We start from the raw sequence: 55,421 nt of genomic DNA on the forward strand, positions 1-55,421 counted from the left end.
CCAACTCGGTGCTGGCGGCGTGGAAGAAGTGGGAGCTGGCGCCGGCGGCGCCAGTGATTACTCGCTGATCGCGGCGCTGCACAAATGGTAGCGGCTCTCGCCTCTGCGGGAACCCATACCATCTAAAAGTAATCGCGAACGCCGAATTTGAGTTTTATTAATTAGCGGCGATGCGAACTTAAAAACAAAAGGCCCCGGTTTCGCAACCGGGGCCTTTTTTCAATTCGGTCGTTACAACCTAGCTGTTTTTATTTCAGATGATCGGAAATGAGTTTCGTCATTTCGAACATGGAGACTTGGGCTTTGCCGCCAAAGACCGCTTTGAGCTTGTCGTCGGCATTGATCATGCGACGGTTAGCAGCGTCTTGCAGGTCGAGCTTTTTAATATAGTCCCACACTTTTTTGGTGACTTCGGTGCGTGGCAGCGGCGTCGCGCCAACCACTGCGGCCAGGGTGCTGGACGGAGTCATCGCCTTCATGAAGGCGGCGTTAGGCTTGCGTGGTGCTGCTGGTGCTTTCTTCGCTGCGGCGGCTTTTGGCGCCGCGGCCTTTGCTGGAGCTGCTTTTTTAGCCGCTGGCTTTGCCGCTGCTGCTGGCTTGGCTGCCGCTTTTTTTGCTGGAGCTGCTGCTGGGGTTTTTTTGGCTGTTGCCATCTTCGAGCCTCCTTAACGAACACATGGGAAATTGCGCAATTGATCGCACGGCTTATATTGGTGGGCTTTTACTGTTGTTGCAAGTGTTTTTCGAGATTTTTCACTCCAATACAAGCGAAATTCACGGTTCAGGCGCCGCGCTGCTGCAAAGGCGGCGTCGCAGAGGGGAAATCGAATAAAAAAGCCGGCCGCGGAACAGTTCCGCCGGCCGGCATTTTCTCGGCTAAATGGCTTAGCGCATGCCCGGCATCATGCCTTTCATCCCGCGCATCATCTTCATCATGCCGCCGCCCTTGAGCTTTTTCATCATGCTTTGCATCTGGTCGAACTGCGCCAGCATCCGGTTTACTTCCTGCACCTGGACGCCGGCGCCGGTCGCGATGCGGCGTTTGCGCGTTGCCTTGATCAGTTCCGGCTTGGCGCGCTCTTGCGGCGTCATCGAGTCGATGATGCCGCACATGCGGCGCACCTGCTTGTCGGCCTGGTCCATGTTGGCGCCGCCGGCGGCCTGCTGGAACTGCGCCGGCAGCTTGTCGACCAGGCTTGCCATGCCGCCCATTTTCTTCATCTGGCCCAGCTGCGACTTGAAGTCGTTCATGTCGAACTTGCCGCCGACCTTGATCTTGTTGGCCAGGTCGGCCGCCGCCTTGGTGTCGACCCCCTTGCGCGCTTCTTCCACCAGCGCCAGGATGTCGCCCATGCCGAGGATGCGGTTGGCCATGCGCTGGGCGTCGAACGCTTCGAGGCCGTCGAGCTTTTCCGACACGCCGGCAAACTTGATCGGCTTGCCGGTAATGTGGCGCACCGACAGCGCGGCGCCGCCGCGCGAGTCGCCGTCGAGCTTGGTGAGGACGATACCGGTCAGCGGCAGCGCGTCGCTGAACGCCTTGGCCGTGTTGATCGCATCCTGGCCGAGCATGGCGTCGACGACGAACAGCGTCTCGATCGGCTTGACCGCCGCGTGCACCGCGGAAATCTCCGCCATCATCGCTTCGTCGATGCCGAGGCGGCCGGCGGTGTCGATGATCAGCACGTCGTGGTAGTGTTTCTTGGCCCAGTCGAGCGCGGCAAGGGCGATGTCGACCGGCTTGTCGGTGGCCGAACTGGGGAAGAAGTCGGCGCCGACCTGTTTGGTCACCGATTCGAGCTGGGCGATCGCGGCCGGGCGATACACGTCGGCCGAGACGGTCAGCACTTTCTTTTTCTTCTCTTCGCGCAGGTACTTGGCGAGCTTGCCGACGGTGGTCGTTTTACCGACACCTTGCAGGCCGGCCATCAGGATGATCGCCGGCGGCTGCTGCGCAAAACTCAGCTGCGACGCTTCTGGGCCGAGGTCGGCGCCCATCAGCGCGGCCAGTTCCTTCTGCACCACGCCGACCAGCGCCTGGCCGGGGCTGAGCGAGCCGATGACTTCCTCGCCGAGCGCCTTTTCCTTGACGCGGCTGATAAATTCGCGCACCGCCGGCAGGGCGACGTCGGCCTCGAGCAGGGCCAGGCGCACTTCGCGCAGCATCTCCGCGGTATTGGTTTCGGTCAGACGCGCCTCACCGCGCATGGTCTTGACGACCTTGGCAAGGCGTTGGGTTAAGTTATCTAGCATGGCAAACCTGGATCGAGTCGTGGACAAGCCCGGCGCAGCGCCGGAAAGTGACGCATTTTACCTCATCGACAGCGCGCGCCGACACGCTGGTGTCAGGTCTGACATTAAGACATTCGCGCGCGAATGTCTTAATGTCAGACCTGACACCAGCGTTGCACCTATATATATAGTCGGGGCCGACCCTGGCTGGGGCACCGGCGGCGCGCCGATAGTGTAAACTTAGCCGATGCAAACCTATTTCTTTTTAGCTGCCACGCTGCTGTACGCGGTGTGCGCCGTGCTGCCGGTCCGCCAGGGCGGCCTGATTTCGGCCGTCACCGCGGCCGCCTGGCTGCTGCACGGCGCCGCGCTGTGGTTCGACATGCGCGCGCCCGGCGGCCTGCGCGTCGGCTTCGCCATCATGCTGTCGGCCGCGCTGTGGGTGTCGGTCGCCGCGTACTGGCTGGAAAACCGCAACTTCGCGCTCGACGGCCTGCGCCGGCTGGTGATGCCGTGCGCCGCCGCCGCCGCCGCACTGCCGGCGGTGTTTCCCGGCAGCGTGTTCCAGCTGCAGGGCCAGGCGCCGGCGTTCGGCTGGCACATCGCGGTCGCGATCCTGGCCTACAGCACCCTGACCATCGCCGCTTTCCACGCCGTGCTGATGGCGCTGCAGGAGTCGCGCCTGCACACGCGCAGCCCGGCGCCGAACTGGCTCGGCGGCGCGCTCGACCAGCTGCCGGCGCTGCTGACGATGGAAAAGCTGCTGTTTCGCCTGATCGGCATTGGCTTCGTGCTGCTCAGCCTGACCGTATTGTCGGGCATCGTGTTTTCCGAACAGCTGTTCGGCGCCGTCCTGAAGTGGGACCACAAGACCGTCTTCGCACTGCTGTCGTGGCTGCTGTTTGCCGCGCTGCTGACCGGCCGCAGGTGGCGCGGCTGGCGCGGCAAGACGGCGCTGCGCTTCACGCTGGCCGGCTTCGCCACGCTGGTGCTGGCCTACGTCGGCAGCCGTTTCGTGCTCGAAGTGGTACTGCACAGGGGGCTCGCATGACACGCTTCCTGTTCTGGGTGGCGCTGGCGATCCTGGTGATCTGGGCGATCCGCAGCAAGATCCGTTCGGCCGGCCTGACGCCGCCGAAGGCGCCGCCGCCGCCGCCGCCGCCGCCGCCGGCGATCGAGACGATGACCAGCTGCGCCCACTGCGGCGTGCATTTTCCGCAATCGGAAGCGGTGCGCGCCGAGGGCCTCGACTACTGCAGCCCGGCCCACGTGCGGCTGCCGGCCAAGTAGCCGATGGCCCGCTGGCAGGCGCTTTCGGTCCAGTCGCGCGATACCTTCTGGCGCTCGCTGCAGACGCTGACGGCGACGCGCATCGTCATCGCCATCGTGCTGCTGCTGTACCTCTCCTTCGACACCCGCGGCGGCGCCGGCCAGCACCTGTACGCCAAGACCTGCTTCGCCTACCTGGCCGGCGCCGTGCTGTTCGGCGCGCTGACGTTCTACTGGCGGCGCCGCTTCATGCTGCAGCTCGGCGCCCAGATCGCGCTCGACCTGGCCGTCATCTCGCTGCTGTATGTCAGCGGCGGCGGCGTGCGCAGCGGCCTGGCGATCCTGTACCTGTTTCCGCTGGCCGGCGCGGCGATCCTGGCGCCGCTGGTGCTGGCGTTGTTTTCCGCTTCGCTGGTGACGCTGTTCCTGATCGGCGAAAGCGCCTGGAGCACGTACGTCAAGGACGGCGACACGCCGCTGCTGCAATCGGGCGTGTTCGGCGCGGCGTTTTTCGCCGTGGTGCTGCTGGTAAGCCGGCTGGCGGCAAAGCTGATCGGCCAGGAAGACCTGGCGGCGCGCCGCGGCGCCGACCTCAAGATCCAGCAGGCGATCAACCGCATCGTCATGGCCGATGTCGGCGACGGCATCCTGGTCGTCGGCCACGACGGCCAGGTATTTACCAGTAACCCGGCGGCCCAGCGCATGCTGGCGCTGGCCGGCGAAGGCTGCGACTTCCGCCTGGCCGACGTGGCGCCGCTCGACCCGATCGCGCAGGCGTTCGGCGCCTGGCTGCAGCTGCCGCTCGAAGGGGCCGGCGGCGAGGCCGGCGGCGCCTTCGTCACCGTCAAGCCCGGCCAGGAAGCGGGCGCCGAAGCGGGCCCCCTGCTGCGCAGCGTGCGTCCCGACCTGGCCGCGCACCTGAAACTGCGCTTCGCGCGCGTCGACACGCCCGACCAGGCCACCGAGCGCTGCGTCATCTTCCTGCAGGACGTCACCGCCATCGAAAACCAGGCGCAGCAACTCAAGCTCGCGTCGATGGGCCGCCTGACCGCCAGCATCGCCCACGAGGTGCGCAACCCGCTGTCGGCGATCGGCCACGCCACCTCGCTGCTGGCCGAAGACCTGTCCGAGCCGTCGCACGCGCGGCTGCTCAAGATCGTCGGCGACAACGTCGCCCGCGTCAACCGCATGGTCGAAGACATCCTGCAGCTGTCGCGCAAGGTGCAGCCGCACTCCGAGCCGCTGTACCTGGCGCCGTTCCTCGCCGAGATCCGCGCCGAGTTCCAGGAAACCCACGCGCTGCCCGAGGACATGATCCGGGTCGGCGCCACCGGCAAGTCGCCGGTGCGCTTCGACGCGCTGCACCTGCGCGAAGTGGTGGTCAACCTGCTCACCAACGCGATCCGCTACGCCAGCGCCACGCCAGGCTCGATCCGCCTGTTCGTCGTCGGCGACGGCCCCGGACGCATGGAACTGCACGTGCAGGACGACGGCCCCGGCATCACGCCGGAAGTGCGCGCCCACCTGTTCGAGCCGTTCTACACCACTTCGAGCAAGGGCACCGGCCTCGGCCTGTACCTGGCGCGCGAACTGTGCCTGAACAACGACGCCATGCTCGATTACGAATACCGTATCGACCCCGGCGCGTTCGGCCTGCGCAAGGCCAGCGGCAGGTTCGTCATCACCTTCGCGCAGCCGTGGGCCGTATGATGCAAGTACCTGGTATGAAACCGAGCCACCGAAAGGCCACCCCATGACTTCACCCCGCATCCTGGTCGTCGACGACGAAGCGGACCTGCGCGAACTGCTCGACATCACGCTCGTCAAGATGGGCCTGGACGTCGACTGCGCCGAAACGCTCGGCCAGGCGCGCGCGCTGTTTGCCGCCAGCGAGTACGCGCTGGTGCTGACCGACATGCGCCTGCCGGACGGCCTTGGCCTCGAGCTGGTGCGCGAAGTGGCGGCCAGCGGCAAAGGCACGCCGATCGCCGTCGTCACCGCGTACGGCAGCGCCGACAACGCGGTGGTGGCGCTCAAGGCCGGCGCCTTCGACTACGTGTCCAAGCCGGTGGTGCTCGACGATTTGCGCGTGATGGTGCGCTCGGCGCTGCGCCTGACTAGCCCGGGATCGGCGCCGCCGGCCGCCAGCGCGGCGACGCCCAGCCGGCTGATCGGCGACTCCGCCGCGATGCAGGCACTGCGCGCGCAGATCGCGCGCCTGGCGCGCTCGATGGCGCCGATCGCCATCACGGGCGAATCGGGCAGCGGCAAGGAACTGGCCGCGCGCGAGATCCACGCCCAAAGTTCGCGCGCGGCGCGTCCCTTCATCGCCGTCAACTGCGGCGCCATTCCGGAAGCGCTGATGGAGGCGGAGTTCTTCGGCTACCGCAAGGGCGCCTTCACCGGCGCGGCCGACGAGCGCGATGGCTTCTTCCAGGCCGCCAACGGCGGCACCCTGATGCTCGACGAAGTGGCCGACCTGCCGCTGGCGATGCAGGTCAAGCTGCTGCGCGCGATCCAGGAACGGCGCGTGCGCAAGATCGGCGCCACCGCCGAGCAGCCGGTCGACGTGCGCATCATCAGCGCCACCCATCAGGACCTGGCCCATTGCGTCGAAACCGGAAAATTCAGGCAGGACCTGTTCTATCGGCTCAACGTGATCGAGCTGGCGCTGCCGCCGCTGCGCGAGCGGCTCGCCGACCTCGGCGTGCTGACCGAGGCGATCCTGGCGCGGCTGGCCGGCGGCGGCCAGAAGGCGGTGCTCGGCGCCCAGGTGCTCGAAACGCTGTGCGCCTATTCATTCCCCGGCAATGTGCGCGAGCTGGAGAACGTGCTCGAACGCGCGCTGGCGTTCGCCAACGACGGCGTCGTCGAAGTGGCCGACCTGTCGCTCAAGAGCGCGCGGGTAGGGGAGGCGACCGCTGTGCCGGCGCCGTCGCCGGAGTTCGCGGCGGCAGCGCTGGCCGCGCCGGCGCCGGTGGCCGCCGCGCCGACCCTTGGCCCCGACGGCCTGCCCGACAGCCTGCCCGACTACCTGATCCAGGTCGAGCGCGACATCATCGTGCGCGCGCTGGCCCAAACCCAGTTCAACCGCACCCAGGCCGCGCAGCTGCTCGGCATCAGCTTTCGCCAGTTGCGCTACCAGATGCAAAAGCTCGATATCCAGCAACCGGAGCAATAAGGCGCGACGCGTGTTGCTTTTTCGCCAGCGCAATATGATATGACGGCTTTTCGGGCGGGGCAGAACGACTCCGACCCGCTTCCCGCCGCAGAAATCATCGGCGCCTAGCGCACCATGGCGGCGCAAACCTGCCTCCAAATGATGCAGTGTTAGTGCCCGCTCACCGGCTGGTCGGCGTCCTTTCCGCACCGAAAAATGTCAAGCCTCCACACCGAAAAAAAGATCAAATATTTAGTATCCAATGGTGTCCGAAATGTATTGCGTGAGGTGCGGCCAGGCACTACAATTAGTCTCACTTAAGCGCTTCTGACTAGATGTAGTGGTACACGGGGATCTTCCCTGGCACAGTTTTGTACCCCGTCCAGCACTTCGGACCGGTTTCCGACCAGCGTATTCAACCCATGTTTAACGTCGTTTGCCATCAGGCTTCAACGGTTGGCAGGGTATTTTTTGCTTTTTTATTTGTTGATCGATCAGCCTCGCCGCCGGTTTACTTGATAACAATGGCTGCAGCACGACTGCATGCCGTCCCTGGGAGCTTCAATGCAAACATCACAAGACATTTCCACCAATTCGCTGCACGTCACCCCAGGTTCGACGGCTCCCGCAGCCGCTGCAGCGGCAGAGATCGCGTCGCATGGCGACTACCGCATCATCCGCCGCAACGGCGCCGTCGTCGCGTTCGAGCCATCGAAGATCGCCATCGCCGTGACCAAGGCGTTCCTCGCCGTCACCGGCGGCCAGGGCGCTGCATCGGCGCGCGTGCGCGACCTGGTCGAGCAGCTGACCGCCAGCGTCGTCGCCGCACTGGTGCGCCGCCATCCGGGCGGCGGCACCTTCCACATCGAAGACGTGCAGGACCAGGTCGAACTGTCGCTGATGCGTTCGGGCGAGCATGACGTCGCGCGCGCTTACGTGCTGTACCGCGCCAAGCACATGGAAGAGCGCCGCCTGGCCAAGGAAGCGCAAGGCGCCTCTGCCCAGGTCGCCGCACCGCAGATCCACGTGCTTGAGAACGGCGAGCGCCGCGCACTGGACATGAACCAGGTCCGCGACCTGATCAACGCCGCCTGCGTGGGCCTGGAAAAGCACGTCGACGCCGACGCCATCCTCGCCGAGACCGTGCGCAACCTGTACGACGGCGTGCCGGTCGAAGAGCTGCACAAGTCGGCCATCCTGGCAGCGCGCGCGCTGATGGAAAAGGACCCGGCCTACTCGCAAGTGACGGCCCGCATCCTGCTGCACACGATCCGCAAGGAAGTGTTCGGCCAGGAAGTGCCGCAGGCAAAAGCGGCGGCACATTATATAGAGTACTTCCCGCAGTACATCGCCAAGGGCATCGCCAACGAGCTGCTCGATCCGGTCCTGGCCACCTATGACCTGGCCAAGCTGGCCCGCGCGCTGGTCGCCGACCGCGACTTGCAGTTCGGCTACATCGGCCTGCAGACCCTGTACGACCGCTATTTCCTGCACGTGCGCGATGTCCGCATCGAAATGCCGCAGGCGTTCTACATGCGCGTGGCGATGGGCCTGTCGCTGCGCGAGGAAAACCGCGAAGCGCGCGCCATCGAGTTCTACCACCTGCTGTCGTCGTTCGACTTCATGAGCTCGACGCCGACCTTGTTCAACTCAGGCACCTTGCGCTCGCAGTTGTCGTCTTGCTACCTGACCACCGTCTCGGACGACCTCGAGGGCATCTACGACGCGATCAAGGAAAACGCGCTGCTGGCCAAGTACGCCGGCGGCCTGGGCAATGACTGGACCCCGGTGCGCGCGCTCGGCGCCCACATCAAGGGCACCAACGGCAAGTCGCAAGGCGTGGTGCCGTTCCTGAAAGTGGTCAACGACACCGCCGTCGCGGTCAACCAGGGCGGCAAGCGCAAGGGCGCAGTCTGCGCCTACCTGGAAACTTGGCACATGGACATCGAGGAATTCCTCGACCTGCGCAAGAACACCGGCGACGACCGCCGCCGCACCCACGACATGAACACCGCCAACTGGATTCCGGACATGTTCATGAAGCGCGTGATGGAAAAGGGCGACTGGACGCTGTTCTCGCCGTCCGAAGCGCCGGACCTGCACGACAAGGTCGGCAAGGCGTTCGAACTGGCCTACACCGGCTACGAAGCGAAAGCGGCCGCCGGCGAAATCCGCGTATTCAAGAAGATCGCCGCGCTCGACCTGTGGCGCAAGATGCTGTCGATGCTGTTTGAAACGGGCCACCCATGGATCACCTTCAAGGATCCGTGCAACATCCGTTCGCCGCAGTCGCACGTCGGCGTCGTCCACAGCTCGAACCTGTGCACCGAGATCACGCTCAACACGAACGAGTCGGAAATTGCCGTCTGCAACCTCGGTTCGGTGAACATGCCGGCGCACATGAAAGAAGGCAAGCTCGACAAGGTCAAGCTGCAAAAGACCGTGCGCACCGCGATGCGCATGCTCGACAACGTGATCGACATCAACTACTACGCCGTCGAGAAAGCGCGCAACTCAAACATGCGCCATCGCCCGGTCGGCATGGGTATCATGGGTTTTCAGGATTGCCTGCACATGATGCGCATCCCGTTCGCCTCGAACGAAGCGGTGGCCTTTGCCGATACGTCGATGGAAGCGGTGTGTTACTACGCTTACCTGGCCTCGACCGAGCTGGCCGAAGAACGCGGCCGCTACGAGTCGTACGAAGGTTCGCTGTGGGACCGCGGCATCCTGCCGCAGGATTCGGTGGCCTTGCTGGCCGAAGAGCGCGGCGGCTACCTGGAAGTCGATAGCTCGTCGGCGATGGACTGGACCCCGGTGCGCGATCGCATCAAGCAGTTCGGCATGCGCAACTCGAACTGCGTGGCGATCGCTCCGACCGCGACGATTTCGAACATCATCGGCGTGTCGGCCTGCATCGAGCCGACGTTCCAGAACCTGTACGTGAAGTCGAACCTGTCGGGCGAATTTACAGAAATCAACGCGTACCTGGTGCGCGACCTGAAGGCACGCGACCTGTGGGACGAAGTCATGATTGCCGACCTGAAGTATTTCGACGGTTCGCTGGTCAAGATCGACCGCATCCCGCAAGACCTGCGCGACATCTACGCCACCGCCTTCGAAGTGTCGCCAAGCTGGCTGGTGGAAGCTGCATCGCGCCGCCAGAAGTGGATCGACCAGGCGCAGTCGCTGAACATCTACATGGCAGGCGCATCGGGCAAGAAGCTCGACGAGACGTACAAGCTGGCATGGTTGCGCGGCCTCAAGACCACCTACTACCTGCGCACCATGGCGGCGACGCACATGGAGAAGTCGACGTCGAAGACCGGCGCGCTGAACGCGGTGGCGGTCGACGGCGGCATGTCGGCCAGCGCCCAGGGTGCGGTGGCGGCAGCCGAAGCGGCCGCGGCAGCATCGGCAGCGGCGGCCACGGCCGCGGCGCAAGCCGACGGTGCGGCGTGCTACCTGCGTCCGGGCGACGACGGTTTCGAGGAATGCGAAGCCTGCCAGTAAGCGTCGGGTCTGGGGTCTCGGCGCCCCCGTCTGACCCCTGAGGGTCAGACCCCGGTTGCGCTAGTGGCAGCACCACTCACATCACACGCGCTCTAACGCGTGAACGACACACCATCAAGAAGGAATTCATTATGTTGTCATGGGACGAAGACACCTCCAGCGCACCAGCGGCGCGCCTGCCGCAAGCGCCAAGCGAAGCGCCTGCCGATGCCGAGCTGGTCGCCAAGCGTGTGAACGCGGACGACAAGCGCATCATCAACGGCAAGACCGACGTCAACCAGCTGGTGCCATTCAAGTACAAGTGGGCATGGGATAAATACCTGGCCGGTTGCGCGAATCACTGGATGCCGCAAGAGGTCAACATGCAGCGCGACATCGAGTTGTGGAAAAATCCCAACGGTTTGACCGATGACGAGCGTCGTCTCGTGAAAAGAAATTTGGGCTTCTTCGTCACCGCCGATTCGCTCGCCGCCAACAACATCGTGCTCGGTACCTATCGCCACATTACGGCGCCGGAATGCCGCCAATATTTGCTGCGCCAGGCGTTCGAAGAGGCGATCCACACGCACGCTTATCAGTACATCGTGGAGTCGCTCGGACTCGATGAAGCGGAGATTTTCAACGCCTATAACGAGGTCAAATCGATCCGCGACAAGGACGAATTCCTGATCCCGTTCATCAATACCTTGACCGATCCGGCGTTCACCACCGGCACCGTGGCGAACGACCAGACGCTGCTTAAATCGCTGATCGTGTTCGCCTGCCTGATGGAAGGACTGTTCTTTTACGTCGGCTTTACCCAGATCCTGGCGCTCGGCCGGCAGAACAAAATGATGGGTGCGGCAGAACAGTATCAGTACATTTTGCGTGACGAATCAATGCATTGCAATTTCGGGATCGATTTGATCAACACGATCAAAATGGAAAATCCACTGCTGTGGACACCTGCTTTCCGCGAAGAGATCAAGGTGCTGTTCCTCAAGGCGGTCGACCTCGAATACGCGTACGCGGAAGACACGATGCCGCGCGGCGTGCTCGGTTTGAACGCCTCGATGTTCAAGGGTTACCTGCGCTTTATCGCCAACCGCCGCTCGGTCCAGATCGGCCTCGATCCGCTGTTCCCGCAAGAAGAAAATCCGTTCCCGTGGATGAGCGAAATGATCGACATGAAGAAGGAGCGAAACTTCTTCGAGACGCGCGTGACCGAGTACCAAACGGGTGGTGCACTGAACTGGGAATAGGTCCGCCTTGGCGATGTTTTGAAAACGCGCGAAGTGCATCTCGGGCGTTCCCATCGAAAAAAAGGATGCGAAAAACTAGTGTGGCAGTTGCGCACTGACAAGGTTTTCGTGTACTTTACGTGATTGAATTTGTCGAAACGTGAATGCGCCGATTTTTCGCGCGCACGCCGGCAAACAAACCGATCTAAATGGGACGCTGATTCAACGGATATGCACTTGACCTCATCGCAAAAACTAAGCCGCCCTGCCTGATTGTATGTTCAGGCATGGCGGCTTTTTCGTTTCGCGGTTGGGCGCTTCTGGGATGTGAACAGCGCACTGGTAACACCGATTTTGTCGTCGTGAAGATCCGACGACTATGGCTGAAGTGCTGCAATCGTGAGGAGATGCAGCAGTTCAGCTGGTGCCGAATTCATTAGCATAAACACGCAGGACGTTTGTGCCGATGAATAATTCGCCTGACCACTATACGGGTCGGACGGGTTTTAACCTTAGCGTATTTTTCCCATCGCAGATGAAGGAGAACTCAAATGGCAACAGCCGCAAAGAAACCAGCAGCAAAGAAACCGGTAGCGAAAGCCGCCGCCAAGCCAGCAGCGAAACCGGTAGCGAAAAAAGCGACCGCAGCAGCCAAGCCAGCCGCAAAGCCAGCAGCCAAGAAAGCCGCAGCCAAGCCAGCAGCAAAGCCGGCCGCTAAGAAAGCAGCCGCCAAGCCAGCAGCAAAGAAAGCCGCTCCAAAAGCAGCAGCCAAGCCGGTAGCGAAAAAAGCCGCGGCGAAGCCAGCAGCGAAGAAGGCAGCTCCTAAAGCAGCAGCGAAGAAAGCCGCTCCGAAAGCCGCCGCCAAGAAAGCCGCTCCAAAAGCAGCCGCCAAGAAAGCAGCTCCAAAAGCAGCAGCGAAGCCAGTAGCGAAAAAAGCCGCAGCCAAGCCAGCAGCGAAGAAAGCCGCTCCGAAAGCCGCCGCCAAGAAAGCCGCTCCAAAAGCCGCCGCCAAGAAAGCCGCTCCAAAAGCAGCCGCCAGGAAAGCCGCTCCAAAGGCAGCAGTAAAGAAAGCAGCACCAAAAGCAGCAGCGAAGAAAGCCGCCCCAAAGGCAGCCGTCAAGAAAGCAGCAGCAAAGCCAGTCGCAAAAAAAGCAGTAACTAAAGCAGTAACTAAAGCAGTAACTAAAGCAGTAACTAAAGCAGCAGCAAAGCCAGCAGCGAAAGCAGCAGCAAAGCCAGCAGCAAAAAAGGTGGCGGCTAAGCCAGCAGCAAAAAAGTCCGTTAAGGCTGCACCAGCAGCCAAGCCAATGGCAGCGCCAGCAGCAGCACCAGCTGCCGCCAAGCCAGCGGTGAAAAGAGCGGCTGCGCCTAAAAAGCCGGCAGCACCGAAGGCGGCAGCAACGCCGAAGCCAGCAGCACCGGCAGCAGCGCCAGCGGCGGCACCAGCAGCAGCAGCTCCAGCGCCGGCGCCGGCAGCGAAAACCGTGTTGGCTCCAGCAGCAGCATGGCCTTTCCCGACCAGCAGCCGTCCGTAATAGCCAGCTGCGCCTGGATCAGGCAAAATACCGCTGTGTGACACGTTTCACACAGCGGTTTTTTTTTAAGGAGTCGTCGTGCTCAGTATTCTGCAGTTGATCGTGGACGCCATCGCCACCGTGCTCGGCGGCGTCTTGTTGCTTCGTTTCTGGATGCAGGCGATTCGTGTCCGGCCACCCGCGTCGGTGGCGCAATTTACCTTTACCTTATCCGATTGGCTGGTGCGCCCGCTGCGCCGCCTCGTGCCTGGCGTCGGCGGTTACGACTGGGCCAGCCTGATCGGCGCGTTTCTGGTGGTGTTCCTCGCCACCTCTGTGCTGTTCCTGTCCGGCATGCCGGGACAGACCGTGTTCCTGATGGCGCTGTACCGCTTCCTCAACTGGATCATTTACGGCTTCATGGCCTTGCTGGTCGTCGAAGCGATCTTCAGCTGGGTCAACCCGCACGCGCCGCTGGCGCCGCTTGTGCGGGCCCTCAACGACCCGCTGCTGCGTCCGCTGCGCAAGGTGGTGCCGCTGCTCGGCGGGCTCGACCTCTCGCTGCTGGTGGCGCTGATCCTGCTGCAGATCGCGCAACTGTTGCTGGGCATGGCGTTCGGCTTCCGATGAGTCGTGGCTGGTGTTCGGCACTGCCGGCCGGCATCAGGCTGGCGGTGCAGATCACGCCGAACGCGAAGAAGACGGAAATGATCGGCGTGCTCGACGGCGCCCTCAAGCTCAAGCTGCAGGCGCAGCCAATCGAAGGCAAGGCCAACGAGGCCCTGGTCAAATACCTGGCGGCGGCGCTGTCGGTGCCCAGGAGTGCGGTGACGATTACGCACGGGCTGGCCAATAAACGCAAACTGATCGAGGTGAATTGCGCCGGGTTGACGGTGGCGGAAGTCGAGCGCTTGCTGGTGGGGGCGTTGGGCTAGTCGCCGGTATGCGCGCGAATGGGGCCCCCGCTTTCGCGAGGGCGACGGATCCACCGTCCCGGCCCGATCAGAACCGGTAGCCGAATTCTTTTTCGAAGCGGTCGGCCACTTCGGCAGCGGTGAAGACGTGGTTCTGGCCGCCCTGGTGGGCAATCTTCAGCGCGCCCATCAGGCTGGCCAGGCGGCCGGTCGTTTCCCAGTCGAAATCGTTGGCGATGCCGAACAGCAGGCCGGCGCGGTAGGCGTCGCCGCAGCCGGTCGGGTCGACCACGGCCGCCGCTTTCACGCACGGGATATCGAAGCGCTTGCCGTCGGTGTAGATCTCGGAGCCGTTCTCGCCGCGCGTGACGATCAGCGCTTCCAGGCGCGAGGCGATGTCGGCCAGCGTCAGGCCGGTGCGGTCCATCAGCATCTCGAACTCGTAGTCGTTGGCGGCAACGTAGCTGGCCTGGTTGATGAAGTCGATCAGCTCGGCGCCGCTGAACATCGGCAGCTGCTGGCCTGGATCGAACATGAACGGCAGGTTCTGCGTGGCGCAGTCGGTGGCGTGCTTGAGCATGCCGTCACGGCCATCCGGAGCGATGATTGCCACCCGCAGCTCGCCGCAGTCAGCCACGTTGTTCTCGTGCGAGAACTGCATTGCGCCCGGGTGGAAGGCGTTGATCTGGTTATTGTCGAGGTCGGCCGTGACGAAGCACTGGGCGGTGTAGGCATGGCCGATCTTGCGGATGGCGCGCGTGGCGATGCCGAGCTGCTCGAAGCGCTCGAGGTATTCGCCGCCATCCTGGCCGATGGTTGCCATGATCAGCGGGTCGCCGCCCAGCATGTTGAGGTTGTAGGCAATGTTCGCCGCGCAGCCGCCGTACTCGGTGCGCAAGGTCGGCACCAGGAACGAGACGTTGACCTTGTGCAGCTGGTCGGCCAGCAGCGCCTCGGAGAAGCGGCCGTGGTATTGCATGATCTTGTCGAATGCGAGGGAACCGCAGATCAGGGTGGTCTTGTTCATTTTTTGCCTTATGGATAGAAGATGGCGATGTGGTAGCCGGATGCCTTGATCTGGTTCAGCTCGAAAAACAGTTTGACAGCTTGCTCGGTGCCCGGGCCGAAACCCTTTGCGGCGGCAACTGTCGGCGGCAAATATTGCGCCGGCGTGAACACGCGGCGTACCAGCGGCTTGTCGTTGGCGTCGGTCAGCGCCAGTTCGATGTGCGGCCAGGCCTGCGCCAGGCTGCCGGGATTGCGCAGCAAGGTGGTGTAGCTGAAGGCGTTGACGCCGAGCGACTGCAGCTCGCCGGTCTCGACGCTCAGGGTGTCGATCTGCGCCGGCAGCTCGACCTTGCAGCCGAATACGGCGCAGGTCGCCGACAGCACCGGCCTGGTTTGCGGGAAACGCGCCGCCAGCACATTGCGAAACGTCGTCACCGCCTGCGCGGCAAGCGCCAGCAGCAGCAAGGCAGAGGCGATTGCCATGACGATGCGGCGGTTGCGCCGGCTTTCCTCCTGCAGGCGGCTGCGCCGGACGAATTCAGGCTCGTCGCTGGCCGGCTCGTCATCGTGCGCGTCGACCACTTCTGCGGGCACGGCCAGCGGCGCCGGTCGGGCCACCTTGCTGCGCTTGGCGGCGCGGCGGGCGGTGGTGGATGCGGCGGCCGGCTCCAGCGGCGCCGGTGCCGTCGGTTCGGCCGAGGCGCGCATCAGGAACGGCGCGATCGAATCGGGATTGTCGTCGTGAACGAGCGGCTCGATCGGCTCGTCGTCGTCCGGCGCTGGCACGGCGACGATTTCCTCGTCGACCGCAGGATCGGACCCGGGCTCAGGCTCGGGTTCCGGTTCAGGCGCAGATTCAGGCTCAGATTCAGGCGCAGATTCAGGCTCAGATTCAGGCTCAGATTCAGGCTCAGATTCAAGCGCCTGTTTCGGCAGAATGCCGAACGGATCGAACGTGGTGTCGAAGTCGAGCGTAAAGACGGGCTCTTCAACCGGTTCGGTTTCCTTCGCCTCGATCTCGGCCATTTCGGCGTCGAAGGCATCGCTCGCGGATGGTTCAGCAGGAGGGGGAGCGGGAGTCGGAGGGGCCGATTCTTCAAGCGGCGCCGGCTGGTCGGCCTGGCGCGTGGCGGCGTCGACCAGCGCGGCGTTGCCGTCGAATACTTCGTTGCAGGCGCCGCAACGTACTAAGCCCCCACGTAACTTCAACTGATCCGAGGCGACCCGGAACATGGTGTTGCAGTGGGGGCAGATAGTGGCGAGCGCCATGCCTTTATTGCGCGCTGTCCGAGCGTGCCGTGGGAATGCTGTCGCTGCCGAGAACGCCATGCAGCGCGACCCAGCCATCCTGCTCCGCCCAGACGCCGAGCTTGATGAACGGCGCATATGCCCCCGCCACTTCCTCGGCCTGGCGCGCCAGCACGCCCGACAGGATCAGCGCTCCGCCGGCAGCAACGCGGCCCGACAGCATCGGCGCCATCAGTTTCAGCGGGCTCGACAGGATGTTGGCCACCACGATGTCGAACTTGCCGGTCGCGTGCTGCGGCTTGGCGGCCACGGCAAAACTGTCCGGCAGGTAGTAATCGATCTCGCAGTCGTTGCGCGCGGCATTGTCGCGCGCCGACTCGATCGCCTGCGGATCGATGTCGACACCGGCCACGTCGCCGGCGCCGAGCTTCTTGGCCACCATCGCCAGGATGCCGGAGCCGCAACCGTAGTCGAGCACTGACTGGCCCGGCGCCGGATGCGCTTCGAGCCACTCCATGCACAGCCGCGTGGTCGGATGGCTGCCGGTGCCGAACGCCAGGCCCGGGTCGAGCTCGAGGATCAGGCCGGCCGGATCGGGTGCTTCATGCCAGCTCGGCACGACCCAGATGTTCTTGCCGATGTGAATCGGGGCGAACTGCGACTGCGTCAGCCGCACCCAGTCTTCGTCGGCCACGGCGCGCGTGGTGAACGCCGGCGCCTTGGCCATGCCGATGCTGGCGGCAGCTTCGGCCACGATGGCGGCCTGGTCGGCGTCGACATCGGTCAGCGCGACGACGCGGCTGTGTTCCCACGCCGCTTCGGTCGGCTCCATGCCAGGCTCGCCGAACAGCGGCTTTTCCTGGTCGGTGCCTTCGTCGGCGTCTTCCACCGACACCGACAGCGCGCCCGCTTCCATCAAGGCATCCGACAGGGCCTCGGCGTTATCGCGCGCGATTTCGATGACTACTTCGGTCCAGCTCATTGCGCTGCCTTGGCTTCCGACTTGCTGCCCAGCGCCTTTTCCTTCGGCAGGTCCGGCTTGTTGGCCAGCTTCTGCTCGAGGTAATGGATGTTGGTGCCGCCTTCGATAAAGCGCGCATCGACCATCAGCTCGCGGTGCAGCGGAATATTGGTGAGGATACCCTCAACGACCATTTCCGACAGCGCAATCTGCATGCGGCGAATCGCCTGGTCGCGCGTGGCGCCGTAAGCGATGACCTTGCCGATCATCGAATCGTAATGCGGCGGCACGTAGTAGCCGGCGTACGCGTGGGAATCGACGCGGATGCCCGGGCCGCCCGGCACGTGCCAGCCGGTAATGCGCCCTGGCGACGGGGTGAACTTGAACGGGTCTTCGGCATTGATGCGGCACTCGACCGCGTGGCCCGACAGCATGATGTCGCGCTGGCGGAAACGCAGCTTCTCGCCGCAGGCAATGCGGATTTGCTCCTGCACGATGTCGATGCCGGTGATCATTTCCGTGACCGGATGCTCGACCTGCACGCGCGTGTTCATCTCGATGAAATAGAACTCGCCGTTTTCATACAGGAACTCGAACGTGCCGGCGCCGCGGTAGCCGATCTTGCGGCACGCTTCGGCGCAGCGGTCGCCGATCTTCTCGATCAGCTTACGCGGAATGCCCGGCGCCGGCGCTTCTTCGATCACCTTCTGGTGGCGGCGCTGCATCGAGCAGTCGCGCTCGCCCAGCCAGACGGCGTTTTTATGTTCGTCGGCGAGGATCTGGATTTCCACGTGGCGCGGATTTTCCAGGTACTTCTCCATGTACACTTCCGGATTGCCGAACGCGCTGCCGGCTTCCGTCTTGGTCATCGCCACCGCGTTGAGCAGCGCCGCTTCGGTATGCACCACGCGCATGCCGCGCCCGCCGCCGCCGCCGGCCGCCTTGATGATGACCGGGTAGCCAACTTTGCGCCCGGTCTGGATGATCTCTTTCGGATCGTCCGTCAACGCGCCTTCCGAGCCGGGCACGCACGGCACGCCGGCGCGGATCATGGCCTGCTTGGCCGACACCTTGTCGCCCATCAGGCGGATCGAATCGGAGCGCGGGCCAATGAAGACAAAGCCCGATTTTTCGACCCGTTCGGCGAAGTCGGCGTTCTCCGACAGGAAGCCGTAGCCGGGGTGAATCGCTTCGGCATCGGTCACTTCGGCGGCGCTGATAATGGCCGGCATGTTCAGGTAGCTGAGCGAGGACGCCGCCGGGCCGATGCAAACCGACTCGTCGGCCAGCTTGACGTACTTGGCGTCCTTGTCCGCTTCGGAGTGCACGACGACCGTCTTGATGCCCATTTCGCGGCACGCGCGCTGGATCCGCAGCGCGATTTCACCTCGGTTGGCGATGAGAATTTTTTCAAACATGGTAGGTTCGGTGTTTCTGTGAAGTCCGGCGCGAGCCGGGAACAGCATATAAGAGTCAGGATCGCCGCGCGCGCCGGCCGCTTGCGCGCAGCGCTGGTGCGAGGGTGCTTAGCCGATCACGAACAATGGTTGACCGAATTCGACCGGCTGGCCGTTTTCAACCAGGATCTTGGTCACGATGCCGGACACTTCCGAATCGATTTCGTTGAGCAGTTTCATCGCTTCGATGATGCACAGGGTGTCGCCTTCCTTGATGGAAGAGCCAACTTCGACGAACGCCGGCGAACCTGGCGCGGACGAACGGTAGAACGTGCCGACCATCGGCGACTTGACGACGTGGCCGGTCGGCTCGGCGGCGACGGCGACCGGCTCGACGGCCGGGGCGCTGGCGTGGTTCGGTGCGGCGTAGTGCTGCTGCATGCCTTGCGGCTGCATCATCATCATCTGGCCTTGGGGCATTGCGGAAGATTTGACGATACGGACCTTGCTTTCGCCTTCGGTCACTTCGAGTTCGGCGATGTCCGATTCAGCGACCAGGTCGATTAAAGTCTTCAGCTTTCGTAGATCCATGTGAAACCCCTTGGAATTATTGTGGTTTTTAAAGGTAAGTGGCGCGCCCGGATAATGGCGAACCGCGCAGATGCATGAAGTTGACGAAGATTAGCGCTTTTTGAGCGCGAAGTCGATGGCAAAACGATACCCGTCAGTGCCCAGTCCGCATATGGTGCCAATGGCGATCGCGGACAGGTAGGAATGGTGGCGGAACTCTTCACGCTTAAAGATATTGGAGATGTGTACTTCCACGAACGGTATCTCAACGGCAGAGAACGCGTCGCGCAGACCGACGCTGGTGTGCGTCAGCGCCGCCGGATTGATGACGATCAGGTCGACGCCTTCAGCCTTGGCGGCGTGGATGCGGTCGATCAGCGCGCCCTCATGGTTGCTCTGGAAGCAAGCCAGTGTCGCCCCGGCCGCCGCCGCCTGGGCGGTGGCGGCACGTTCAACGTCAGCGAGCGTCGCCGCGCCATACACCGCAGGCTCGCGGGTCCCCAGCAAATTGAGGTTCGGGCCATTGAGCAACAGGAGCTTTTTTACCATGGTTGACGGTAGAGAATGACGCGAAAGTCTGGCATTTTGCCGCCAACATCGTGGATTGGCAAGGGAATAAATTTCCCTCACATAAAAGGAACGACCGTTCGCTACTCTACAGCTTGGCCAGGTCGGCGCGCAACTCGTCGAACTTGAGCTGGCCGAGGTAGGTTTTTCGCACCTGGCCATCGGCGCCGATCAGCACTGTATACGGCAGGCCGCCGGCCGTGTTACCGAACTGGCGCGACAGGTCGGTGCCGCTCATGCCGGCCACGTACAACGGATACGTCACCGGCACTTTGGCGGAAAACGTGGCGATGTTGGCGGGCGAATCGATGCCGATGCCGATCACCGCGACATTCTTCTTGCTCAGCTCGGTGGCCAGTTCGGCCAGCTCCGGCATCTCTTTGACGCACGGCGCGCACCATGGCGCCCAGAAGTTGACGATCATCGCCTTGCCTTTCCATTTCGACAAGGACTGCGGCGCACCGGCGGCGTCGTTCATGGTCTGTGCATACAGGGCGCCGACGGCGCCGTGCGGCGAGCCGTCCGCGGTCGGCTCGGCCACCTTGGTCACCGGCGCCGGTGGCTGGCGGTTGATGCCGACCATGGCGCCGATGACGCCGAATGCAAGCGCGACGGCGCCAATCAAAATGACATTATTCTTGTTCATGCGGTTCAGTTCTCGGTTGGGTCGTGGTTGGAAGAGTCGGCCAGCATGGCGCGTACCGCGTTGATGTCGGCGCGCTGCGGCCGGCCATCGGCGCGCGGCTTGAGTGCGCCGCGCAAGTCATTCATTTCGTACAACTCGGCATGCACCTGCTGCTTGCGCCAGTGGAAGCGCACCGTTTCCACCGGGTCGTGGCGCCCGCCCTTGAAATGCGGCGTTTCGGCGATCTCTATATTAACGTCGCGATCGAGCAGGAAAATGATGACGTCCTTGGCGCTGTCGGCGAACAGCTGCAAGTGCACGTCGTCGTGCGCGCCGGCCGTGCCGTTCAGCGCCGCGCCGGTTAAATAGGGCCGGAATTGTTCGAGCCGCGCCATCACCTCCAACGCGAGGGTGCGCAGCCGGCGCAGCCGGGCCGGCTGGCTGTCGCCGAGGAACAGTGCCTGGTACTTGCGCACTTCTTCTTCGATCTCGGCGTTATCGGGCAGCAGGTTCGGGCGTGCGGGGTCGTCGCCGGCGACCAGCCGCGCCGCCTTGCGCTTGGCAGTGGCGTAGTCGGCGCCGTCCTCTGCAATCAGGCGCGCTGCCCGCGCGGCAATTTCGGCGCGCAGCAGGGCAAGATTCTGGTCGTTGTTCGGGATGGCCATCATGAGGGAGATGATACTCTGGAACGGAAAATGCCGGCGGGTCAGGTAAAATCGCGTATTCGACTTTTCCGAGCGACCAGCTTCGCTGGCGCCGCCCCCACCATGCACATTCACATCCTCGGCATTTGCGGCACCTTCATGGGCGGCCTTGCGGTCCTGGCCAAGGAAGCCGGCCATCGCGTCACCGGCTGCGACGCCAACGTCTATCCGCCGATGAGCACCCAGCTCGAAGCGCAGGGCATCGAACTGATCCAGGGCTTCGGCCCGGAGCAGGTCGCCCTGAACCCAGACCTGTACGTGATCGGCAACGTCGTCTCGCGCGGCAATCCGCTGGTCGAGGAAATCCTCAACCGCAGCCTGCCATACATGTCCGGCCCGCAGTGGATCGGCGAGCACATTTTGCGCAACAAGTGGGTGCTGGCCGTGGCCGGCACGCACGGCAAGACGACCACCTCGGCGATGCTGGCGTGGATCCTCGACGACGCCGGCTATTCGCCGGGCTTTTTGATCGGCGGCGTGCCGCTCAATTTCGGCGTGTCGGCGCGCCTGTCGGGCGCCACCGCCGCCAACGCGATGTCGGACTTTTTCGTCATCGAAGCGGACGAGTACGACACCGCGTTCTTCGACAAGCGCAGCAAGTTCGTCCATTACCACGCCAAGACAGCGGTCATGAACAACCTCGAATATGATCACGCCGACATCTTTCCCGACATCGGCGCCATCGAAACCCAGTTCCACCACCTGGTGCGCACCGTCCCTGGCGTGGGCCGGCTGGTCGTCAACGGCGACGAAGCGTCGCTCAAGCGCGTGATGAAGCGTGGCTGCTGGAGCGAGCACGAAAGCTTCGGCGCCAGCGACCAGGTCAACTGGAACATGCTCGAGCACCAGAACGGCAACTTCGACGTCGTCTTCAATGGCGAGCAAGTCGGCACCGTGCAGTGGGGCCTGACCGGGCGCCACAATCGCTCCAACGCGCTGGCCGCGATTGCAGCGGCGCGCCACGTCGGCGTGCCGGTGGCGCAGGCGGCCGAGTCGCTGGCGCGTTTCGAAAGCGTCAAGCGGCGCATGGAAGTGCGCGGCGTCGTCAACGACATCACCGTCTACGACGATTTCGCCCACCATCCGACGGCGATCGCCACCACCGTCGGCGGCCTGCGCCAGAAGCTCGGCAGCGAAGGGCGCATCCTCGCCGTGCTCGAGCCGCGCTCGAACACGATGAAACTGGGCGCGATGAAAGATGCGCTGCCCGGCAGCCTGAAGGACGCCGACCTGGTGTTCGGCTTCGGCAGCCAGCAGGCGCTCGGCTGGAGCCTGGCCGATGCGCTCAAGCCGCTCGGCACGATTGCCCACAGCTTCGACCAGCTCGATTTCCTCGTCAACGCCATCGTCCAGGCGGCCCAACCGGGCGACCATATCCTGGTGATGAGCAACGGCGGCTTCGGCGGCGTCCACCAGCGGCTGCTCGAGGCGCTGGCGAAATGATTTTGTACTTGCACGGGTTCCGCTCGTCGCCGGCCTCGTTCAAGGCGCGCGTGGTGGCGCGCAAGATGGAAGAACTTGGCCGCGCCGGCGAACTGGTGTGCCCGCAGCTGCCGGCTTCGCCGAAAGAGGCGATGTCGCTGGCCTTGTCGCTGGTCGACGGCGTGCCGGCCGGCCAGCTGGCCGTCGTCGGCTCGTCGCTGGGCGGCTATTACGCCACCTGGCTGGCCGAGCGGCTCGGCTGCCGCGCGGTGCTGCTGAACCCGGCGATCGTGCCTCTGAAGGACCTCGACCAGCACGTCGGCGTGACCACCGCCTGGCATTCGGACCAGCCGTTCGAGTTCAAGCGCGAATACATCGACGAACTGCGCGCGCTGAAAGTCGACCGCATCACCCGGCCGGAGCGCTATTTCCTGATCGCGGCCACCGGCGACGAAGTGCTCGACTACCGCGACATGCTGGCGCACTACGCCGGCGCGCGCCAGCACGTGATCCAAGGCAGCGACCATGCGATTCCCGAATTTGCCGAATACGTCGACGACGTGCTCGCCTTCTGTACGCCGGAAGCGGCGCGGTGAGGGGGGTGTCGTTGCGCCAGGCGCTGTGGCACCGTCACGTCAACGCCGTCGCGCCCGTGCCCGCGATGCGCGCCTGGCTCGGCAGCGGCGGCTCGCTGACGGCGCGCCTGACCGCGCACAGCGGCGCGTTCCGCGTGCAGCGCCTGCACCAGCGCGTGGCGCTGTGCCTGGCCGACGAGGCGCGCGCGATCGGCATGGCGCGCCCGGGCCGCGTGTGGGAGCGCGAAGTGCTGCTGCGCTGCGACGGCAAGCCGGTGGTGTTTGCCCACACGGTGGTGCCGATGTCGGCAACCGCCACCGACTGGCCGCTGTTCGGCCGGCTCGGCGAGCGCTCGCTTGGCACGACCTTGTTTCGCGATCCGCTGGTGCGCCGCGGCGAGCTCGAATTTGCGCGTTTGCGCGGCGGCCATCCGCTGGTGCGCCGCGCCCGCGCCGCCCTGGGCGACGCCGCGTCCGACACTGTTTACTATGCGCGTCGCTGCCTGTACCGGCGCCATCAAGGCACGCTGCTGGTCACCGAAGTATTCTTGCCTGCGGTAATTGACCTGATTGCAGCGCCATCAACAACGAACCTGAACTGACTTATGAATCTATTTTTTGAAGAATCCGGCGATTTCAAGGTCGGCACCGTGTTGTCGCAAGCTGGCGAGGCCTACCAGGTTGAAATGCCGAGCGGCAAACGCACCAAGGTCAAGGTCAAGGACGTGCTGCTGCAGTACGAAAAGCCGGGCCCGGCCGAATTGCTCGACGCGGCCAAGGCGATCGCCGCCGATGTCGACTTCGAATTCCTGTGGGAAGTGGCCGGCCAGGAAGAGTTCGGCTTTGCCGAGCTGGGCGCCGAATATTTCGGCCACGCGCCGCTGGCGCCGGAAGCGGCCGGCCTGGTGCTGGCGCTGCATGGCGCGCCGATCTATTTCTACAAAAAGGGGCGCGGGCGCTACAAGGCAGCGCCCGAGCAATCGCTGCGCGCGGCCCAGGCAGGCATCGAAAAGAAGCAGCAGCAGGGACTGATCCAGGCCGGCTACGTCGAACAGATGAAGGCCGGGCGCCTGCCGGAGGCGCTGCAGCCACTGGTGCAGCAACTGCTGTTCAAGCCCGACAAGAACTCGATTGAATACAAGGCGCTGGAGGCGGCCTGCGACGAGCTGCACACGACGCCGCAGCGGCTGATGCTGACCACCGGCGGCATCAAGTCGCCGAAACAGCTGCACATGGGCCGCTTCCTGTTTGAAAACTTCCCGCGCGGCGCCGGCTTCGCCAGCGTGCCGGTGCCGGCCACGCCGAGCGGCTTGCCGGCCGCCGACGTCGCCGCGTTCTCGATCGACGACGTCACCACCACCGAAATCGACGATGCCTTTTCGGTCACGCTGCAAGACGACGGCATGCTGCGCGTCGGCATCCACATCGCCGCGCCGGCGCTGGCCGTGCGCCCGGACGATCCGGTCGACAAGATGGCGCGCGCGCGCATGTCGACCGTGTATATGCCGGGCGACAAGATCACCATGCTGCCCGACGAAGTGGTCGCGGCATTCACGTTGGCCGAGGGCAAGACCTGCCCGGCGCTGTCGCTGTACGCCACGCTCGACCCGGCCGACTGGTCCGTCGTGTCGACCGTCACGCGCGCCGAGATGGTGCCGATCAAGAGCAATCTGCGCCACAACGACCTCGACGAGCTGGTCAACGAGGAAACGCTCGCCAGCGGCGAGGGCAACTATCCCCACAAGGCCGAGATGGCGTTGCTGTGGAAGTGGGCGCTGCAGCTCGAAGCGGGGCGCATGGTCAAGCGCGAGGCGTTTGGCCTGAAGCCCGAGCAGAACAACCGCGTCGACTTCAATTTCTACGTCGATGACGACGTCGTCTCGGTGGTGCGCCGCAAGCGCGGCGCGCCGCTCGACAAGATCGTCGCCGAGCTGATGATCTTTGCCAACAGCACCTGGGGCAAGCTGATGCACGACAGCGGCGTGCCCGGCATCTACCGCTCGCAAGGCACCGGCGGCGGTGCCGGCTGGGCCGCCAAGCTGCAGGTGCGCATGGTCACGCATGCCGCACCGCACCAGGGCCTCGGCGTCGACCAGTACGCGTGGAGCACGTCGCCGTTGCGCCGCTATACCGACCTGGTCAACCAGTGGCAGATCCTCGCCTGCGCCGAGCACGGCGTGACGGCGCCGCTGGTGGCCCCGTTCAAGCCGCGCGACGCCAACCTGTTTGCCATCGTCTCCGCCTTCGACGCGGCGTACGCGGCCTACAACGAGCATCAGCAGAACATGGAACGCTACTGGTGCCTGCGCTGGCTCGGCCAGCAGGAAGCGCGCCAGGTCGCGGCCGTCGTGCTCAAGGACGAGGTGCTGCGCCTGGTCGACATTCCGCTGATCGTGCGCCTGCCGGGCATGCCGCAGGTGGCGCGCGGCGCCCAGGTCAAGCTCGACATCCTGCGCTGGGACGACGTCGACCTGACGATCGAAGCGCGGCTGCTGGAAATCCCGGTCGCTGCCGAGATTCCCGCCGATGCCGAGCTCGACTACGGCGAAGCAGAAGACAGCGGCCAGGCCGCCGCCGCCGAAGCGGTCGAAGCCGAAGGCATCGTCGCGGTCGTCACGCCCGAGCCCGAGGCAGGCTGACCCCAGCGTCTGTACTTGCTGGGCGACAAAATGTCCGAATGTCGGCACTGACCCCGGGGGGACGGGTTAGAATTCAACATTCTGTAGTTCAATAGATTCGAAGCCCGGTACCGCGTGAAGTCTTTACTAGAAAACCGTTCCATGGTCATCGCCATCGCCTTCTCGGTGCTGGCGCACGCGTCACTGCTCGCTGTGCGGTTCGTCGCGCCCGATGCCTTCAAGCTGCAACCGGCCGACCCCGGCCTCGAGGTGATCCTGGTCAACGCCAAGCACGCCAAGCGGCCGATCAAGGCCGACGCCATCGCCCAGGCCAACCTCGACGGCGGCGGCCAGGCCGATGCCGGCCGCTCGAAGTCGCCCCTGCCCGACATGCGCAAGAGCGAGGACGGCGACAGCCTGAAGGCGATGCAGAAGAAAATCGCCGAATACGAGGCGGTGCAGCAGAACCTGCTCACGCGCGCGCGCAACACCAATTACCGGGCGCCGCCGGTCACCGAAAAGGACAAGCCGGATCCGGCCCGCAGCGGCAACGACCTGCTCGAGTCGAGCAAGGCGATCGCCCGCGCCACCGCCGAAATCAGCACCATCATCGACGAACAGAACAAGCGCCCGAAAAAGACCTTCATCTCGCCGAGCACCCAGGAAGTCGGCTACGCCATGTATTACAAGGCGATGCAAAAGCGCGTCGAGGAAATCGGCACGCTGAACTTCCCGCAGGTGAACGGCCGCAAGCTGTACGGCGAACTGATTTTGGAGATTCCAGTTTTTCAAGACGGCACCATCTACGTGAAGGATGGCGGCGTCATGGTCAAGAAGAGCTCCGGCAATCCGGCACTCGACAAGGCAGCGCTCGCCATCGTGCGGCGCTCGGCGCCGTTTGGCAAGTTCCCGCCAAACATGCTCTCGTCCGACAAGGATGACGTATGGATCGTCATCACGCGCTTCAACTTCACCCGCGAAGAAGTGCTGCGATCGACCAATGTCGGAGCGGCGCAGTGAGCGACCGCTATTGTCTGATCGGCAACCCGGTGGCGCACAGCAGGTCGCCGGCCATCCACGCCGAGTTTGCCCGCCAGACCGGCCAGCAGCTTTGCTACCAAACCTGCCTGGCCCCGCTCGACGCTTTCGCCGCCACCGTGCGCGCGCTGCTTGACGCCGGCTATCGCGGCGCCAACGTGACGCTGCCGTTCAAGCTCGAAGCGGCCGACCTTGCCGATACGCTCAGCGCGCGGGCGCGCGCCGCCGGCGCCGTCAACACGCTCAGCTTCACCGATGCCGGCATCGCCGGCGACAACACCGACGGCGCCGGCATGGTCAACGACATCTTGTGCAATGCCGGCTTCGCCATCGGGGGCGCGCGCGTGCTGCTGCTCGGCGCCGGCGGCGCCGCCCGCGGCGCGATCCTGCCGCTGCTCGAACAGCGCCCGGCGCAGCTCGTCATCGCCAACCGCACCGTCGCCACTGCCGAGCATCTCGCCGCCACCTTCGGCGGCCACGGCGTGCCGGTGTCGGCAGCCGCTTTCACTGCCGTCGATGGCCGCTTCGACATCGTCGTCAACGCCACGTCGGCCAGCCTGGCCGGCGCCTTGCCGCCGCTGCCGCCGGCCTCGTTCGGCGCCGGCACGCTGGCGCTCGACATGATGTACGCGGCCGAGCCGACCCCGTTCATGCGCTTCGCCGGCGACCTCGGCGCCACCGCGCGCGACGGCCTCGGCATGCTGGTCGAACAGGCCGCCGAAGCGTTTTTCGTCTGGCGCGGGGTACGCCCCGACACTTCAGCCTTGCTCGCCGCGCTGCGCGCGGCATGACGCGCGCCCGCAAAGGCCGCGGATGGCTCAAGTGGATCGTGCTCGGCCCGGTCCTGCTGGTGCTGCTGGTGCAGCTGTATTTTTTCGCGCAGATCTGCTGGTGGACCCGCTTCAATCCGTCGATGACGAGCTTCATGTCGGCGCAACTCGATGCTCTGCGCGAAAAGAATCCGAAAGCCGCGCTGGAGCACAAATGGGTGCCGTACGGCGCCATCTCCGCCAACCTCAAGCGCGCGGTGATCGCGTCCGAAGACGCCAACTTCATCGTCCACGACGGCGTCGACTGGCTGGCGCTGGAAAAAGCCTACGCCAGGAATAACCAGAAGCAGAAGGTGGTCGGCGGCGGATCTACCATCACCCAGCAGTTGGCCAAGAACCTGTTCCTGTCCGGTTCGCGCAGCTACCTGCGCAAGGCTCAGGAGATGGTCATCGCGTTCATGCTCGAAACGGTCATGCGCAAGGAGCGCATTCTCGAGATCTACCTCAACGTGGTGGAGTTTGGCCGCGGCGTGTTCGGCGCCGAGGCGGCCGCGCGCCACTACTACGGCGTGCCGGCAGCCAGCCTGTCGGCGGCGCAGGCGGCGCGGCTGGCCGTGATGCTGCCCAATCCGCGCTATTACGACCGCCACCGCGACACCAATTACCTGTCGCGCCGCACCACCCTGATCATGCTGCGGATGAATTCGGCCGAGCTGCCATAAAAGGAAAAACAACGATGTACAAGCGCCAACGCGGTGAACTGAATCTGGTGTGGGTAGCCATTGCGTCGGCCGTCGTGGCGGCGGTGGCGATGGCGGCGATCTGGTCGATGCGCCATGAACGCAACCTGTTCGCCGAGGGCGTCGCCGCGGTGACCGGCGCCGCCCCGGCGCGCCAGGCCGCCGGCGCCATCGACGCTGCCCGCCAGTCGGTTGCCGGCACGCCTTCCGGCGCCATGCGCAAGTGCGTCATCGACGGCAAGACCGTCGTCTCCAACACCGATTGCCTCGACACCAACAAGACCAGCAAGACGATCCGCATCACCGACACGCGCGGCTTCGAGGCGCCGAAAGTGCCGGTCAAGGAAGCCGTGGCGCCGACGTCGGACCCGGCGACCGACAAAATCATCGAAAAACAGTTGCGCTAAGGGGAAATTGTTGTTTCCGGGTGACGTAGACATATGCTTGCGGGTACACTTGCGCTGTTTTGAATCTGGCCGAGAACTCGCATGATCAATGTATTTGTCTTACAGAATGGCCGGCTCAACCAGGTTCCCATCGACTCGCGCGAGGATCTCGAGAATGTCGAGCCGGTCTGGGTCGACCTGACCGATCCCAACGAGGACGAGCGCGCCTGGGTCAAGACCATCTATGGCGTGATCCTGCCGGGCGAAGACGAGGTCAAGGACATCGAGGCGTCGGCCCGCTATTACGAAGCGGAGAACGGCGACCTGCACCTGCGCACCGACTTTCTGCTCGAAGAGGACGACGGCCCGTCGCGCGTCGTCACCGTCGCCTTCATCCTGGCGCGCAAGATGCTGTTCTCGGTCCACACCGACGACCTGCCGGTGTTTCGCCTGGTGCGCATGCGCGCCCGTTCGCGGCCCGGCTCGATCGAAGACTACATGGACGTGCTGCTCGACCTGTACGCCACCGACGCCGAGTATTCGGCCGATGCGCTCGAAGGCATCTACCAGAACCTCGAAGAAGTGTCCGGACGCGTGCTGCAGGAAGAATTCACCGACCAGGACGCGGCCGCGGCGCTGAACTCGATCGCCCACGAGGAAGACTTGAACGGGCGGATTCGCCGCAACATGATGGACACGCGCCGCGCCGTCAGCTTCCTGATGCGCGGGCGCCTGCTCAATGCCGAACAGTTCGAAGAGGCGCGCCAGATCCTGCGCGACATCGAGTCGCTCGACGGCCACACCTCGTTCCTGTTCGACAAAATCAACTTCCTGATGGATGCGACCGTCGGTTTCATCAACATCAACCAGAACAAGATCATCAAGATCTTCTCGGTCGCCTCGGTGGCGTTCCTGCCGCCGACGCTGATCGCCAGCATCTACGGCATGAACTTCAAACGCTGGTTCCCGGAGCTGGACTGGGCGCTTGGCTACCCGTTCGCGCTGGCGCTGATGCTCACCAGCGCGATCGCCCCGTTCTGGTACTTCCGCCGCCGCGGCTGGCTCAAATAACGGTGGGGTCGGCTACATCGTAGCGAACATCGCCACCACCGCCGCCAGCATCACCGCCACGCCAAACCAGCCGATTACCGTATGACGGCGCGACAGCGTGAACTGCCCCATGATTTTACGGTTGTGCGCCAGCAGCATCATCACTGCCATGATCGGCACCGCGATCACGCCGTTGATCTGGGCCGACATTACCAGTGCCTTGATCGGATCGATCGGCGCAAAATTGAGCAGCATGCCGCCAATCGTCGCTAGCGCAATGATGCCGTAAAACTCCTGCGCTTCGAGCGCCTTCAGGTCCAGCCCGTTTTTCCACTTGAAGCTTTCGGTCACCGCGTAGGCGGCCGACCCGGCCAGCACCGGCACGGCCAACAGGCCCGTGCCGATGATGCCCAGCCCGAACAGCAGGAAAGCGAATTCGCCGGCCACCGGGCGCAGCGCCTCGGCCGCCTGCGCAGAGGTCTGGATCGACGTGATACCGTGCGCGCCGAGCGTGGCAGCGGTAGTGAGGATGATGAAGTAGGCCACCAGGTTCGAAAAACCCATGCCGATGAAGGTGTCTGTCTTGATGCGCCCCAGTTCGACCGGCGCGTCCTTTGGCTGCTTGCGTAGCGACCTGGCGTTGCCGTGGGCGCGGATCTCTTCGACTTCCTGCGACGCCTGCCAGAAGAACAGGTAGGGCGAAATGGTGGTGCCGAAGATCGCCACTATCAGCGCCACCGACTCCTTGGTGAACGTGAAGTGGGGCCATACGGTGCGCTGCGCAATCTCTAGCCACGGCAACTTGACCGCGAACGCCGTGCCCACATACGCCAGCAGGCCGAGGGTCAGCCACTTCAGGTAGCGGACGTACGTGGAATACGGCAGGATCACTTGCAGCGACAGGCACAACACGCCGAAGCCGAACGAATACAGGTGCGCCGAGCCGAAGCCCGTTACCAGCCGCGCCGCTTCGCCCATCGCGGCGATGTCGGCGGCGATGTTGATCACGTTCGCCACCAGCAGCAGGATGACGATCGTGTACAGCAGCCACGGTGAGTACGCGCGACGGATGTTGGCCGCCAGCCCGCGACCGGTGACCCGGCCGATGCGCGCCGACACGAGCTGGATGCCGACCATGACCGGATAGGTCAGCACCAGGGTCCACAGTGTGTTGTAGCCGAATTGGGCGCCGGCCTGCGAATAGGTGGCGATGCCAGATGGGTCGTCGTCGGCTGCGCCGGTGACCAGGCCCGGGCCAAGGGCCTTGAGGGTGGCGTTCTCTTTCAGGCGGCGGATGAGGTTCATTGGCTGGCTCGCGCAAATGCGGCGCGCGCCAGCCAATGGTGGGCTATCGCGCCGTCAGGGTGATCGGTATGTGGATGTTCATGTCGACGCGAAGTCTAGCATGGCGCACGTCTGGTCGACGAAGGCCATGCGTCCCTTTAAGCCCCGCTTCAGGCAAGGCGGGCGAACACGCGGCGCGCGGCGTCCAAGGTCTCCTCGATCACCCCATCGTCGTGCATCGCCGAGACAAACCCCGCCTCGAACGCCGCCGGCGCAAAATACACGCCTTCCTCGAGCATCCCGTGGAAAAACGCATTGAAGCGCGACTTATCGCCCGCCATCATCTGCCCGTAACTGGCCGGCACGTTGTGGCTGAAGTACATGCCGAACATGCCGCCGACCGAATCGGCGCAGAACGTGACGCCGGCTTCCTTCGCCGCCGCCGACAACCCCGCCACCAGCTTGGCCGTCTGGCGCGATAACTTCTCATAGAACCCTGGCTGCTGCACCAGCGCCAGCGTCGCCATGCCGGCCGCCACCGCCACCGGGTTGCCCGACAAGGTGCCGGCCTGGTAGACCGCGCCGATCGGCGCCATGTTGTGCATCAGCTGGGCGCTGCCGCCGAAGGCCGCCACCGGCATGCCGCCGCCGATTACCTTGCCCAGCGCCGTCAGGTCCGGCGTGATGCCATACAGTTCCTGGGCGCCGCCCAGGCCGACGCGGAAACCGCACATCACTTCGTCGAAAATGAGCACCGCGCCATGCTCGGTGCACAGCTTTCGCATCGCGCCGAGGAACTCGGGCGTGGCGCGGATCAGGTTCATGTTGCCCGCCACCGGCTCGACGATGACGCAGGCAATCGTCTCGCCCATCGATTCGAACGCGTCTTCCAGCTGCGCGACGTTGTTATAGTCAAGCACCAGCGTGTGCTTGACGAAGTCCTCCGGCACGCCGGCCGACGTCGGATTGCCGAACGTGAGCAGGCCGCTGCCGGCTTTGACCAGCAGCGAATCGGCGTGACCGTGGTAGCAGCCCTCGAACTTGACGATCTTGTCGCGCCCGGTGGCGCCGCGCGCCAGGCGCAGCGCGCTCATGGTCGCTTCGGTCCCGGACGACACCAGCCGCAGCTGCTCGATCGACGGCACCAGCTTGCAGATTTCTTCCGCCATTTCGATTTCGCCCAGCGTCGGCGCGCCGAACGACAGGCCGCGCGCGGCCGCGTCCTGCACCGCCTTGACTACCTGCGGGTGGGCGTGGCCGACGATCGCCGGACCCCACGAGCCGATGTAGTCGATGTAGCGCTTGCCGTCGGCGTCCCAGAAGTACGGGCCTTCCGCGCGCGTGATGAAGCGCGGCGTGCCGCCGACCGATTTGAAGGCGCGCACGGGCGAATTGACGCCGCCCGGGGTGGTCAGCTGCGCGCGCTCGAACAGGATGTCGTTTTGGGAAGTGGAAGCAGTAGTCATGGTTGAACGATTCAAGCGTGAGAAAAAAGTGGGGCTCAGGCGGCGCTGAACGGCGCGGCCCGGAAGAATTTGTTCGGCACCAGCTTGCCCATGCCGAAGCGCTGCGCGTGGGCCAGCGCGCCGTGGGTGTACTCGTGCGCCGCCCGCACCGCAGCCAGCGGCGCCAGGCCCTGCGCCATCAGCGCCGCCAGTGCCGCCGACATGGTGCTGCCGGCGCCGACAAACGGGCCGGCAAAGTGCGGGAAGCTGAAGGTCTCGACCACGCCGTTTTCGTCGAACAGCGTGTTCGACATGGTCGCGCTGTCTCCTTTGCCGGCCGCGCCCGTGCACGTCACCAGCACCAGGGCGCAGCCCATGCCGGTCAGTTCGGCCACGTCTTGCGCCAGCATGTCGCCGCTGCCGCCTTCGCGCCACGTCTCGGCCATGCGCGCCAGTTCGACCTGCGACAGCAGCAGCACGCTTGCCTGCGGCACCAGGATCTGGCGGATCGCCATCAGCATGTCGTCGTCGGCCAGGCCCGAATCGGGAAGGCTGGACAAAAACGGGTCGACGATCAGCGGCACGTCCGGATAATCGGAGACGATTTCGGCGATCGCCGATGCCTGTTCGATGCAGGTCAGGGCGCCGACCTTGAAGGCGGCCACCGGCATGTCTTCGAGCAGCACGCGGGCCTGGTCGACGACCCAGTCGGCGTCGGTCTCGTCGATGTCCTCGACGCGGGCGGTATCGGCGATCAACAGGCCAGTGATGGCCGACAGGCCATGGCAGCCAAGCGCGGAAAACACCGCGAGGTCGGCCTGGATGCCGGTGGCGCCGACCGGGTCGGACACGCCGAACGTTAATATGAGGGGAGTTGTTTGGATTTGCACGGCCGGTAGATTAAGATACCTGATTCGGCATTTTACTAGATACAAGGATCCTCAACGTGAGTAGCAATGAAACAACGCGGGCGGCAGCGCTGCCATTTCAAACCTGGATGTGCCTGATCTGCGGCTGGGTCTACGATGAAGCAGCCGGCCTGCCGGACGAAGGCATCGCGCCCGGCACCCGCTGGGCCGACGTGCCGATGAACTGGACGTGCCCGGAATGCGGCGCCCGCAAGGATGATTTCGAAATGACGGCGATCTGATGATCGTTATCTAACAGCGCAAAAATAAGAGTTGACGTCGTAGTTGATTCACTGCAACATTTAACGCACAGAAGTCTTGCCCTATGGTATCGTGCTGATTCATGCTGAAGTGAACTAACTATGACGAACTCGCAGCAACCCTCCGGCTTGAAGATCATGGTGATCGACGACAGCAGCACCATTCGCCGCTCCGCCGAGATCTTCCTGACCCAGGCCGGCTACCAGGTAGTGCTGGCCGACGACGGCTTCGACGCGCTCGCAAAGATCAACGACCACCATCCGGCGTTGGTATTTTGCGACATCCTGATGCCGCGCCTCGATGGCTACCAGACCTGCGCCTTGATCAAGAAAAGCGCCCGCTTTCACGCCACCCCCGTGCTGATGCTGTCGTCCAAGGACGGCCTGTTCGACCGTGCGCGCGGCGCCATGGTCGGCTCCTCGGCCTACCTCACAAAACCGTTCAGCAAGGACAGCTTGCTGGCGGCCGTGCGTGAACATACGGCCAATCCGGCCTGACCAGACACCAACAGGAGCGCCACGTGGCCATTCAAAACATCCTTATCGTCGACGACTCCCCGACCGAGCGCTACTATCTGACCGACATCCTGGTCAAGAACGGCTTCACCGTCACCACCGCCGAAAACGGCGAGGAGGCGCTGGCCCAGATCAAGGCGCAAAAGCCGCAATTGATCCTGATGGATGTGGTCATGCCCGGCGCGAACGGCTTCCAGGTGACGCGCGCGATCGCACGCGACCCGGAACTGGCCAACGTCCCGATCATCATCTGCAGCAGCAAGAACCAGGAGACCGACCGCATCTGGGGCCTGCGCCAGGGCGCGCGCGGCTACCTGGTCAAGCCGGTCGATCCGCAGGCGCTGCTCGACAAGATCGCCACGCTCGGTGCCGCCTGAAATGAGCGCCAGCGACAACGGCGTTGCGGCGCCGGCCCGGGTCGACGCCGCCGGCCGCCGCATCCGCCTGCGCCAGTACCAGGTGCAGCTGCTCGAACGCATGCAGGCGGCGCGCGCCAACACCGGCGCCAGCGTCAACCAGCTCGGCGTGCAAATCGGCGCCGACCGCTACCTGCTCGACCTGACCCAGGCCGGCGAAATCGTGCCGCTGCCTGCGGTCACCGTCGTGCCGCTGACGCAGCCCTGGTACCTGGGCCTGGCCAATATCCGCGGTAACCTGGTCGGCATCATCGACCTGGCGCGCTACCTTGGCCTCGGCGAAACGCAGGCCGGCGCCGACAGCCGCATCGTCACCTTCGCCGGCGCGCTCGGATTTAACTGCGGCCTGCTGGTCGGTCGCGTGTACGGCCTGCGCCACGCCGCCGGCATGCAGGCGTCCGGTGACTGCCTTCGCGACACTGACGGCAATGACTGGACCGCCCTCGACCTGGCCGCACTGGTCGGCGACGAACGCTTTCTGCACGTCGGTATCTAACTAATTACATGTAGTGGTCACACCTTAGTCACTGGGAGCTGGTATGGGATTCGCGTCGAAACTGTCAATGGGATTTTCGCCGAAGGGCAAACCCGAGCACGAGGTCGCGCTGACTTCGCCCGATACCCAGTTCGGCCCACAGCCGGTGGCGTCGCCAACGCCGCTGCGCGTCGAGCCGGCGCCGGCTGCGGCGCCCGCCGAGGATGCCGCCAGCCCGCTTAGCCTGGGCGGCATCATGCGCCGCAAGACCGCCGCCAGTACGCCCACTGAAGCCGCGCAGGACCTGCAGCTGCCGCTCATTGGCCACCTGTCGCTGGCCCGCCAGCTGCGCATCCTGCTGGTCGCCTTTGTCGTCGGCATCCTGCTCACCATCGTCGCGCTGTGGCAGAACTCGGCCTACAACGTCGTCGCCTCGGCCCAGACGCAGATCGCCAGTGACGCGCTGATGCACTCGCAGCGGGTCGGCAAGGCCGCGCCCAACGCCATCCAGGGTAATCCGGAAGCGTTCGCCCAGCTCGACGAGAGCCGCCTGCAGCTCACCAGCGACCTCAATCTGCTCTCGCGCGGCGGCGATTCGTCCGGCCAGCGCATCCCGGCGCCGTCGGCCGCCATGGCCAGGTCGCTGGCCGAAGCGCGCGCCAAGTGGGTCAGCTCCGACAACGCCGCCGGCACCATCCTCAAGATGAAGCCTGAGCTGATTGGCTTCAAGAGCACGCTGCAGCAGCTCGATACGCTGTCGCCCGAACTGCTGTCGATGACCGACGAACTGCTGACCCAAAAAGTGCAGCGCGGCGGCAGCGCGCGCGAACTGGCCGCGATCGGCCGCATGATGATGCTGACCCAGCGCCTGTCGCGCAGCGCCAGCGAATTTCTCACCTCCGGGCGGATCCGCTCCGACACCGCCTTCCAGCTTGGCCGCGACACCGGCACCGTGCGCGCCACCATCGACGGCTTCCTGAACGGCAGCGCGACGCTCGGCCTGGCCGCCGTCACCGATCCCGACATGCGCGAAAAGCTCGTCGCCATCAAGTCGCGTTTCGACACCTACCAGAAGCTGGTCACCTCGATCCTCGACAACCTGCCGCGCTTTACCGCCGCCAAGGGCGCCGAGCAGTCGATCTTCTTCGAGAACGAAGAAATCAAGAAGCTGCTCTCGGGCGTGCAGGTGAGCTACCGCAACAACCAGGATTCGACCGACTCGTGGTTCTGGCTGATGGTGGTGTCGTCGATTTTCACGCTGGCCACCGCCGGCAGTATCAGCCGCGTGATGCTGCAGGATTCGCGCAACCGCACCCGCGGCGCCGACAGCCGGCGCGAAGAAGCCGAGGCGCTGCGCCTGCTGTCGCAGACCAAGGAAGAAGAAGCCAAGGCGACCAACGACCAGAACCAGGCCGCCATTTTGCGCCTGATGAACGAGCTGCAGGAAGTGGCGGACGGCGACCTGACGGTGCACGCAACGGTGTCCGAAGACATCACCGGCGCCATCGCCGACTCGGTCAACTACACCGTCGAGGAGCTGCGCGGGCTAGTCGAACGGGTCACCACCACCGCCGAGCAGGTGACGTCGGCGTCGACCAACGCCCAGAACATTTCGAGCGACCTGCTGACCGCGACCCAGCAGCAGTCGCGTGAAATCCAGGACGCGTCGGCCACCGTGCTGAAGATGGCTTCCGAGATCAACGACGTATCGAAGTCGGCCAACGAGTCGGCCGAAGTGGCGCGCCAGTCGGTGGCGGCGGCGCACCAGGGTTCGACCGCGGTGGAAAACGCCATCAAGGGCATGCACGAGATTCGCGAGCAAATCCAGGAAACGTCGAAGCGCATCAAGCGCCTGGGCGAGTCGTCGCAGGAGATTGGCGAAATCACCGAGCTCATTTCCGATATTACCGAGCAGACCAACGTGCTGGCGCTGAACGCGGCGATCCAGGCCGCATCGGCCGGCGAAGCCGGACGCGGCTTCTCGGTGGTGGCCGAAGAGGTGCAGCGCCTGGCGGAACGCTCGGCCGAAGCGGCCAAGCAGATCGGCGCGCTGGTGCGCACCATTCAGACCGATACCCACGATGCCGTGGCGGCAATGGAGAAGTCGACCCAGGGTGTGGTCGAAGGAGCCAGGCTGTCGGACGCTGCCGGCGCCGCGCTGACGGACATCTCGGGCGTGTCGAACCGCCTCGCTGAGCTGATCCAGGGAATCTCGTTCGCCACCGAACTGCAGGCCACGTCGGCCAACGGGGTGGCGCATAACATCCAGCACATCCTGTCGGTGACCGAGCACACCCAGGACGGGACGATGCAGACTGCCCAATCGATTCGCCAGCTGACGATGCTGGCGCAGGAACTGAAAAACTCGGTGTCGCGCTTCCGCGTCGTCGCCTGAAAGACCGCCTGACCATGACTGATTTTTCGCACGCAGCGCAATTCGATTCCGGGCCGCTGTCCTGGGTGATCGGTGAAATCCGCGAGGCGCTGGGCCGGTCCCGCGCAGCGCTCGACGCGGCGGCCGCGCAGGGCGACGCCGATGCCCGCGCCACTTCGCTGCAGCATGCGAAAACCCACCTGCACCAGGCCCATGGCGCGCTGCAGATGGTCGACGTCGAAGGCGTCGGCCTGATGACACAAGCGGCCGAGCAGGCGCTCGAGCGCATGCGCGACGGCAGCCTTGAATGCAACGGCGCCAGTTGCGCCGCGGTGGCCGAAGGCTACCAGGCCGTCATCGAATACATCGACGAACTCATTGCCGGCGCCGCGCCGCAGCCGGCGCGCCTGTTTCCGTATTTCCGCGCGCTGCAGGAAGTGCTGGGCGCCGCGCGCATTCATCCGTCCGACCTGCTGTTCGTCGACCTGTCGGCCAGCGTCGCGCTGCCGCCGCACCAGGCGCCCGATGCCCCGGACTACGCGGCATGCCGCGCGCGCTTTGAAAAGTCGCTGCTGCCGTTCCTGAAAAACATCGATCCCGAAGCGCAGCGCGTCCACGCGCTGGCGCTGGTCGAAGCGATCGCGCTGGTCGAACAGGCGCAGCAAGATGCGCCGGCGCGCACCTTCTGGCTAGCCATGCGCAGCTTCGCCGAACTGGTGGCCGACGGCCAGCTGGCCAGCGACCTGTATGTCAAGCAGCTGTTCGGCCTGATCAACCTGCAGATTCGCCGCCTGTCGCAAGGGCAGGGTGGCCTGCCCGAAGCGATGCTGCGCGACGCGCTGTTTTTTATCGCCGCTGCCAGCAAGCCGGGCCCGGGCGCCCAGCTGCTGCGGCGCGCCTACGGGCTGGCCGGCGTGGTGCCGGCCGATTACGACAGCCGCCGCTATGGCCGCATCGATCCGCAGGCGCTGAAGGCTGCCAAGGACGCGCTGGCCGAGACCAAGTCCGGCTGGGACCGGGTGTCGTCTGACACCGACGTCAAGCTCGAACAAAGCTTCAACAAGGCGCTCGCCACGCTGGCCAGCGCCAGCGACCAGCTCGGGGCGCCCGCATTGGCGCAACTGCTGCGCGAACTTGGCCGCGCCGCCAGCGACTCGATCGCGTCCGGCCGCAGTGACCAGTTCAGCATGGAGATGGCCACCGCGATGCTGTTTGTCGAGCATGGCCTCGACCAGGTGCGTCAGCTGCCCGCTGATTTCGAAGAGCACGCCGAAGTTGTCGGCGCGCGCTTGCTGGCGCTGGCCGCCGGCGAGACGCCGCCGGACGCCCCGCAGTGGCAGGGCGACCTGTCGCGCCAGATCCAGCAGGGCCAGACCGTGGCGGTGCTGGCGGGCGAAATGAAGACCGGCCTGCGCCAGGTCGAGAAGGTACTTGACGATTACTACGCCGACGCCAGCCGGCGTCCGGCGCTGACGCAGATCGATCCGGTGCTGCACCAGCTGCAAGGCGCGCTGGCGATCCTCGACCAGGACCAGGCGATGCGCGCCGCCCAGCATGTCAAGGAAGCGGTGCGCGCGCTCGCCGCCGCCGAAGGCGCGCCGGAACACGATGCCGGCGCGCTGCAAAACATCGCGCAGAACGTCGGGGCGCTCGGCTTTTTCATCGACATGCTGGCGCAAAATTTCGACGCCGCCAAGAACCGCTTCACGTTCGACCAGGTCGAGGGCATGTTCCGAGAAGTGCCGTTCGAAAAGATAGCAGCTGGCGACACGCCGTTCGACGTCGAGCCGGAAGTGCTGCAGGCGGCAGCGCCGGCGCCTGCCGAAGCGGCGCCGCCGGCAACGCCTATGGCGCAAGGCGAAGCGGCCATCGAAGCCGAACTGCTGGAGATCTTCATTTCGGAGGCGCAGGAAGTGCTGGCCTTCGTCACCGCGACGCTGCCGGCCGCGATGGCCGAACCGTCGAACCAGGAAACGCTGACGATGCTGCGGCGCTCCTTCCATACGCTCAAAGGCAGTGGCCGGATGGTTGGCCTGAACCAGTTCGCCGATGGCGGCGCAGCGATGGAAAAGGTCATGAACGCATGGCTGTCCGAGTCGCGCGCCGCCAGCCCGGACTTGCTGGCGCTGCTGCAATTTGCCGCCGCCGACATGGGCGCCTGGGTCGACGAGCTGGCCTCGAGCGGCGCTTCGGCCCGTTCCAGCGAGGCGCTGGTCGCCGCCGCGGCGGCGGTGCAGGGCGGCGGCGCGTTTGCGCTGCCTGGCGATGCGAAGCAGGAACAGCAACCAGCGCAGGAGCCGGAGCAGGAGCCGGAGCCGGAAGTCATCGACATGACCTTGCCCGCTGAGCCGGACGAACCGGACGAGCCGTTCGGCCTCGTCGAGCCGGCGCCCGATAGCGAGACGGAACTGTCGGCGGCGCCCGGCCAGGTGATCGAATTTCCTGGCACGGCGCGTCACAGCGCGCCGGCCGAGGACAATATCCGCCGCTTCGGCGACCTCGAGATCCCGCTGCCGCTATATACCATCTACCTGGCGGAAACCGATGAACTGATGCGGGTACTGACGCAGGACTTTGGCGAATGGCGCCATGAGCCGCGGCCGGTCTCGCCGGCTGCGCTGAAGGCGGCGCACACATTGGCCGGCACCTCGGCCACGGTGGGCTTCAAGGCGCTGCGCGAAGTCGCATACGCGCTCGAGATGGCGCTGCTGACACTGGTCGGCTCGGCTCCGCAGCTGGACGACGCCCAGCGCGACCTGCTCGACGTCACGCTCGAATGCTGCCGCCAGATGCTGCAGCGTTTTGCGCTCGGCGAACTGGCGCCGGCCCAGCCGGCCCTGGTGGCCCAGCTGGTCGAACTGCGCGAGCAGCTCGGCACGCTGGTCGACGCGTCCGACCCGTTCGACGACGCGCTCTACGACAAGACAGCGGCCGACGAACATCGGCCGGCCGATCCCGCGACCGAAGCGGTCGACCACGTGTTCGACCCGGTCTTCGACGACGGCTTCGACGAGCCGATGCTGCTGCAGGCCGCACCTAGCGGCGCCTTGGCGATGCCGGTGGACGACGACACTGCCGACGAGCCGGAACTGGCGCCTGAACTGATCTGCGATACCGAGCCGCCATCCGCGCTGGAACCGGCAGCTGTCCTCGCGGCAGCGGCGCCGGCACCTGCGCCGGCGCCGGCGCTGGACGTGACAACGGCGCCGATGGAAACGGTGTATAGCGACGATCTCGACGCCGACCTGCTGCCGGTATTTCTCGAAGAGGCGGCCGACCTGATGCCGGCCATCGGCGACGGCCTGCGCAAGTGGCAGCAAAATCCGGCCGATACGGGCCCGGCGCAGAACCTGCTGCGCATCCTGCATACCGTCAAAGGCAGCGCGCGCATGGCCGGCGCAATGCGCCTCGGCCAGCACACCCACGACATCGAAACGCAGATCGAAAACATGGTGCACGCCGGGACTTCCACCCCGGCCGCCTTCGACGACCTGCTGGCCAACTACGACCACGCCCTGTTGCTGCTCGAGCAGTTGCAGCAGCCGGCGCCGGCTCCCGGCGCGCCCGCCGCGGCGCCGCTGGCGAACGCCCCGGCGGCCGCCGCCGCTGCTGCCGGCCCCGCACCGGCCCGTACCGCGCTGGTGCGCGTGCGCGCCGATATCCTCGACCGCCTCGTCAACCAGGCCGGCGAGGTGTCGATCACCCGCTCCAAGCTGGAGAACCAGGTCGGCACGCTGAAGTCGTCGCTGCACGACTTCTCGGACAACCTGGCGCGCCTGTCGCGCCAGCTGCGCGAAGTCGAGATGCAGGCCGAATCGCAGATCGCCTCGCGCATGTCGATTTCCAGCGAGCGCGAGTTCGACCCGCTCGAATTCGACCGCTTCACCCGGCTGCAGGAACTGACGCGCATGATGGCCGAAAGCGTCAACGACGTCGCCTCCTTCCACGAAAGCCTGAGCCGCACGGTGGACGCGGCCAGCGCCGACCTGGTGCAGCAGTCGCGCCTGACGCGCGACCTGCAGCGCGACCTGATGCGGGTGCGGATGGTACCGTTTTCGAGCCTGTCCGAACGCCTGTTCCGGGTCGCCCGCCAGAGCGCGAAAGAACTCGACAAGCGTGTCAACCTCGACATTCGCGGCAGCTCGGTCGAGATCGACCGCAGCGTGCTCGAACAGATGGCCGCGCCGTTCGAGCACCTGCTGCGCAACGCGATCGTGCACGGCATCGAGTCGCGCGAGCGGCGCGGCGCCTCCGGCAAGGCCGAAACGGGCGAGCTGCTGGTGCAGGTCAGCCAGCAGGGTAACGAAGTGGTCATCCAGTTCACCGACGATGGCGCCGGCCTGGACCTGGCGAAGATCCGCGCCAAGGCGCGCGCCGCCGGCCTGCTCGCCGACGGCATCGACATCTCCGACCACGAGGCGTCCGACCTGATTTTCGAACCAGGCTTCTCGACAGCCGACACGCTGACCGAACTGGCCGGCCGCGGCGTCGGCATGGACGTGGTGCGCTCGGAAGCGCAGGCACTGGGCGGGCGCGTGGCGATCGCCTCCGAGCCGGGCAAGGGCGCTCGCTTCACGATTCACCTGCCGCTGACCCTGGCCGTGACCCAGGTGGTGCTGACCTCCAGCGGCGGCAAGACCTACGCGCTGCCGTCGATCCTGGTCGAACAGGTGCTGCAGATGAAGGAAGCGGCACTGGCCGAGGCGCAGGCCGCCGGCTCGGTGCAGTTCCAGGGCCACAAGGTGGCGCTGCACTACCTGCCTTCTCTGCTCGGCGACGCCTCGGCGCGCCCGCCGGCGCAGCGCTCGTCCCCGGTGATGATCCTCAAGAGCGGCGTCGACCGGCTCGCCGTGCAGATCGACGACGTGCTGGGCAACCGTGAAGTCGTCATCAAGAATATCGGCCCGCAGCTGTCGCGCATGATCGGCATTTCGGGAGCGACCGTGCTCGGTTCCGGCGAGATCGTCCTGATCCTCAACCCGGTGGCGTTGTCGCTGCACGGGGCGCAGCAGGCGCACCAGCATGGCGCGCAGCCAGAAGCCACGCCGCAGCCGAGCGTGCCGGCCGGCCGCGCCGCCGTCATCATGGTGGTCGACGATTCGCTCACCGTTCGCAAGGTGACCCAGCGCCTGCTTGAACGGGAAGGCTACCAGGTCATCCTGGCCAAGGACGGTGTCGATGCGCTCGAACACCTGCAGCAGACGATCCCCGACTTGATGCTGGTCGATATCGAGATGCCGCGCATGGATGGCTTCGACCTGACGCGCAACATCCGCGGCAACGCCAGCACCAACGCGGTCCCGATCATCATGATCACCTCGCGCACCGCCGACAAGCACCGCAACTACGCACTCGACCTGGGTGTGAATGCCTACTTCGGCAAGCCGTTCCAGGAAGAGATTTTGCTGGCGGCGGTCGCGGGCCTTCTCAATCGCGAGATGCCGGCTTAGTCCAGGCCCGGTGCGCCCGTACCGGGTTCCACCGCTTTCGGTTCCTGCTTGACCACGGCGAAGCGCGCCAGCGTGCGGGCGCGCGCTTCCGCATGGTCGACGATCGGCGCCGGGTAGCCCGCCGGCCGCTGCGCCGCCAGCCACGGCGCGTGAATCTCCTTGTCGTTCATGCCCGCCAGTTGCGGCAGGTAGCGCCGGATGAAACGGCCCTGCGGATCGAATTTCTCCGACTGCGTGATCGGATTGAAGATGCGAAACCACGGTTGGGCGTCGCAGCCGGTCGACGCCGCCCACTGCCAGCCGCCGTTGTTCGACGCCAGATCGTAGTCGTTCAGCAGCAGCGCAAAATAGCGCTCGCCCCAGCGCCAGTCGATGCCCAGGTCCTTGACCAGGAAGGACGCGGTCACCATGCGCAGCCGGTTGTGCTGGTAACCGGTCTGGTTCAGCTGCACCATCGCCGCGTCGACCAGCGGATAGCCGGTGCGCCCTTCGCACCACGCGGCGAACGCTTCCTCGGCACCGCGACCGGCTTCCCACTCGATGGCGTCAAACGCCGGCTTGAATGCCTGCGTCACCACGCGCGGATGCTGGAACAGGATCATCGCGTAGAACTCGCGCCAGATCAGCTCCGACAGCCACACTGGTGCCCCGGCCCCGCCGGCGCCTGCGGCGACGAGCTGATTGACGGTGCGCACCAGGTGGCGGATCGACACGGTGCCAAAGCGCAGGTGCATCGACAGGTAGGACGGCCCCTTGACGGCCGGGTAGTTGCGCGTGTCGCTGTAGTCGGCGATGCGGCCGATGAAATCCTCCAGCAGCGCCGCGCCACCCGCCATGCCGGGCGTAATGCCAAGCGCGCGCAGGTTGGCCGGCTCGAAGCCGATGTCGGCAAGGCTGGGCAGCGCGTGGCCGGCCGGCGCCGGCGCCAGGCGCGCCGCGTGCGGCTCGATTGGCCACGGCGCCAGGCTTTGCGGCTCGGCGGCCATGCGCTTGAGCCAGGCGTTCTTGTATGGCGTGAAGACCGAGAACGGCTGGCCGGCCAAAGTCAGCACTTCATTTTTTTCGAAGATCAGCTGGTCCTTGAAGCTGCGGAACTGGCGGCCGTCGCGCGCCAGGGCCGCCGCCACGCCGGCGTCGCGCGCAATCGCCCGCGGCTCGTAGTCCTCGTTGGCGAACACCGCGTCGGCGCCCAGTTCGCAGGCAAGGCCGGCGATGGTCTGCAGCGCCGATCCGCGGCGCACGATCAGGTGGCCGCCAAGCTGGCGCAGTTCGGCATCGAGTTCGGCGACGCTGGCATGGATGAATTCGACGCGCCGGTCGCGCCGCGGCAGGGGCGCGAGGATGTCGTCGTCGAAGATGAAGGCGCAGTACACCGTGCGCGAGGAAAGCAGGGCGTGGTGCAGTGCCGCATGGTCGAATGCGCGCACGTCGCGGCGGAACCAGACTAGGGTGGTGTTCAGTGTCATTCTCGTGTGCAAGGTCAAGCCGAGGTGAAATTATGCTCGCTACCATCGCTTTAGATGCGCGCGGCAACATCGTTCGAATGGTGGCGTCGCCAAATCAGTGTAAACTATCGAAAAGTCCAGTTGTAACCCGGATACTAGCAGTTATGTCAAGAGAGCGAGCCGAGAGAGAGTGACGCGTATGAAGAAAAGCAAAGTCGACAAGACTCTACCGATGCCCGGCATGCCGCACGATCACAACGGCGAGCCAGGCAGCAGCAGCGCGCCTTCTTCATCGACATTCAACCTGGCCAACCATTTCCTCATCGCCATGCCTTCGATGCAGGATCCGGTGTTTGGCGGCGCGGTGGTCTACATTTGCGAGCACAACGACAACGGCGTGCTCGGCGTGGTGATCAACAAGCCGACCGACATGACGATGGAAATTCTGTTCGAGCGGATCGACCTGAAGCTCACCGAAGGCCTGCGCACCACCGTCGTCAACGAGCCGATCATGTTCGGTGGCCCGGTGCAGGACGACCGCGGCTTCGTGCTGCACACGCCTGGGGCGCGCTACTCGTCGTCGCTGAAGGTCACCGACGAGGTGGCGTTTACCACCTCGATCGACGTGCTCGAGGCGGTCGCCGCCGGCGACGGCCCCGAGCGCATGCTGGTGTCGATCGGCTACGCCGGCTGGAGTCCGGGCCAGCTCGAAGACGAGATCTGCCGCAACGGCTGGCTCACGGTCGGCGCCGACGCCCACGTGCTGTTCGACCTGCCGATCGAACAACGCTATAACGCCGCCATCAAACTGCTTGGCATCGACCCGATGATGCTCGCCCTCGAGGCCGGCCACGCCTGATGGTTGAAATAGTTTTCGGTTTCGACTTCGGCATCAAGCGTATCGGCATCGCAATGGGAAACACCCTGACCGCCCAGGCGCAGCCGCTGGCGGTGGTCAAGGCCATCGACAACGCCGCCCGCTTTTCCCAGATTGGCGCCCTGATCGCCGAATGGAATCCGGCCCGGCTGATCGTCGGCGAACCGTTCCATCCCGACGGCGCCGAGCACGAGATGACCTTGCGCTGCCGGCGCTTCGCCAACCAGCTGCATGGCCGCTTCAACCTGCCGGTGCAACTGGTCGACGAGCGCTACTCGTCGGCCGTGATCCCCGCCAGACGCGGCGAAGTCATCGACGCCCAGGCGGCCGCCATCATTTTGCAACAATACTTTGACGACCATGCCAACACCCAATAGACAGTTCGACGCCGAGACGCTCTACCAGGACCTGCTGCGCCAGGTGAAGGATGGCGTGGCCGGCGCCAGCGACGTCGCCATCGTCGGCATTCACTCGGGCGGCGCGTGGCTGGCCGAACGGCTCGCCGCCGACCTCGATCTGCGCGACCGGCTCGGCTTCATCGACGTCTCGTTCTACCGCGACGACTATGCCAAGAAGGGCCTGCACCCGGATGTCAAGCCGACCCAGATCGGCTTTAACGTCGATCGCGCCACCATCGTGCTGGTCGACGACGTGCTCTACACCGGGCGCACCACGCGCGCGGCGATCAACGTGCTGTTCGACTACGGCCGCCCGGCGCGCATCCTGCTGGCGGCGCTGGCCGACCGCGGCGGACGCGAGCTGCCGGTGGCGGCCGATTTCGTCGCCGTGCGGGTCGACAGCGATATTCCGCTCGATCCCCGGCAGTCGCTGGTCCTGCAGCGCAGCGCCGAGGGCACCCTCTCGCTCACCATAGAAGACGACAATGCTTAATCCGCAACTGAACAAGAACGGCGAGCTGCAGCACCTGCTCACCATCGAAGGACTGCCGAAATCGATCGTCAACCACATCCTCGACACCGCGTCCTCGTTCGTCGGCATCTCCGACCGTGAAGTGAAGAAGGTGCCGCTCATGCGCGGCAAGAGCGTGTTCAACCTGTTCTTCGAAAACAGCACCCGCACCCGCACCACCTTCGAGATCGCCTCCAAGCGATTGTCGGCCGACGTCATCAACCTGAACATCTCGGCGTCGTCGGCCAGCAAGGGCGAGTCGCTGCTCGACACCATCGACAACCTGGCGGCCATGCACGCCGATATGTTCGTGGTGCGCCACGCGCAGTCGGGCGCGCCCTACCTGATCGCCAAGCACCTGATCGACACGCGCCAGTCGCACGTCCACGTCGTCAACGCCGGCGACGGCCGCCACGCGCACCCGACCCAGGGCCTGCTCGACATGTACACCATCCGCCACTACAAGAAGGACTTCACCAACCTGACGGTGGCGATCGTCGGCGACATTTTGCACAGCCGGGTTGCGCGCTCCGACATTCACGCGCTGACGACGCTGGGCGTGCCGGAAGTGCGCGCGATCGGGCCGCACACGCTGCTGCCGGGCGGCCTCGAACAGATGGGCGTGCGGGTGTTTACCAACATGGACGAGGGCCTCAAGGGCGTCGACGTCATCATCATGCTGCGCCTGCAGAGCGAGCGCATGACCGGCGCGCTGCTGCCGTCGGCGCAGGAATACTTCAAGAGCTACGGCCTGACGCCGGAACGCCTGGCGCTGGCCAAGCCGGACGCGATCGTCATGCATCCGGGCCCGATGAATCGCGGCGTCGAGATCGACTCGGCGGTGGCAGACGGAGCGCAGGCGGTGATCCTGCCGCAGGTGACGTTCGGTATTGCGGTCCGCATGGCGGTGATGAGCATTTTGGCGGGAACCCACGGATGAAACTACATATCAAGAACGGCCGGCTGATCGACCCGGCCAACCAGATCGACGCGCTGTGCGACCTGTATGTCGATGACGGCAAAGTGGCGGCGGTCGGCGCCGCGCCGGCCGGCTTTGTTGCCGACCGCATTATCGATGCCGCCGGCCTGGTCGTCGCGCCCGGCCTGGTCGACCTGTCGGCGCGCCTGCGCGAACCGGGCTACGAATACAAGGCCACGCTGGAGTCGGAGATGCAGGCGGCGATGCAGGGTGGCGTAACGACCCTGGTGTGCCCGCCCGACACCGATCCGGTGCTCGACGAACCAGGCCTGGTCGAGATGCTCAAGCACCGCGCGCGCGGCCTGAACCAGGCCCACGTGCATCCGCTCGGCGCGCTGACGATGGGCCTGAAGGGTCAGGCGCTGACCGAGATGGCCGAACTGACCGAAGCCGGCTGCATCGGCTTTGCCCAGGCCGAGATGCCGGTCGAGGACACCAATGTGCTGCTGCGCGCGCTGCAGTACGCCAAGACGTTCGACTACACCGTCTGGCTGCGCCCGCAGGACGCGCATATCGGCCGCGGCGGCATCGCCCACAGCGGACCGCTGGCCTCGCGCCTCGGCCTGGCCGGCGTGCCGGTGATGTCCGAGACGATCGCGTTGCACACGATTTTCGAACTGGTGCGCGCCACCGGCGCCCGCGTCCACTTGTGCCGCATGTCGTCGGCGGCCGGCATCGAACTGGTGCGCGCGGCCAAGAAGGAAGGCCTGCCGGTCAGCTGCGACGTCGGCGCCCACCACATCCACCTGACCGACGCCGACATCGGCTTTTTCGATTCGAACGCGCGCGTCACGCCGCCGTTTCGCAGCCAGCGCGACCGCGAGGCGATCCGCGCCGGCCTGTACGACGGCGTCATCGACGCCATCTGCTCGGACCATACGCCGGTCGACGACGACGAGAAGCTGCTGCCGTTCGGCGAAGCTTCGCCCGGCGCCACCGGCCTCGAACTGCTGCTGTCGCTGGCGCTCAAATGGGCCGACGACTACGCCGGTTCCCAGCAGGACGGCGCCAATGCGCTGTCGCGCGCCGTCGCCAAAGTGACCGCCGACGCCGCGCGCGTGGCGGGCCTCCCGGCCGGCCAGTTGGGCGTCGGCGCGCCGGCCGACATCGTGCTGTTCGATCCGGCCGCGCGCTGGACGGTCGATGCGAAGGCGCTGGCCAGCCAAGGCAAGCACACGCCGTTCGTCGGCTACGAGCTGCAGGGGCAGGTGATGACGACGATCGTCGCCGGCCGCGTCGCTTACCAGCGCAAACTGGCAAACCAGCGCTAAACACCGCAGTTTGCGGGCGGCGCGCTGCGGTTTTATTCGCACGCCGCCGCGCATGACGGTAAAATCCTCGCTGCTGCGCAGCGCGATGACTGCACCAGCCGTTCCCATTGGTGCCATTTGAAACTCAAGCCTGCCGTTCGCCTGTTGCGCATTTTTCTCCACCTGACCGAAGGCCTGGCCGTTTGCGCGCTGGTGTTCCCGTGGGTCGGCAGCGCGCGCCGCCAGGCGCGCATCCGCGCCTGGTCGCGCCGCCTGCTCGGCATTTGCGGCGTCAGCCTGGAACAGCAAGGCGCCGCGCTCGAGCATGCGCTGGTGGTCGCCAACCACGTCTCCTGGCTCGATATCTTCGTCATCAATGCGCTGTATCCCTGCCGCTTCGTCGCCAAGTCCGAGATCCGCGCCTGGCCGGTGCTCGGCTGGCTGGTGGCGCAGGCCGGCACCGTGTTCATCGCGCGCGGCAGCCGGCGCGACCTGCGCCATACCTTCAAGGGCATCGTCGCCAGCCTTGGCCTGGGCGAGCGGGTAGCGTTTTTCCCCGAAGGGACCACCGCCTTGCAGGGCGCCCTGCTGCCGTTTCACGCCAACCTGTTCGAAGCGGCGATCGACGCCGGCGTGATGGTGCAGCCGTACGCGCTCGAATACCTCGACGCCGGCGGCGCACTGCATCCGTCGGTCGAATTCATCGGCGACATGACCTTCGCACAAAGCATCATGGCGATCCTGTCGGGCAGCGCCGTGCGCGCGCGCCTGGTGTGCCTGGCGCCGTTCGACGCCAGCGGCGCCCATCGGCGCGACCTGGCTGCCGGCGCCCAGCAGGCGATCGCCGGGGCGCTGGCCTAGCTTTTCTTCTTGCCGCTGTGCGGCTTGTACTCCGGGCAGTCCACCTGCAGCAGCGAACGGTCGTCCAGGCAGAAGGCGGACAGTTTGCCGCCCCACACGCAGCCGCTGTCGAGCCCCACCACGTCGTCACGCAACAGCAATCCCATCGCCGACCAGTGGCCGAACACCACCGTCACTTCGTCGCGCGTGCGCCGGTCCGGCAGGTCGAACCAGGGCAGCAGGCCGGATCCTTCCGGCGCGCCACCGCTGTCCTTGATACCGAACTCCATCGTCCCATCGCTCTGGCAGAACCGCATGCGCGTCAGTGTATTGACGATGCAGCGCAGGCGCGCCGCGCCGGTCAGGCCGTCGTCCCAGCGGTTCGGCGCATTGCCGTACATCTGGCCGAGGAAGGCGATCCAGTCCGGCCCGCGCAGTACCGCCGCCACTTCGCCGGCCAGTTCGATGGTGCGCGCGGCGCTCCATTGCGGGCACACGCCGGCGTGCACCAGCAGGTGGCCGCCGGCCAGCACCGCCAGCGGACGCCGGCGCAGCCACTCGACCAGGAGATCGCGGTCGGGCGCGGCGAGGATCTCGCCCAAGGTATCCGATTTCGACAGCGCCTGGGCGCCGCAGGCAACGGCCAGCAGGTGCAGGTCGTGGTTGCCGAGCACCGCCTCGATCCGCCCGCCGCTCGCTTCGCACAGCGCCATCACGCGGCGCAGCGCCTCCAGCGACGCCGGCCCGCGGTTGACCAGGTCGCCGACGAAGACGATGCCGGCATCGGCGCCGCCGTCGTCGGCAATCCGGTTGAGCAGCACCTGGGCTTCGTGGGCGCAGCCCTGCAGGTCGCCGATGGCGTAGGTTTTCATGGCGGTGGCGATTAATTGGCGGTCGGGCCGCAAGTTTCACATAGAATTACGGTTTAGACCACTTTTGGCGATGCCAACGCCAGGTCGCGATCTGCTGCACGCTTTACAGGACGAGGTATTGAGATGAAAGTGACCCCTACCGCCATTCCCGAAGTGCTGGTATTCGAACCGCAGGTGTACGGCGACGACCGCGGCTTCTTTTACGAGAGCTTCAATGCTCGCCGGTTCCATGAACTGACGGGGCAGCGCGCCAACTTTGTCCAGGATAACCACACTCGTTCGGCCCGCAACGTTTTGCGCGGTCTGCATTACCAGGTCGACCAGCCGCAGGGCAAACTGGTGCGCGTGATCGCCGGCGCCGTGTTCGACGTCGTCGTCGACCTGCGCGCGGCGTCGCCGTTTTTCGGCCGCTGGGTCGGGGTCGAACTGTCGGCCGAGAACCGCCGCCAGATCTGGGTGCCGCCGGGTTTCGCGCACGGCTTCGTCGTCACCAGCGACAGCGCCGAGTGCCTGTACAAGACCACCGATTACTGGGCGCCCGAGCACGAACGCTCGATCTTGTGGAGCGATGCTGCGCTGGCGATCGACTGGCCGATCAGCGGCGCGCCGATCGTTTCGGCCAAGGACGGCGCCGGCTGCCTGCTGGCCGACGCCGACGTGTTCCGATGAAAATCCTGCTGACCGGCGCCAGCGGCCAGGTCGGCTACCAGCTCGAGCGCAGCCTGCAGTCACTGGGCGAGGTCGTCGCCGTCACGCGCGCGCAGATGGACCTGTCGGACCTCGGCCAGGTGCGTGACGTCATCCGCGCGCTGCGCCCGGGGCTGGTCGTCAACGCCGCCGGTTACACGGCGGTCGACCGCGCCGAGCGCGAGCCGGCACTGGCGTATCGCATCAACGCCGAGGCGCCGGGGCTGCTGGCGCGCGAGGCCGCCGCGCTCGGCGCCGCCATGGTGCATTATTCGACCGACTACGTGTTCGACGGCCGCAAGCCGGGCGCCTACGTCGAGACCGACGCGGCCAATCCGCTGAATGTATATGGACAGAGCAAGCTTGCCGGCGAGCAGGCCATCGCCGCCGCCGGCGGCGCCCACCTGATCCTGCGCACCAGCTGGGTCTACGGCACCCGCGGCGACAATTTCCTGACGACGATGCTGCGCCTTGCCGCCGAAGGCGCCGCGCTGCGCGTCGTCAGCGACCAGGTCGGTGCGCCGACCTGGAGCCGCACCGTGGCCGACAGCACCGCGCTGATGCTGGCGCAGGCGCACGCTGGCGGGCCCGGCTGGTGGCAGCAGCACGGCGGCATCTATCACGTCGCCAGCGGGGGGCAGACCAGCTGGCACGGTTTTGCCGAGGCAATCATGGCAGAGGCCGGCATCGATTGCGCGGTGACGCCGATTACCGGCGACCAGTGGCCGGCGGCGGCGGCCCGTCCGCGCAATTCGGTGATGCACTGCGAGCGGCTCGCGCAGCGCTTTTGCCGGCTGCCCGATTGGCGCGAAGCGTTGCGGCTTTGCCTGGGATAATGGCGCCAATGTGCGCCCGTACCCGGCGCTCGCCGTCGTAACGCCGGCCTCGCGAGAATCCCGACTTACCGCAATTTGCGCTGGCGAGGCGCCTTTACACTGAATTACTTGCTTAAAGGTGCAGTCGTAATCCGGTACAATCGCGCATTGCCGATTTCAGCAGCGCCCCCCAACGTTTCCGGTCGGGACAGCAATCCGACCGCGTCTTTGCCTATATTGATTAATTAATGTTTTCTTTCCTCGTGAGCTTTGTTTGTTCGGCTCTGCTGACTTTGCTGGTAATCAAGCACGCCAGTTTGCACGGCCGCGCGCTCGATGCCGATTTCGATGCGGTTCAACGGGTCCATGCGCATAGCGTGGCGCGGATTGGCGGCCTGCCGATTTTCGTGGCGGTGGTGATCAGCGCGCTCATTTCGATCTGGCGGGTGCCGGCGATGGGGCCGTCCATGTTAACGCTGCTGGGCTGCGCGTCGATCGCCTTTATCGGCGGGATTCTCGAAGACTATACCGGCAATGTCAGCGCCACGCGGCGCCTGATATTAACAATGCTGGCCGCGCTGCTGGGTTATTACCTGCTCGAAGCGAAAATCGACCGGATCGATCTGCCGTTCGGTTCCATTTCGCTCCAGTATGCCTGGCTGGTGCTGCCGCTGACGGTACTGGCGGTGGCCGGCATCGCCAATGCGGTCAATATTATCGACGGCTTCAATGGGCTGGCCAGCGTGGTGACGATCTGCATGCTCATTTCGCTCGCCTATGTCGCCGCCCAGGTCGGCGATATGTTCATCGTGGTGACGGCGCTGATGGTGGCCGGCGCCACTGCCGGGTTCCTGATCTGGAACTACCCGGTAGGGCTGATATTCCTCGGCGATGGCGGCGCCTACTTCCTCGGCTTCATGCTCGCCGAGCTGGCGCTGCTGCTGGTGCTGCGTAATCCGCAGGTGTCGACATGGTATGCGGCGCTGCTGCTTATTTATCCCGCATTCGAGACGGTATTCTCGGCTTATCGCCGCATGTTCGTGCGCGGTAAATCGCCGGCGATGCCCGACGGTATTCACTTGCACAGCCTGATATTTCGGCGCATCGTGCAATGGGCGGTGGGACGCAAGGAAGCGCGCGCGTTGATGCGCAGGAATGCGCTGACATCGCCGTATCTGTGGCTGTTTTCGCTGATGGCGGTTATTCCGGCGACGATGTTTTGGCGGAATACCGGCGTGTTGATTTTTTTCTGTTTATTGTTTATTGTCAGCTACGTGTGGTTGTATGCGCGTATCGTTCGATTTAAGTCGCCACGCTGGCTTATCTGGCGCAAGAAGGACTAGCATTTAATCGAGGATGTAGTATATTGCGACAATTGGTGAGAATTCACTTATTCCCGGATCAACCCACTTTTAAGGAACGATGATGGATCTGTCAAATATGTCGGTCGGCGATTTGCGTAATCTGCAAGATCAGATCAAGCAGGAAATGAAAAAGCGCGAACACCTGGAAGTGGCGAAAGCGCGCGAGCAGATCCTGGCGATTGCCCAGAGCGTCGGCGTGCCGTTGAAAGACCTGATGGCAGCCGGTATCCGCGCCAAGACCGGAACGGTCGCGGTACGTTTTCGCCATCCGGACAATTCGTCGCAACAATGGACCGGACGTGGCCGCCAGCCTAAATGGGTCAAGGAATGGGTCGAAGGCGGCAAATCGATCGACAAGCTGCGCGTCTAGTTTTTTTCAGGCCGATTCCGGCCTGTCCAGGCAGATTTCAACGTAATTCCTGCCAGGTAGCGGCAGGAACGGCGGGTACGCAATTCCCAACTACCCCGCTTGCCGCTACAATACCCTTCCATCTTCCCGACGGCGCCGCCGATCCCGTGTTTTATGGGACTGCGCGCTTTTGCCGTTACGCCGCGTTAATTTCAAGGTAGACAATAATATGGTTGCGCTTTCAAAATCGATTTTCAAGGCCTATGACATCCGCGGCGTGATCGGCAAGACGCTCGATGCCGGCGTGGCGCACAAGATCGGCCGCGCCTTCGGCCACGCCGTACTGGCCAAGGGCGAGCGGCGTGTCGTGATCGGCCGCGATGGCCGCCTGTCCGGGCCGGAACTGGCCGCCGCGCTGGCGCAGGGCCTGCAATCGGCCGGCGTCGACGTCATCGACCTCGGCGTGGTCGCCACGCCGATGGTCTACTACGGCACCAAGGTCACGGGCGCGCAGTCCGGCATCATGGTCACCGGCAGCCACAATCCGCCCGACTACAACGGCTTCAAGATGGTGCTGGCCGGCGAAGCGATCCACGGCGCCACCATCACCGCGCTGTACGACAGCATCAGCGCCGACAGCGGCGCCGCCGGCGAAACGGGCGCCTATGGCACCCACGACATCCGCGCCGACTACCTGCAGCGCATCATCGGCGACGTCAAGCTGGCGCGCCCGATCAAGATCGCGGTCGATTGCGGCAACGGCGTGGCCGGCGCCTTTGCCGGCGACCTGTTTCGCGGCATGGGCTGCGAGGTCATCGAACTGTTCTGCGAAGTCGACGGCACGTTCCCGAATCACCACCCCGACCCGGCCCATCCCGAGAACCTGCAGGACCTGATTCGCTGCCTGCGCGACTCGGACGCCGAAATCGGCATCGCCTTTGACGGCGACGGCGACCGCCTCGGCGTCGTCACCAAGGACGGCCAGATCATTTATCCGGACCGCCAGATGATGCTGTTCGCCGCCGACGTGCTCACCCGCCACCCGGGCGCGCAGATCCTCTACGACGTCAAGTGCACGCGCCACCTGGCGCCGTGGATCGCCAGGCATGGCGGCCAGCCGCTGATGTGGAAGACCGGCCACTCGCTCGTCAAGGCCAAGCTGCGCGAGACCGGCGCCCCGCTGGGCGGTGAAATGAGCGGGCATATCTTCTTTTCCGACCGCTGGTACGGTTTCGACGACGGCCTGTATTCGGGCGCGCGCCTGCTCGAACTGCTCACCCGCGAGGCCGATCCGTCGGCCGTGCTGAACGCCTTGCCGCAATCGGAAAGCACCCCTGAGCTGCACCTGGAGCTGGCCGAAGGCGAGAACGTCGCCCTGATCGACAAGTTGCGCGCCGACCCGTTCCCGGGCAACGAGCGGATCATCACGATCGACGGCTTGCGCGTCGAATACGCCGACGGCTTCGGCCTGGCGCGTTCGTCGAACACGACGCCGGTGGTGGTGATGCGGTTCGAGGCCGAGACGCACGAATCGCTGGCGCGCATCCAGGCCGAATTCAAGCGCGCGATCTTGGCGGTGCGGCCCGACGCCGAACTGCCGTTCTGACGCGAGCTGCCTTGGCGTCTCCAACACCGATGAAAATCCTGCTGGTACGGGTGTCGTCGCTGGGCGACGTGCTGCACAACCTGCCGATGGTAGCCGACATCCTGCGCCGCCATCCGGGCGCAGCGATCGACTGGGTGGTGGAAGAGGGCTACGTCAGCCTGGTGCGGCTCAACCCGCACGTTCGCAACGTTATCCCGTTCGCGCTGCGGCGCTGGCGCAAGAGCCTCACCAGCAAAGCCACGCGCGCAGAAATCGCCGCTTTTTTCCGCACCCTGCGCGCCGAACGCTACGACTACGTGTTCGACACCCAGGGCCTGCTCAAGACCGGCATCATCATGGGCGCGGCGCGCCTGGCGAGCGGCGGGCGCAAGGTGGGCCTGGCCAACGGCAGCGAAGGCTCCGGCTACGAGGCCATCTCGCGCATCTTCCACACCGACAGCATCAAGCTCGATCCGCGTACCCACGCGGTGGCGCGCGGCCGGCTGGTGGCCGGCGCCGCGCTTGGCTATCCGGTCGACAGCGCGCCCGACTTCGGCCTGCCGGCGCCGGACCTGTCGAACCGCCCGCAATGGATGCCGGCCGCGCCGTACGCGGTGTTCTTCCACGCTACCGCGCGCGAGGCCAAGAAGTGGCCGGCGGCGAACTGGATCGCCACTGGCCTGGCGCTGGCGCCGATGCCGGTGCTGCTGGCATGGGGCTCGGAAGGCGAGAAGCGCGAAGCCGAACTGATCGCCGCCGGCGTGCCGAACGCGGTCGTGCTGCCCAAACTGTCGATGGACGAGGCGGTGACGCTGGCGCG

Annotated in this window: 54 protein-coding genes (2 of these 54 cut by a window edge); 36 read left to right on the forward strand and 18 right to left on the reverse strand. The window is 65.1% G+C overall.

Annotation, left to right across the window (positions count from 1 at the left end):
- A protein-coding gene (locus tag ACP7DD_RS08765) for a lytic transglycosylase domain-containing protein (RefSeq protein WP_426174468.1) crosses the window boundary here: on the forward strand, positions 1–68 show its 3' end. The gene continues 556 nt to the left of window position 1, outside the view; 68 of the gene's 624 nt are visible here — the last part of the coding sequence; its start codon lies off the left edge, out of view; it ends in the stop codon at positions 66–68.
- A 180-nt stretch (positions 69–248) separates the two neighbouring features.
- On the opposite strand, the gene ACP7DD_RS08770 is transcribed toward ACP7DD_RS08765, so the two are convergent.
- Positions 249–653 (reverse strand): SWIB/MDM2 domain-containing protein, encoded by a 405-nt coding sequence (locus ACP7DD_RS08770; RefSeq protein ID WP_133112060.1) that lies wholly within the window; start codon positions 651–653, stop codon positions 249–251.
- A gap of 232 nt (positions 654–885) precedes the next feature.
- Positions 886–2,253, reverse strand: coding sequence for a signal recognition particle protein (ffh, locus tag ACP7DD_RS08775; protein WP_426174356.1), 1,368 nt, complete (start codon positions 2,251–2,253; stop codon positions 886–888).
- A gap of 226 nt (positions 2,254–2,479) precedes the next feature.
- On the opposite strand from ffh, the gene ACP7DD_RS08780 reads away from it, so the two are divergent.
- The 6 genes from ACP7DD_RS08780 (at position 2,480) to ACP7DD_RS08805 (ending at position 11,415) form a co-directional block, all read left to right on the forward strand.
- Positions 2,480–3,283 (forward strand): cytochrome C assembly family protein, encoded by an 804-nt coding sequence (locus ACP7DD_RS08780; protein WP_426174357.1) that lies wholly within the window; start codon positions 2,480–2,482, stop codon positions 3,281–3,283.
- Positions 3,280–3,522 carry a PP0621 family protein gene (locus tag ACP7DD_RS08785; protein ID WP_426174358.1) on the forward strand — a complete coding sequence of 81 codons (243 nt, stop codon included), beginning with the start codon at positions 3,280–3,282 and terminating at the stop codon, positions 3,520–3,522. Before ACP7DD_RS08780 ends, ACP7DD_RS08785 begins: the two co-directional genes overlap by 4 nt.
- Positions 3,523–3,525: 3 nt before the next feature.
- Entirely contained in the window at positions 3,526–5,211 is a 1,686-nt protein-coding gene (locus ACP7DD_RS08790) for a sensor histidine kinase (RefSeq protein WP_426174359.1), read from the forward strand.
- Between the two features lie 43 nt (positions 5,212–5,254).
- The gene (locus ACP7DD_RS08795) at positions 5,255–6,682 is read left to right on the forward strand and encodes a sigma-54-dependent transcriptional regulator (protein WP_426174360.1); all 1,428 of its coding nucleotides are present in this window, start codon (positions 5,255–5,257) and stop codon (positions 6,680–6,682) included.
- Between the two features lie 543 nt (positions 6,683–7,225).
- Complete coding sequence (locus ACP7DD_RS08800) at positions 7,226–10,174, forward strand: ribonucleoside-diphosphate reductase subunit alpha (protein ID WP_426174361.1); 2,949 nt, start codon at positions 7,226–7,228, stop codon at positions 10,172–10,174.
- Positions 10,175–10,305: 131 nt separating this feature from the next.
- Positions 10,306–11,415: a ribonucleotide-diphosphate reductase subunit beta gene (locus ACP7DD_RS08805; protein WP_426174362.1), complete on the forward strand. Its 1,110-nt coding sequence runs from the start codon at positions 10,306–10,308 to the stop codon at positions 11,413–11,415.
- A gap of 526 nt (positions 11,416–11,941) precedes the next feature.
- Here the strand turns inward: ACP7DD_RS08805 and ACP7DD_RS08810 are convergent.
- Positions 11,942–12,736, reverse strand: a complete 795-nt coding sequence (locus ACP7DD_RS08810; protein WP_426174363.1) for a hypothetical protein — start codon at positions 12,734–12,736, stop codon at positions 11,942–11,944.
- Between the two features lie 26 nt (positions 12,737–12,762).
- Positions 12,763–12,900 (reverse strand): hypothetical protein, encoded by a 138-nt coding sequence (locus ACP7DD_RS08815; protein ID WP_426174364.1) that lies wholly within the window; start codon positions 12,898–12,900, stop codon positions 12,763–12,765.
- Positions 12,901–13,007: 107 nt separating this feature from the next.
- Between ACP7DD_RS08815 and ACP7DD_RS08820 the strand changes: the two genes are divergently transcribed.
- Together ACP7DD_RS08820 and ACP7DD_RS08825 are read left to right on the forward strand one after the other, a co-directional pair.
- Positions 13,008–13,538 carry a YggT family protein gene (locus tag ACP7DD_RS08820; protein WP_426174365.1) on the forward strand — a complete coding sequence of 177 codons (531 nt, stop codon included), beginning with the start codon at positions 13,008–13,010 and terminating at the stop codon, positions 13,536–13,538.
- A complete protein-coding gene (locus ACP7DD_RS08825; protein WP_426174366.1) occupies positions 13,535–13,843 on the forward strand; it encodes a DUF167 domain-containing protein in 309 nt (102 codons plus the stop codon). Before ACP7DD_RS08820 ends, ACP7DD_RS08825 begins: the two co-directional genes overlap by 4 nt.
- A gap of 67 nt (positions 13,844–13,910) precedes the next feature.
- Here the strand turns inward: ACP7DD_RS08825 and ACP7DD_RS08830 are convergent, their stop codons facing one another.
- From ACP7DD_RS08830 to ACP7DD_RS08865, 8 genes are all read right to left on the reverse strand, one after another.
- Positions 13,911–14,849, reverse strand: coding sequence for a carbohydrate kinase family protein (locus ACP7DD_RS08830; RefSeq protein ID WP_426174368.1), 939 nt, complete (start codon positions 14,847–14,849; stop codon positions 13,911–13,913).
- 8 nt (positions 14,850–14,857) lie between these two features.
- Positions 14,858–16,159: a DUF3426 domain-containing protein gene (locus ACP7DD_RS08835; protein ID WP_426174369.1), complete on the reverse strand. Its 1,302-nt coding sequence runs from the start codon at positions 16,157–16,159 to the stop codon at positions 14,858–14,860.
- Entirely contained in the window at positions 16,104–17,060 is a 957-nt protein-coding gene (prmA, locus tag ACP7DD_RS08840; RefSeq protein WP_426174370.1) for a 50S ribosomal protein L11 methyltransferase, read from the reverse strand. Before prmA ends, ACP7DD_RS08835 begins: the two co-directional genes overlap by 56 nt.
- On the reverse strand, positions 17,057–18,457 hold the full coding sequence (accC, locus tag ACP7DD_RS08845) for an acetyl-CoA carboxylase biotin carboxylase subunit (RefSeq protein WP_426174371.1): 1,401 nt from the start codon (positions 18,455–18,457) through the stop codon (positions 17,057–17,059). The genes prmA and accC overlap by 4 nt, the downstream gene beginning before the upstream one ends.
- Positions 18,458–18,565: 108 nt before the next feature.
- Positions 18,566–19,027 carry an acetyl-CoA carboxylase biotin carboxyl carrier protein gene (gene accB / locus ACP7DD_RS08850; RefSeq protein ID WP_426174373.1) on the reverse strand — a complete coding sequence of 154 codons (462 nt, stop codon included), beginning with the start codon at positions 19,025–19,027 and terminating at the stop codon, positions 18,566–18,568.
- A gap of 90 nt (positions 19,028–19,117) precedes the next feature.
- On the reverse strand, positions 19,118–19,555 hold the full coding sequence (gene aroQ / locus ACP7DD_RS08855) for a type II 3-dehydroquinate dehydratase (RefSeq protein ID WP_426174374.1): 438 nt from the start codon (positions 19,553–19,555) through the stop codon (positions 19,118–19,120).
- Between the two features lie 106 nt (positions 19,556–19,661).
- A complete protein-coding gene (locus ACP7DD_RS08860) occupies positions 19,662–20,219 on the reverse strand; it encodes a TlpA family protein disulfide reductase (RefSeq protein ID WP_426174376.1) in 558 nt (185 codons plus the stop codon).
- Positions 20,220–20,224: 5 nt separating this feature from the next.
- The gene (locus tag ACP7DD_RS08865) at positions 20,225–20,866 is read right to left on the reverse strand and encodes a hypothetical protein (RefSeq protein WP_426174377.1); all 642 of its coding nucleotides are present in this window, start codon (positions 20,864–20,866) and stop codon (positions 20,225–20,227) included.
- Positions 20,867–20,965: 99 nt separating this feature from the next.
- Here ACP7DD_RS08865 and mpl point away from each other — a divergent pair, with 99 nt between their 5' ends.
- The 9 genes from mpl to corA all read left to right on the forward strand — a co-directional run bounded on the left by mpl (position 20,966) and on the right by corA (position 29,522).
- Positions 20,966–22,345, forward strand: a complete 1,380-nt coding sequence (gene mpl / locus ACP7DD_RS08870; protein ID WP_426174378.1) for a UDP-N-acetylmuramate:L-alanyl-gamma-D-glutamyl-meso-diaminopimelate ligase — start codon at positions 20,966–20,968, stop codon at positions 22,343–22,345.
- Positions 22,342–22,920, forward strand: coding sequence for a YqiA/YcfP family alpha/beta fold hydrolase (locus ACP7DD_RS08875; protein WP_426174379.1), 579 nt, complete (start codon positions 22,342–22,344; stop codon positions 22,918–22,920). Before mpl ends, ACP7DD_RS08875 begins: the two co-directional genes overlap by 4 nt.
- Entirely contained in the window at positions 22,917–23,501 is a 585-nt protein-coding gene (locus ACP7DD_RS08880; protein WP_426174380.1) for a chorismate--pyruvate lyase family protein, read from the forward strand. The genes ACP7DD_RS08875 and ACP7DD_RS08880 overlap by 4 nt, the downstream gene beginning before the upstream one ends.
- Positions 23,502–23,504: 3 nt before the next feature.
- Complete coding sequence (locus tag ACP7DD_RS08885; protein ID WP_426174381.1) at positions 23,505–25,538, forward strand: ribonuclease catalytic domain-containing protein; 2,034 nt, start codon at positions 23,505–23,507, stop codon at positions 25,536–25,538.
- A gap of 141 nt (positions 25,539–25,679) precedes the next feature.
- Positions 25,680–26,537, forward strand: coding sequence for an energy transducer TonB family protein (locus ACP7DD_RS08890; RefSeq protein ID WP_426174382.1), 858 nt, complete (start codon positions 25,680–25,682; stop codon positions 26,535–26,537).
- On the forward strand, positions 26,534–27,346 hold the full coding sequence (aroE, locus tag ACP7DD_RS08895; protein WP_426174383.1) for a shikimate dehydrogenase: 813 nt from the start codon (positions 26,534–26,536) through the stop codon (positions 27,344–27,346). Before ACP7DD_RS08890 ends, aroE begins: the two co-directional genes overlap by 4 nt.
- Positions 27,343–28,047, forward strand: a complete 705-nt coding sequence (gene mtgA / locus ACP7DD_RS08900; RefSeq protein WP_426174384.1) for a monofunctional biosynthetic peptidoglycan transglycosylase — start codon at positions 27,343–27,345, stop codon at positions 28,045–28,047. Before aroE ends, mtgA begins: the two co-directional genes overlap by 4 nt.
- A 14-nt stretch (positions 28,048–28,061) precedes the next feature.
- Entirely contained in the window at positions 28,062–28,472 is a 411-nt protein-coding gene (locus ACP7DD_RS08905) for a DUF4124 domain-containing protein (protein ID WP_426174385.1), read from the forward strand.
- 81 nt (positions 28,473–28,553) lie between these two features.
- Positions 28,554–29,522: a magnesium/cobalt transporter CorA gene (gene corA, locus ACP7DD_RS08910; protein ID WP_426174386.1), complete on the forward strand. Its 969-nt coding sequence runs from the start codon at positions 28,554–28,556 to the stop codon at positions 29,520–29,522.
- A 12-nt stretch (positions 29,523–29,534) separates the two neighbouring features.
- Here corA and ACP7DD_RS08915 read toward each other — a convergent pair whose 3' ends face one another.
- The 3 genes from ACP7DD_RS08915 to thiD form a co-directional block, all read right to left on the reverse strand.
- The gene (locus ACP7DD_RS08915; protein ID WP_426174387.1) at positions 29,535–30,806 is read right to left on the reverse strand and encodes an NRAMP family divalent metal transporter; all 1,272 of its coding nucleotides are present in this window, start codon (positions 30,804–30,806) and stop codon (positions 29,535–29,537) included.
- Positions 30,807–30,955: 149 nt separating this feature from the next.
- Positions 30,956–32,251: a glutamate-1-semialdehyde 2,1-aminomutase gene (gene hemL / locus ACP7DD_RS08920; RefSeq protein ID WP_426174388.1), complete on the reverse strand. Its 1,296-nt coding sequence runs from the start codon at positions 32,249–32,251 to the stop codon at positions 30,956–30,958.
- A gap of 35 nt (positions 32,252–32,286) precedes the next feature.
- Positions 32,287–33,120, reverse strand: coding sequence for a bifunctional hydroxymethylpyrimidine kinase/phosphomethylpyrimidine kinase (thiD, locus tag ACP7DD_RS08925; RefSeq protein WP_426174389.1), 834 nt, complete (start codon positions 33,118–33,120; stop codon positions 32,287–32,289).
- A 56-nt stretch (positions 33,121–33,176) separates the two neighbouring features.
- Here thiD and ACP7DD_RS08930 point away from each other — a divergent pair, with 56 nt between their 5' ends.
- From ACP7DD_RS08930 to ACP7DD_RS08955, 6 genes are all read left to right on the forward strand, one after another.
- The gene (locus ACP7DD_RS08930; RefSeq protein ID WP_426174390.1) at positions 33,177–33,380 is read left to right on the forward strand and encodes a rubredoxin; all 204 of its coding nucleotides are present in this window, start codon (positions 33,177–33,179) and stop codon (positions 33,378–33,380) included.
- Between the two features lie 120 nt (positions 33,381–33,500).
- Entirely contained in the window at positions 33,501–33,896 is a 396-nt protein-coding gene (locus tag ACP7DD_RS08935) for a response regulator (protein WP_426174392.1), read from the forward strand.
- A gap of 23 nt (positions 33,897–33,919) precedes the next feature.
- Positions 33,920–34,291 (forward strand): response regulator, encoded by a 372-nt coding sequence (locus ACP7DD_RS08940; protein WP_426174393.1) that lies wholly within the window; start codon positions 33,920–33,922, stop codon positions 34,289–34,291.
- A gap of 1 nt (position 34,292) precedes the next feature.
- A complete protein-coding gene (locus ACP7DD_RS08945) occupies positions 34,293–34,826 on the forward strand; it encodes a chemotaxis protein CheW (RefSeq protein ID WP_426174394.1) in 534 nt (177 codons plus the stop codon).
- Between the two features lie 67 nt (positions 34,827–34,893).
- Entirely contained in the window at positions 34,894–37,200 is a 2,307-nt protein-coding gene (locus ACP7DD_RS08950) for a methyl-accepting chemotaxis protein (protein WP_426174395.1), read from the forward strand.
- A gap of 14 nt (positions 37,201–37,214) precedes the next feature.
- Positions 37,215–42,629, forward strand: a complete 5,415-nt coding sequence (locus ACP7DD_RS08955; RefSeq protein ID WP_426174396.1) for an Hpt domain-containing protein — start codon at positions 37,215–37,217, stop codon at positions 42,627–42,629.
- On the opposite strand, the gene ACP7DD_RS08960 is transcribed toward ACP7DD_RS08955, so the two are convergent.
- Positions 42,626–44,095, reverse strand: a complete 1,470-nt coding sequence (locus ACP7DD_RS08960; RefSeq protein ID WP_426174397.1) for a cryptochrome/photolyase family protein — start codon at positions 44,093–44,095, stop codon at positions 42,626–42,628. The genes ACP7DD_RS08955 and ACP7DD_RS08960 overlap by 4 nt on opposite strands.
- Before the next feature lie 178 nt (positions 44,096–44,273).
- On the opposite strand from ACP7DD_RS08960, the gene ACP7DD_RS08965 reads away from it, so the two are divergent.
- The 6 genes from ACP7DD_RS08965 to ACP7DD_RS08990 all read left to right on the forward strand — a co-directional run bounded on the left by ACP7DD_RS08965 (position 44,274) and on the right by ACP7DD_RS08990 (position 48,950).
- The gene (locus ACP7DD_RS08965) at positions 44,274–44,933 is read left to right on the forward strand and encodes a YqgE/AlgH family protein (RefSeq protein ID WP_426174398.1); all 660 of its coding nucleotides are present in this window, start codon (positions 44,274–44,276) and stop codon (positions 44,931–44,933) included.
- Positions 44,933–45,328: a Holliday junction resolvase RuvX gene (ruvX, locus tag ACP7DD_RS08970; protein WP_426174400.1), complete on the forward strand. Its 396-nt coding sequence runs from the start codon at positions 44,933–44,935 to the stop codon at positions 45,326–45,328. Before ACP7DD_RS08965 ends, ruvX begins: the two co-directional genes overlap by 1 nt.
- The gene (gene pyrR / locus ACP7DD_RS08975) at positions 45,312–45,842 is read left to right on the forward strand and encodes a bifunctional pyr operon transcriptional regulator/uracil phosphoribosyltransferase PyrR (RefSeq protein WP_426174401.1); all 531 of its coding nucleotides are present in this window, start codon (positions 45,312–45,314) and stop codon (positions 45,840–45,842) included. Before ruvX ends, pyrR begins: the two co-directional genes overlap by 17 nt.
- On the forward strand, positions 45,835–46,800 hold the full coding sequence (locus ACP7DD_RS08980; protein WP_099787042.1) for an aspartate carbamoyltransferase catalytic subunit: 966 nt from the start codon (positions 45,835–45,837) through the stop codon (positions 46,798–46,800). Before pyrR ends, ACP7DD_RS08980 begins: the two co-directional genes overlap by 8 nt.
- Complete coding sequence (locus ACP7DD_RS08985) at positions 46,797–48,110, forward strand: dihydroorotase (RefSeq protein ID WP_426174402.1); 1,314 nt, start codon at positions 46,797–46,799, stop codon at positions 48,108–48,110. The genes ACP7DD_RS08980 and ACP7DD_RS08985 overlap by 4 nt, the downstream gene beginning before the upstream one ends.
- Before the next feature lie 117 nt (positions 48,111–48,227).
- A complete protein-coding gene (locus tag ACP7DD_RS08990) occupies positions 48,228–48,950 on the forward strand; it encodes a lysophospholipid acyltransferase family protein (RefSeq protein WP_426174403.1) in 723 nt (240 codons plus the stop codon).
- Here ACP7DD_RS08990 and ACP7DD_RS08995 read toward each other — a convergent pair.
- Positions 48,947–49,801 (reverse strand): symmetrical bis(5'-nucleosyl)-tetraphosphatase, encoded by an 855-nt coding sequence (locus ACP7DD_RS08995; protein WP_426174404.1) that lies wholly within the window; start codon positions 49,799–49,801, stop codon positions 48,947–48,949. The genes ACP7DD_RS08990 and ACP7DD_RS08995 overlap by 4 nt on opposite strands.
- A 123-nt stretch (positions 49,802–49,924) precedes the next feature.
- Here ACP7DD_RS08995 and rfbC point away from each other — a divergent pair, with 123 nt between their 5' ends.
- Both rfbC and rfbD read left to right on the forward strand, forming a co-directional pair.
- Positions 49,925–50,470: a dTDP-4-dehydrorhamnose 3,5-epimerase gene (gene rfbC, locus ACP7DD_RS09000; RefSeq protein WP_426174405.1), complete on the forward strand. Its 546-nt coding sequence runs from the start codon at positions 49,925–49,927 to the stop codon at positions 50,468–50,470.
- Positions 50,467–51,324 carry a dTDP-4-dehydrorhamnose reductase gene (gene rfbD / locus ACP7DD_RS09005; RefSeq protein ID WP_426174407.1) on the forward strand — a complete coding sequence of 286 codons (858 nt, stop codon included), beginning with the start codon at positions 50,467–50,469 and terminating at the stop codon, positions 51,322–51,324. Before rfbC ends, rfbD begins: the two co-directional genes overlap by 4 nt.
- 224 nt (positions 51,325–51,548) lie before the next feature.
- On the opposite strand, the gene ACP7DD_RS09010 is transcribed toward rfbD, so the two are convergent.
- The gene (locus ACP7DD_RS09010; RefSeq protein ID WP_426174472.1) at positions 51,549–51,671 is read right to left on the reverse strand and encodes a hypothetical protein; all 123 of its coding nucleotides are present in this window, start codon (positions 51,669–51,671) and stop codon (positions 51,549–51,551) included.
- A gap of 39 nt (positions 51,672–51,710) precedes the next feature.
- Here ACP7DD_RS09010 and ACP7DD_RS09015 point away from each other — a divergent pair, with 39 nt between their 5' ends.
- From ACP7DD_RS09015 to waaC, 4 genes are all read left to right on the forward strand, one after another.
- Positions 51,711–52,646 (forward strand): MraY family glycosyltransferase, encoded by a 936-nt coding sequence (locus ACP7DD_RS09015; protein ID WP_426174469.1) that lies wholly within the window; start codon positions 51,711–51,713, stop codon positions 52,644–52,646.
- Between the two features lie 82 nt (positions 52,647–52,728).
- Complete coding sequence (locus ACP7DD_RS09020; RefSeq protein ID WP_099787036.1) at positions 52,729–53,037, forward strand: H-NS family nucleoid-associated regulatory protein; 309 nt, start codon at positions 52,729–52,731, stop codon at positions 53,035–53,037.
- A gap of 208 nt (positions 53,038–53,245) precedes the next feature.
- Positions 53,246–54,622 (forward strand): phosphomannomutase/phosphoglucomutase, encoded by a 1,377-nt coding sequence (locus ACP7DD_RS09025; RefSeq protein WP_426174409.1) that lies wholly within the window; start codon positions 53,246–53,248, stop codon positions 54,620–54,622.
- A 29-nt stretch (positions 54,623–54,651) separates the two neighbouring features.
- Positions 54,652–55,421 carry the 5' portion of a lipopolysaccharide heptosyltransferase I gene (gene waaC / locus ACP7DD_RS09030; protein WP_426174410.1) on the forward strand. It continues 211 nt past the right edge of the window, so the window shows 770 of its 981 coding nt (coding positions 1–770); its start codon is at positions 54,652–54,654; the stop codon falls past the right edge of the window.

It is taken from the genome of Massilia sp. TWR1-2-2, assembly GCF_049897565.1.
Lineage (GTDB): Bacteria > Pseudomonadota > Gammaproteobacteria > Burkholderiales > Burkholderiaceae_D > JAFCUW01.

What these genes read in the sequence shown, in the direction of transcription:
- ACP7DD_RS08770 (WP_133112060.1), bottom strand. Translation starts at nt 653, where the DNA reads ATGGCAACAGCCAAAAAAACCCCAGCAGCAGCTCCAGCAAAAAAAGCG.
- ffh (WP_426174356.1), bottom strand. Translation starts at nt 2,253, where the DNA reads ATGCTAGATAACTTAACCCAACGCCTTGCCAAGGTCGTCAAGACCATG.
- ACP7DD_RS08780 (WP_426174357.1), top strand. Translation starts at nt 2,480, where the DNA reads ATGCAAACCTATTTCTTTTTAGCTGCCACGCTGCTGTACGCGGTGTGC.
- ACP7DD_RS08785 (WP_426174358.1), top strand. Translation starts at nt 3,280, where the DNA reads ATGACACGCTTCCTGTTCTGGGTGGCGCTGGCGATCCTGGTGATCTGG.
- ACP7DD_RS08790 (WP_426174359.1), top strand. Translation starts at nt 3,526, where the DNA reads ATGGCCCGCTGGCAGGCGCTTTCGGTCCAGTCGCGCGATACCTTCTGG.
- ACP7DD_RS08795 (WP_426174360.1), top strand. Translation starts at nt 5,255, where the DNA reads ATGACTTCACCCCGCATCCTGGTCGTCGACGACGAAGCGGACCTGCGC.
- ACP7DD_RS08800 (WP_426174361.1), top strand. Translation starts at nt 7,226, where the DNA reads ATGCAAACATCACAAGACATTTCCACCAATTCGCTGCACGTCACCCCA.
- ACP7DD_RS08805 (WP_426174362.1), top strand. Translation starts at nt 10,306, where the DNA reads ATGTTGTCATGGGACGAAGACACCTCCAGCGCACCAGCGGCGCGCCTG.
- ACP7DD_RS08815 (WP_426174364.1), bottom strand. Translation starts at nt 12,900, where the DNA reads ATGCTGCTGCTGGAGCCAACACGGTTTTCGCTGCCGGCGCCGGCGCTG.
- ACP7DD_RS08825 (WP_426174366.1), top strand. Translation starts at nt 13,535, where the DNA reads ATGAGTCGTGGCTGGTGTTCGGCACTGCCGGCCGGCATCAGGCTGGCG.
- ACP7DD_RS08830 (WP_426174368.1), bottom strand. Translation starts at nt 14,849, where the DNA reads ATGAACAAGACCACCCTGATCTGCGGTTCCCTCGCATTCGACAAGATC.
- ACP7DD_RS08835 (WP_426174369.1), bottom strand. Translation starts at nt 16,159, where the DNA reads ATGGCGTTCTCGGCAGCGACAGCATTCCCACGGCACGCTCGGACAGCG.
- prmA (WP_426174370.1), bottom strand. Translation starts at nt 17,060, where the DNA reads ATGAGCTGGACCGAAGTAGTCATCGAAATCGCGCGCGATAACGCCGAG.
- accC (WP_426174371.1), bottom strand. Translation starts at nt 18,457, where the DNA reads ATGTTTGAAAAAATTCTCATCGCCAACCGAGGTGAAATCGCGCTGCGG.
- accB (WP_426174373.1), bottom strand. Translation starts at nt 19,027, where the DNA reads ATGGATCTACGAAAGCTGAAGACTTTAATCGACCTGGTCGCTGAATCG.
- aroQ (WP_426174374.1), bottom strand. Translation starts at nt 19,555, where the DNA reads ATGGTAAAAAAGCTCCTGTTGCTCAATGGCCCGAACCTCAATTTGCTG.
- ACP7DD_RS08860 (WP_426174376.1), bottom strand. Translation starts at nt 20,219, where the DNA reads ATGAACAAGAATAATGTCATTTTGATTGGCGCCGTCGCGCTTGCATTC.
- ACP7DD_RS08865 (WP_426174377.1), bottom strand. Translation starts at nt 20,866, where the DNA reads ATGATGGCCATCCCGAACAACGACCAGAATCTTGCCCTGCTGCGCGCC.
- mpl (WP_426174378.1), top strand. Translation starts at nt 20,966, where the DNA reads ATGCACATTCACATCCTCGGCATTTGCGGCACCTTCATGGGCGGCCTT.
- ACP7DD_RS08875 (WP_426174379.1), top strand. Translation starts at nt 22,342, where the DNA reads ATGATTTTGTACTTGCACGGGTTCCGCTCGTCGCCGGCCTCGTTCAAG.
- ACP7DD_RS08885 (WP_426174381.1), top strand. Translation starts at nt 23,505, where the DNA reads ATGAATCTATTTTTTGAAGAATCCGGCGATTTCAAGGTCGGCACCGTG.
- ACP7DD_RS08890 (WP_426174382.1), top strand. Translation starts at nt 25,680, where the DNA reads ATGGTCATCGCCATCGCCTTCTCGGTGCTGGCGCACGCGTCACTGCTC.
- mtgA (WP_426174384.1), top strand. Translation starts at nt 27,343, where the DNA reads ATGACGCGCGCCCGCAAAGGCCGCGGATGGCTCAAGTGGATCGTGCTC.
- ACP7DD_RS08905 (WP_426174385.1), top strand. Translation starts at nt 28,062, where the DNA reads ATGTACAAGCGCCAACGCGGTGAACTGAATCTGGTGTGGGTAGCCATT.
- corA (WP_426174386.1), top strand. Translation starts at nt 28,554, where the DNA reads ATGATCAATGTATTTGTCTTACAGAATGGCCGGCTCAACCAGGTTCCC.
- ACP7DD_RS08915 (WP_426174387.1), bottom strand. Translation starts at nt 30,806, where the DNA reads ATGAACCTCATCCGCCGCCTGAAAGAGAACGCCACCCTCAAGGCCCTT.
- hemL (WP_426174388.1), bottom strand. Translation starts at nt 32,251, where the DNA reads ATGACTACTGCTTCCACTTCCCAAAACGACATCCTGTTCGAGCGCGCG.
- ACP7DD_RS08935 (WP_426174392.1), top strand. Translation starts at nt 33,501, where the DNA reads ATGACGAACTCGCAGCAACCCTCCGGCTTGAAGATCATGGTGATCGAC.
- ACP7DD_RS08945 (WP_426174394.1), top strand. Translation starts at nt 34,293, where the DNA reads ATGAGCGCCAGCGACAACGGCGTTGCGGCGCCGGCCCGGGTCGACGCC.
- ACP7DD_RS08950 (WP_426174395.1), top strand. Translation starts at nt 34,894, where the DNA reads ATGGGATTTTCGCCGAAGGGCAAACCCGAGCACGAGGTCGCGCTGACT.
- ACP7DD_RS08955 (WP_426174396.1), top strand. Translation starts at nt 37,215, where the DNA reads ATGACTGATTTTTCGCACGCAGCGCAATTCGATTCCGGGCCGCTGTCC.
- ACP7DD_RS08960 (WP_426174397.1), bottom strand. Translation starts at nt 44,095, where the DNA reads ATGACACTGAACACCACCCTAGTCTGGTTCCGCCGCGACGTGCGCGCA.
- ACP7DD_RS08965 (WP_426174398.1), top strand. Translation starts at nt 44,274, where the DNA reads ATGAAGAAAAGCAAAGTCGACAAGACTCTACCGATGCCCGGCATGCCG.
- ruvX (WP_426174400.1), top strand. Translation starts at nt 44,933, where the DNA reads ATGGTTGAAATAGTTTTCGGTTTCGACTTCGGCATCAAGCGTATCGGC.
- pyrR (WP_426174401.1), top strand. Translation starts at nt 45,312, where the DNA reads ATGCCAACACCCAATAGACAGTTCGACGCCGAGACGCTCTACCAGGAC.
- ACP7DD_RS08980 (WP_099787042.1), top strand. Translation starts at nt 45,835, where the DNA reads ATGCTTAATCCGCAACTGAACAAGAACGGCGAGCTGCAGCACCTGCTC.
- ACP7DD_RS08985 (WP_426174402.1), top strand. Translation starts at nt 46,797, where the DNA reads ATGAAACTACATATCAAGAACGGCCGGCTGATCGACCCGGCCAACCAG.
- ACP7DD_RS08995 (WP_426174404.1), bottom strand. Translation starts at nt 49,801, where the DNA reads ATGAAAACCTACGCCATCGGCGACCTGCAGGGCTGCGCCCACGAAGCC.
- rfbC (WP_426174405.1), top strand. Translation starts at nt 49,925, where the DNA reads ATGAAAGTGACCCCTACCGCCATTCCCGAAGTGCTGGTATTCGAACCG.
- rfbD (WP_426174407.1), top strand. Translation starts at nt 50,467, where the DNA reads ATGAAAATCCTGCTGACCGGCGCCAGCGGCCAGGTCGGCTACCAGCTC.
- ACP7DD_RS09010 (WP_426174472.1), bottom strand. Translation starts at nt 51,671, where the DNA reads ATGGACCCGTTGAACCGCATCGAAATCGGCATCGAGCGCGCGGCCGTG.
- ACP7DD_RS09020 (WP_099787036.1), top strand. Translation starts at nt 52,729, where the DNA reads ATGGATCTGTCAAATATGTCGGTCGGCGATTTGCGTAATCTGCAAGAT.
- ACP7DD_RS09025 (WP_426174409.1), top strand. Translation starts at nt 53,246, where the DNA reads ATGGTTGCGCTTTCAAAATCGATTTTCAAGGCCTATGACATCCGCGGC.